The organism is Streptomyces pyxinae, assembly GCF_024756275.1.
GTDB lineage: Bacteria > Actinomycetota > Actinomycetes > Streptomycetales > Streptomycetaceae > Streptomyces > Streptomyces pyxinae.
Map to the genome: position 1 here is coordinate 461,374 of NZ_JANUGQ010000001.1, position 57,671 is coordinate 519,044.

At 73.0% G+C, this 57,671-nt stretch carries 44 protein-coding genes and 1 pseudogene (1 of these 45 running past the window's edge); 15 read left to right on the top strand and 30 right to left on the bottom strand.

Annotated elements, in window-relative coordinates; translation table 11 throughout:
- Positions 1 to 128: 128 nt before the first annotated feature.
- Positions 129 to 575: an ATP-binding protein gene (locus NX801_RS01940; RefSeq protein WP_258784953.1), complete on the top strand. Its 447-nt coding sequence runs from the start codon at positions 129 to 131 to the stop codon at positions 573 to 575.
- Positions 576 to 722: 147 nt separating this feature from the next.
- On the opposite strand, the gene dapC is transcribed toward NX801_RS01940, so the two are convergent.
- Positions 723 to 1,841 (bottom strand): succinyldiaminopimelate transaminase, encoded by a 1,119-nt coding sequence (dapC, locus tag NX801_RS01945; protein ID WP_258784954.1) that lies wholly within the window; start codon positions 1,839 to 1,841, stop codon positions 723 to 725.
- 222 nt (positions 1,842 to 2,063) lie between these two features.
- A complete protein-coding gene (gene fdxA / locus NX801_RS01950; RefSeq protein ID WP_258784955.1) occupies positions 2,064 to 2,384 on the bottom strand; it encodes a ferredoxin in 321 nt (106 codons plus the stop codon).
- 113 nt (positions 2,385 to 2,497) lie between these two features.
- Between fdxA and NX801_RS01955 the strand changes: the two genes are divergently transcribed.
- Together NX801_RS01955 and NX801_RS01960 are read left to right on the top strand one after the other, a co-directional pair.
- Positions 2,498 to 3,628, top strand: a complete 1,131-nt coding sequence (locus NX801_RS01955; protein ID WP_258784956.1) for a GNAT family N-acetyltransferase — start codon at positions 2,498 to 2,500, stop codon at positions 3,626 to 3,628.
- A 5-nt stretch (positions 3,629 to 3,633) separates the two neighbouring features.
- Positions 3,634 to 4,500: a transglutaminase-like domain-containing protein gene (locus tag NX801_RS01960; RefSeq protein WP_258784957.1), complete on the top strand. Its 867-nt coding sequence runs from the start codon at positions 3,634 to 3,636 to the stop codon at positions 4,498 to 4,500.
- 263 nt (positions 4,501 to 4,763) lie between these two features.
- Here the strand turns inward: NX801_RS01960 and NX801_RS01965 are convergent, their stop codons facing one another.
- The 5 genes from NX801_RS01965 to NX801_RS01985 all read right to left on the bottom strand — a co-directional run bounded on the left by NX801_RS01965 (position 4,764) and on the right by NX801_RS01985 (position 10,128).
- Positions 4,764 to 5,495, bottom strand: a complete 732-nt coding sequence (locus NX801_RS01965) for a PepSY domain-containing protein (protein WP_258784958.1) — start codon at positions 5,493 to 5,495, stop codon at positions 4,764 to 4,766.
- A gap of 270 nt (positions 5,496 to 5,765) precedes the next feature.
- Positions 5,766 to 8,141 carry a peptidoglycan binding domain-containing protein gene (locus NX801_RS01970; protein WP_428986035.1) on the bottom strand — a complete coding sequence of 792 codons (2,376 nt, stop codon included), beginning with the start codon at positions 8,139 to 8,141 and terminating at the stop codon, positions 5,766 to 5,768.
- Between the two features lie 303 nt (positions 8,142 to 8,444).
- A complete protein-coding gene (locus tag NX801_RS01975; RefSeq protein ID WP_258784960.1) occupies positions 8,445 to 8,822 on the bottom strand; it encodes a DUF6113 family protein in 378 nt (125 codons plus the stop codon).
- A complete protein-coding gene (gene mshB, locus NX801_RS01980) occupies positions 8,819 to 9,709 on the bottom strand; it encodes an N-acetyl-1-D-myo-inositol-2-amino-2-deoxy-alpha-D-glucopyranoside deacetylase (protein ID WP_258784961.1) in 891 nt (296 codons plus the stop codon). The genes NX801_RS01975 and mshB overlap by 4 nt, the downstream gene beginning before the upstream one ends.
- A 224-nt stretch (positions 9,710 to 9,933) precedes the next feature.
- The gene (locus NX801_RS01985) at positions 9,934 to 10,128 is read right to left on the bottom strand and encodes a hypothetical protein (RefSeq protein WP_258784962.1); all 195 of its coding nucleotides are present in this window, start codon (positions 10,126 to 10,128) and stop codon (positions 9,934 to 9,936) included.
- A 157-nt stretch (positions 10,129 to 10,285) separates the two neighbouring features.
- On the opposite strand from NX801_RS01985, the gene NX801_RS01990 reads away from it, so the two are divergent.
- A complete protein-coding gene (locus NX801_RS01990) occupies positions 10,286 to 12,457 on the top strand; it encodes a S9 family peptidase (RefSeq protein WP_258784963.1) in 2,172 nt (723 codons plus the stop codon).
- A 304-nt stretch (positions 12,458 to 12,761) separates the two neighbouring features.
- Here the strand turns inward: NX801_RS01990 and NX801_RS01995 are convergent, their stop codons facing one another.
- The 20 genes from NX801_RS01995 to NX801_RS02090 all read right to left on the bottom strand — a co-directional run bounded on the left by NX801_RS01995 (position 12,762) and on the right by NX801_RS02090 (position 41,615).
- Complete coding sequence (locus NX801_RS01995) at positions 12,762 to 13,832, bottom strand: ABC transporter ATP-binding protein (RefSeq protein ID WP_258784964.1); 1,071 nt, start codon at positions 13,830 to 13,832, stop codon at positions 12,762 to 12,764.
- Positions 13,804 to 14,889 (bottom strand): ABC transporter ATP-binding protein, encoded by a 1,086-nt coding sequence (locus NX801_RS02000; RefSeq protein ID WP_428986036.1) that lies wholly within the window; start codon positions 14,887 to 14,889, stop codon positions 13,804 to 13,806. The genes NX801_RS01995 and NX801_RS02000 overlap by 29 nt, the downstream gene beginning before the upstream one ends.
- Positions 14,890 to 14,931: 42 nt before the next feature.
- The gene (locus tag NX801_RS02005; protein WP_258784965.1) at positions 14,932 to 15,975 is read right to left on the bottom strand and encodes an ABC transporter permease; all 1,044 of its coding nucleotides are present in this window, start codon (positions 15,973 to 15,975) and stop codon (positions 14,932 to 14,934) included.
- Positions 15,968 to 16,891, bottom strand: coding sequence for an ABC transporter permease (locus tag NX801_RS02010; protein WP_258784966.1), 924 nt, complete (start codon positions 16,889 to 16,891; stop codon positions 15,968 to 15,970). Before NX801_RS02010 ends, NX801_RS02005 begins: the two co-directional genes overlap by 8 nt.
- Before the next feature lie 158 nt (positions 16,892 to 17,049).
- Positions 17,050 to 18,696 (bottom strand): peptide ABC transporter substrate-binding protein, encoded by a 1,647-nt coding sequence (locus NX801_RS02015; protein ID WP_258784967.1) that lies wholly within the window; start codon positions 18,694 to 18,696, stop codon positions 17,050 to 17,052.
- Positions 18,697 to 19,283: 587 nt separating this feature from the next.
- A complete protein-coding gene (locus NX801_RS02020) occupies positions 19,284 to 20,435 on the bottom strand; it encodes an ABC transporter ATP-binding protein (protein ID WP_258784968.1) in 1,152 nt (383 codons plus the stop codon).
- A complete protein-coding gene (locus tag NX801_RS02025; RefSeq protein ID WP_258784969.1) occupies positions 20,428 to 21,483 on the bottom strand; it encodes an ABC transporter ATP-binding protein in 1,056 nt (351 codons plus the stop codon). Before NX801_RS02025 ends, NX801_RS02020 begins: the two co-directional genes overlap by 8 nt.
- A gap of 11 nt (positions 21,484 to 21,494) precedes the next feature.
- Positions 21,495 to 22,445: an ABC transporter permease gene (locus NX801_RS02030; protein WP_258784970.1), complete on the bottom strand. Its 951-nt coding sequence runs from the start codon at positions 22,443 to 22,445 to the stop codon at positions 21,495 to 21,497.
- Positions 22,438 to 23,370 (bottom strand): ABC transporter permease, encoded by a 933-nt coding sequence (locus NX801_RS02035; RefSeq protein ID WP_258784971.1) that lies wholly within the window; start codon positions 23,368 to 23,370, stop codon positions 22,438 to 22,440. Before NX801_RS02035 ends, NX801_RS02030 begins: the two co-directional genes overlap by 8 nt.
- A 468-nt stretch (positions 23,371 to 23,838) precedes the next feature.
- A complete protein-coding gene (locus tag NX801_RS02040) occupies positions 23,839 to 25,476 on the bottom strand; it encodes a peptide ABC transporter substrate-binding protein (RefSeq protein WP_258784972.1) in 1,638 nt (545 codons plus the stop codon).
- A 661-nt stretch (positions 25,477 to 26,137) separates the two neighbouring features.
- A complete protein-coding gene (gene typA / locus NX801_RS02045; RefSeq protein WP_258784973.1) occupies positions 26,138 to 28,039 on the bottom strand; it encodes a translational GTPase TypA in 1,902 nt (633 codons plus the stop codon).
- A gap of 684 nt (positions 28,040 to 28,723) precedes the next feature.
- Complete coding sequence (locus tag NX801_RS02050; protein WP_258784974.1) at positions 28,724 to 31,315, bottom strand: ABC transporter family substrate-binding protein; 2,592 nt, start codon at positions 31,313 to 31,315, stop codon at positions 28,724 to 28,726.
- A 457-nt stretch (positions 31,316 to 31,772) separates the two neighbouring features.
- Complete coding sequence (locus NX801_RS02055; protein ID WP_258784975.1) at positions 31,773 to 34,361, bottom strand: SpoIIE family protein phosphatase; 2,589 nt, start codon at positions 34,359 to 34,361, stop codon at positions 31,773 to 31,775.
- 148 nt (positions 34,362 to 34,509) lie between these two features.
- Entirely contained in the window at positions 34,510 to 34,950 is a 441-nt protein-coding gene (locus tag NX801_RS02060) for an ATP-binding protein (RefSeq protein ID WP_258784976.1), read from the bottom strand.
- Positions 34,951 to 35,558: 608 nt separating this feature from the next.
- On the bottom strand, positions 35,559 to 36,011 hold the full coding sequence (locus NX801_RS02065) for a (deoxy)nucleoside triphosphate pyrophosphohydrolase (protein WP_258784977.1): 453 nt from the start codon (positions 36,009 to 36,011) through the stop codon (positions 35,559 to 35,561).
- A 166-nt stretch (positions 36,012 to 36,177) separates the two neighbouring features.
- A complete protein-coding gene (locus tag NX801_RS02070) occupies positions 36,178 to 36,357 on the bottom strand; it encodes an SPOR domain-containing protein (protein WP_258784978.1) in 180 nt (59 codons plus the stop codon).
- A gap of 391 nt (positions 36,358 to 36,748) precedes the next feature.
- Positions 36,749 to 37,501, bottom strand: coding sequence for a GntR family transcriptional regulator (locus NX801_RS02075; protein WP_258784979.1), 753 nt, complete (start codon positions 37,499 to 37,501; stop codon positions 36,749 to 36,751).
- A 153-nt stretch (positions 37,502 to 37,654) separates the two neighbouring features.
- Positions 37,655 to 38,809 (bottom strand): DUF4190 domain-containing protein, encoded by a 1,155-nt coding sequence (locus NX801_RS02080; protein WP_258784980.1) that lies wholly within the window; start codon positions 38,807 to 38,809, stop codon positions 37,655 to 37,657.
- Positions 38,810 to 39,073: 264 nt separating this feature from the next.
- Positions 39,074 to 40,651: a S8 family peptidase gene (locus NX801_RS02085; RefSeq protein WP_258784981.1), complete on the bottom strand. Its 1,578-nt coding sequence runs from the start codon at positions 40,649 to 40,651 to the stop codon at positions 39,074 to 39,076.
- A 247-nt stretch (positions 40,652 to 40,898) separates the two neighbouring features.
- Positions 40,899 to 41,615 (bottom strand): cysteine hydrolase family protein, encoded by a 717-nt coding sequence (locus tag NX801_RS02090; protein ID WP_258784982.1) that lies wholly within the window; start codon positions 41,613 to 41,615, stop codon positions 40,899 to 40,901.
- Between the two features lie 35 nt (positions 41,616 to 41,650).
- Between NX801_RS02090 and NX801_RS02095 the strand changes: the two genes are divergently transcribed.
- From NX801_RS02095 to NX801_RS02120, 6 genes and pseudogenes are all read left to right on the top strand, one after another.
- Positions 41,651 to 42,181: a PadR family transcriptional regulator gene (locus NX801_RS02095; protein WP_258784983.1), complete on the top strand. Its 531-nt coding sequence runs from the start codon at positions 41,651 to 41,653 to the stop codon at positions 42,179 to 42,181.
- Positions 42,182 to 42,698: 517 nt separating this feature from the next.
- A pseudogene (locus NX801_RS02100) lies at positions 42,699 to 43,942 on the top strand (helix-turn-helix domain-containing protein).
- Positions 43,943 to 44,266: 324 nt separating this feature from the next.
- Entirely contained in the window at positions 44,267 to 45,061 is a 795-nt protein-coding gene (locus tag NX801_RS02105; protein ID WP_258784984.1) for a toll/interleukin-1 receptor domain-containing protein, read from the top strand.
- Entirely contained in the window at positions 45,058 to 47,046 is a 1,989-nt protein-coding gene (locus tag NX801_RS02110) for a hypothetical protein (RefSeq protein ID WP_258784985.1), read from the top strand. The genes NX801_RS02105 and NX801_RS02110 overlap by 4 nt, the downstream gene beginning before the upstream one ends.
- The gene (locus NX801_RS02115) at positions 47,043 to 48,392 is read left to right on the top strand and encodes a hypothetical protein (RefSeq protein WP_258784986.1); all 1,350 of its coding nucleotides are present in this window, start codon (positions 47,043 to 47,045) and stop codon (positions 48,390 to 48,392) included. The genes NX801_RS02110 and NX801_RS02115 overlap by 4 nt, the downstream gene beginning before the upstream one ends.
- Positions 48,393 to 48,924: 532 nt before the next feature.
- Complete coding sequence (locus NX801_RS02120; protein WP_258785223.1) at positions 48,925 to 49,446, top strand: Uma2 family endonuclease; 522 nt, start codon at positions 48,925 to 48,927, stop codon at positions 49,444 to 49,446.
- A 108-nt stretch (positions 49,447 to 49,554) separates the two neighbouring features.
- Here NX801_RS02120 and ychF read toward each other — a convergent pair whose 3' ends face one another.
- A complete protein-coding gene (gene ychF, locus NX801_RS02125) occupies positions 49,555 to 50,643 on the bottom strand; it encodes a redox-regulated ATPase YchF (protein WP_258784987.1) in 1,089 nt (362 codons plus the stop codon).
- A 185-nt stretch (positions 50,644 to 50,828) separates the two neighbouring features.
- Between ychF and NX801_RS02130 the strand changes: the two genes are divergently transcribed.
- A complete protein-coding gene (locus NX801_RS02130; RefSeq protein ID WP_258784988.1) occupies positions 50,829 to 51,440 on the top strand; it encodes a DUF6542 domain-containing protein in 612 nt (203 codons plus the stop codon).
- Between the two features lie 55 nt (positions 51,441 to 51,495).
- Here NX801_RS02130 and ppgK read toward each other — a convergent pair whose 3' ends face one another.
- Positions 51,496 to 52,236, bottom strand: coding sequence for a polyphosphate--glucose phosphotransferase (gene ppgK / locus NX801_RS02135; RefSeq protein ID WP_309505764.1), 741 nt, complete (start codon positions 52,234 to 52,236; stop codon positions 51,496 to 51,498).
- A 141-nt stretch (positions 52,237 to 52,377) separates the two neighbouring features.
- Positions 52,378 to 53,376 (bottom strand): 4-hydroxy-3-methylbut-2-enyl diphosphate reductase, encoded by a 999-nt coding sequence (locus NX801_RS02140; RefSeq protein ID WP_258784990.1) that lies wholly within the window; start codon positions 53,374 to 53,376, stop codon positions 52,378 to 52,380.
- Between the two features lie 242 nt (positions 53,377 to 53,618).
- Here NX801_RS02140 and NX801_RS02145 point away from each other — a divergent pair, with 242 nt between their 5' ends.
- From NX801_RS02145 to NX801_RS02160, 4 genes are all read left to right on the top strand, one after another.
- Positions 53,619 to 54,959, top strand: a complete 1,341-nt coding sequence (locus tag NX801_RS02145) for an APC family permease (RefSeq protein ID WP_258785225.1) — start codon at positions 53,619 to 53,621, stop codon at positions 54,957 to 54,959.
- Between the two features lie 626 nt (positions 54,960 to 55,585).
- Positions 55,586 to 56,791, top strand: coding sequence for an exodeoxyribonuclease VII large subunit (gene xseA, locus NX801_RS02150; RefSeq protein WP_258784991.1), 1,206 nt, complete (start codon positions 55,586 to 55,588; stop codon positions 56,789 to 56,791).
- 116 nt (positions 56,792 to 56,907) lie between these two features.
- Positions 56,908 to 57,189 (top strand): exodeoxyribonuclease VII small subunit, encoded by a 282-nt coding sequence (locus NX801_RS02155; RefSeq protein WP_258784992.1) that lies wholly within the window; start codon positions 56,908 to 56,910, stop codon positions 57,187 to 57,189.
- Between the two features lie 152 nt (positions 57,190 to 57,341).
- Positions 57,342 to 57,671, top strand: the 5' portion of a protein-coding gene (locus tag NX801_RS02160) for a malonic semialdehyde reductase (protein WP_258784993.1). The gene runs 261 nt beyond the window's last position; the window shows 330 of its 591 coding nt (coding positions 1–330); it begins with the start codon at positions 57,342 to 57,344; the stop codon falls past the right edge of the window.

The window sequence follows — 57,671 nt, forward strand, 5'->3', positions numbered from 1 at the left end:
CCCCGCTCGGTTGTCAGAGCGTCCGATCGCGGACAGACAGCACCCACCCCGTGCCTCGCCACCGCACCGCGCGGTGGCCGGCGGGGCCCGCCGGGCTCCGCGCCGGGGTCTCTCGTCGAAGGAGCATCATGTCCCTCCCCCTGACCCGCCGGATCGCCCGCGCCGCGCTGCTGATCGCCGCCGGTGCCGCGCCCGTGGTCGGTGCGGCCGGTTCCGCCGGTGCCGTGGAGCTGCCCAGCGCCAAGGACCTCGGCGGCGTCAGCAGCCTCGACACCACCTCGGCGACCGGCACGGTCAGCGAGGCCTCCGTGTCCACCACCGAGATCGCCGGGGAGGCCGGCGCCGTGGCGGTGAAGCAGGCCGTCCCGGGGGCCGGCAAGATCGTCGGGAAGGCCAGTGAGGCGGCCGTCCCCGCCGCCAAGAAGACCGCCGGCGACCTCACCGGCGACGCGGGCGAGAAGCTCGGCTCGACCACCGACGCCGTGACCGGGAGCGAGCTGCCCACCGCCGGGGTCCTCGACGGCGGACTGCCCACCGACGAGCTGCCGGTGAAGACCCTGCCCGCCCTCGGCTGAACCGGGTCCGCGGCGGTACGGCGGAGGGGCCGGGGAGACGCGTACGCTCCCCGGCCCCTCCGCCGTCGTCCCCGGCCTCCGCCGTCGTCTCCCTCCACCCCGCCGTCGTCTCCGGCCTCTCCGGCCGTGCCACGACGGGACTCGGGCTCAGCCCAGCCGCTCGACCGCGGCCTCGATCCGCTCGTCGGTCGCGGTCAGCGCGACCCGTACGAAGCGGGCGCCCGCCTCGCCGTAGAAGTCGCCGGGCGCCACCAGCACCCCGAGCGCGGCCAGGTGGGCCACCGTGTCCCAGCAGGGCTCGTCCCGGGTGGCCCAGAGATAGAGGCTGGCCTCGCTGTGCTCGATCCGGAAGCCGTGCGCCTCCAGCGCGCCGCGCAGGGCGGTGCGGCGGGCCGCGTACCGGGCGCGCTGCGCGGTCACATGGGCGTCGTCGCCCAGCGCCGCCACCGTGGCCGCCTGGACGGGGGCGGGCGTCATCATGCCGCCGTGCTTGCGGATCCTCAGCAGCTCGCCCAGCACCTCCGCGTCACCGGCGACGAAGGCGGCCCGGTAGCCGGCCAGGTTGGAGCGCTTGGAGAGCGAGTGGACGGCGACGATCCCCTCGTACGACCCGCCGCAGACCTCCGGGTGGAGCACCGAGACGGGGTCGGCCTCCCAGCCCAGCTCCAGGTAGCACTCGTCGCTGAACAGCAGCACCCCGTGGCGCCGGGCCCAGGCGACGATCCGGGTCAGCTCCTCCTGGTCCAGCACCCGGCCGGTCGGGTTGGAAGGCGAGTTGAGCCAGAGCAGCTTCAGCCCGGCCGGGTCCAGCGCGGTCGGGTCGTCGTAGACCACCGGCTCGGCACCGCAGAGCCGGGCACCCACCTCGTACGTCGGGTAGGCCAGCCGCGGGTACGCGACCCGGTCGCCGGGGCCGAGCCCCAGCTGCGTCGGCAGCCAGGCCACCAGTTCCTTGGAGCCGACCACCGGCTGGACGTTCCGGTGCGCCAGGTCCCGGGCGCCGAGCCGCCGCCCGCACCAGCCGGTGAGCGCGTCGCGCAGCTCGGGGGTGCCCCAGACGGTGGGGTAGCCCGGCGTGTCGGCGGCCCCGACCAGCGCCGCCCGGATCAGCTCCGGGACCGGGTCCACCGGGGTGCCGACCGAGAGGTCCACGATCCCGTCCAGGTGGGCCGCCGCCGTCGCCTTGTACGGCTCCAGCCGGTCCCAGGGGAAGACCGGCAGACGCGCGGAGACGGGGGTGACGGCGGGGCTCTCGGCGGCACTCACGGCGGGGCTCGCTTTCTCGTACGTACGGAAGGAGGGCGCTCCGGTCACCGGCCCCGTCCCGCTCCCGGGGGGACCGGCCGGGCGTCCCGCTGCTGCCCGGGAGGACCGGCCGGGCGCCGGACCCGGCGGAACGGAGGACCGGCCGGCCGGCGGAACGGCGGAACGCGTCGGTCCCGCACGGCGGACTCTGCCGTACGGGACCGGGGAGACAGTCGCCGGCCGTCAGCCGTTCTGCGGCGGCAGCCCGGCGACGAAGGGGTGGTCACGCTCGATGAGGCCGAGCTTGGAAGCACCACCGGGCGAGCCGAGCTCGTCGAAGAACTCGACGTTCGCCTTGTAGTACTCCTTCCATTCGTCCGGGGTGTCGTCCTCGTAGAAAATGGCCTCGACCGGGCAGACCGGCTCGCAAGCACCGCAGTCGACGCACTCGTCCGGGTGGATGTACAAGGACCGGGAGCCCTCGTAGATGCAGTCGACGGGGCACTCCTCGATGCACGCCTTGTCCTTGACGTCGACACAAGGCTGCGCGATGACGTAGGTCACGCTGTCGTTCCTCCTCGATAGGGCTGGCTTGCGCGGGAGCGCGGCGTCGTCGATGCCCGCATCTAGTATCTCCGTTCTCGGGGACTATCCGAACAGGAGGGGCGGCGAGAGCGGTGGAATTCACGGGCGGTGGACGTCTTGAGGTCCGAATCACCCCCTCTGACGTGGGAAAACGCGTCTCCGTCCGCCGGTTGAGCGACGCTGGAGCCCCCGGCGACCGGTTCACCGACACGGTGGGTGTTCTCACATCATGGGACGCGGGTGTGCTGCTGGTCACACGCCGGTCCGGGGAGGCCGTCCGGATCGCGGAGTCGTCCCTGGTCGGGGCCAAGGTGGTGCCCGCCGCCCCGGCCCGCAGGCGGGGCCCGGCGGCCGGGTTCGGGGAGCTGGCGCGGGTGCAGGCCCGGGGCTGGCCGCCGGTGGAGAGCGAGCCGCTCGGCGAGTGGACCCTGCGGGCCGCCGGCGGCTTCACCCGGCGGGCCAACTCCGCGCTGCCGCTGGGAGATCCGGGGCTGCCGCTGGATGCCGCGCTCGACCGGGTGCGCGCCTGGTACGCGGCCCGGGGCCTGCCCGCGTACCTCCAGGCGGCGACCGGGGCCGAGGGCACCCAGGAGCGGCTGTGCGCCGCGCTGGAGGAGCGGGGCTGGCTGCGGGAGGTGACCGCCGAGGTGCGGATCGGCGGGCTGGCCCCGCTGGCCGACCTGGCGTCACCGGCCGACCTGGTCCCGTCGGCCGACCTGGCGGGCCTGGCGCCGGACGCCTCCGGGGCGGCGCGCGTCACGCTGTCCCGGGAGCCGGACGAGGACTGGTTCCGGCGCTACCGGCGGTGTGCCGAGCCGGGCCCGGAGGTGCGGGCGGTGGTCACCGGCGGCCCCTCGGTCTGGTTCGCCACCGTGCCCGGCACGGGCGGCCCGGACCGGGCCCCGGACCCGGTCGGCGGACCGGCCGACGGGCCGACGACCGGCGGACCGGCGGACGGCGGACCGGCAGCGATCGGGCGGTGCGTGATCGACGGGCGCTGGGCCGGCTTCATGGCGGTGGAGGTGGACCCGGCGCGGCGGCGCCAGGGGCTGGCCACGGCCGTGATGGCGGCGCTGGCCCGGCAGGCGCTGGCCGAGGGCGCCTCGGCGGCCTGGCTCCAGGTCGAGACGGACAACGCCCCGGCGCGGGCACTCCACGACCGCCTCGGCTTCACCATCCATCACCACTATCACCACTTCCGCGCTCCCGGATCGGGTACCTGACCCCCATGCACGAGCACCATGAGCCCCCCGGCCCGTCCGGTCCGTCCCCGGCCCACGGCGAGTGGCGGCGCCGGTTCGCCGCCGAGGCCCGCGAGGAACGGCCGGACCTGGCGACCCTCTGCCTGCTGGTCGGCGCCGAGGGCGACCCGGAGCTGGGCCAGGACGGCCTGGACGCCGCCGAGATCGAACTCGACCGGCTGGCCGGGCTGCTGCCGTACGGCGCCCGCTCGCCGCACGAATGGGCCCGGGCGCTGGCCGGGCTGCTGGGCGGCCGGCTGGACTTCCACGGCACGCCGGGCGACTACCGGCGGCTGGACTCCTCGCTGCTGCCCGCCGTGCTGCGCCGCCGCCGGGGCCTGCCCATCCTGCTGTCCGTCGTCTGGCTGGAGGTGGCCCGGCGGGCGGGTGCCCCGGTGTACGGCGTGGCGCTCCCGGGCCACTTCGTGGTCGGCTTCGGGGACCCGGCCGAACAGGTGCTCGCCGATCCGTTCGCCGGGGGCGTGCCGCTCTCCCCGGACGACGCGGGACTGCTGGTGACGGGGGCGACCGGGGGCCGGCTGGAGCCGTCGATGCTCACCCCGGCCGACCCGCTGCGGATCGTGCTGCGGATCCTCAACAACATCCGGGCCTGGGCCGCCGCCCGCCCCGAGTGCTCGGCGGTGGCGCTGTGGGCGGTGGAGCTGTCGCTGCTGCTGCCCGCCCATCCGGCCCGGCTGCGGTACGAGCGGGCCGAGCTGCTGGTCCAGCGCGGCGACTTCCCGGCCGGGGCGGCGGAGCTGGAGGCGTACGCGGAGGTGGTGGACGCGGTGGAGCCGGTCGCCGCGGAGCGGGTCCGGGACATGGCGAAGGCGGCCCGGGCGATGCTCAACTGAGCCGCCAGGGCCGCCGCTGATCCGCTGGTCCGGTGCCGGCCTGCTTCAAGCCGTGCCGGCCGGCGCCGGGCCGAGCCGGCCGGCGCCGGGCCGAGCCGGCCGGCGCCGGGCCGAGCCGGCCGGCGTCGGACTGCCTCAGCCGACCGCAGGCCGCCTCAGACCGTGTCAGCCGGTGTCAGGCTGTGTCGGTCGGTGCCGGGCTGTGTCGGTCGGTGCCCGGCTGTGTCGGTCGGTGCCGGGCTGCGTCAGTCGGCGTCAGGCTGTCAGTCGGTGTCGACGTGTTCGCGGACGATGGCGCCGTCGGACGCGTTCACGTCGTAGCTGGTCTTGTTCCAGTCGTTGGTGGTCACCACGTCCACCTTCCACACCACGGTGCGGTCGTCCTTGTCGTCCAGCTCGATCGCGGTGACCGTGCCCTGCTTGCGGTCGGTGGCCGCCTTGGCCGCCTGCTGGGGCGTCCACTTGGCCTTGCCCAGCCAGTCGGTGACCTGCTTCTTGTCGTCGGCGTCCTGGTCCGACTCGGCCCGCGACTCGATGACCTTGCCGTCGACGGCGTTCACCCGCACCCGGTGCAGGGTGCCGTCCGGGGCGGCCACCTTGGCGGCCCACTCCGGGGTGCCGGGGCTGGGCGCGGGACTGGCGGAGGCGCCGCCCTCGTACCGGGTCAGCTCGATGTCGGTGAGCTTGCCCTGCGGCACCTCGCCGACGGCGGTGGCGGCCGCCTTGTCCCAGGTGACCTTGGCGGCCGGGACCAGGGCCTTCCGGTCGGCCTGGTCCTCGGTCATGCCGCCGCCGGGGCTGGCGCTGCTGGTGCCGGGCGAGGCACTGGCGCCTTCGCTGGGGCTGTGGTGCGAGGACATGCTCGGGGTCGGGGCCGCCGCGCGGACCTGGTCGGAGTCGCCTCCGTCGGTTCCGCAGGCGCTGAGCAGCAGGGTCGAGCCGAGGGCCGCGCAGACGGCGGTGACGGCACGCAGGCGCAGAGAACGAGAGGTCATGTCGGCACGCCTAACCCCTGTACCGACCCGGCATGCAGCCCGGGCGCAGAGTCACCCGATCGGCCGTGTGTCGCCGCCGCGTCCCCGATACGGGCATCCGTACGGGCACGGGGCACGGAGCCGTACCGGCGGCGGGCCCCCGGAAGCGCGGATCCCGGACGCGGCCCGTGCGGCGCCCATGCGGAGCCCGTACCAAGCCCGGACACGGCACCGGCCCCGGTCCGTACGGGACGGGCCGGGGCCGGCGGCGGGTGACCGGGAGCGGGCGGATCAGCCCTCGCCGTCCAGCGCGATGGTCTCGGTGCGCTCGGCGGGGGTCTTGCCGAGCAGCGCCGTCTGGAGCGCGTGGGCCACGTCGTCGGCGCCGACCGGGTGCTTCTGGCCGTCGCCCTTGGTGATCATCACACCGTTGAAGGTCCCCTCCAGCAGATCGGTGATCGCCTTCTTGTCGAACACCGGGACCAGCTTCCCGTCCACCGGCTTCATGGAGAGGATCTGCGGCAGCGAACGGTTGGGGCCGAACTGGATCTGCTTGCCGCCGGCCTTGATGGTGACCAGGCCGGACATCGCGGGCTCGGCGAACTCCTTCATCGCCCGGTCCAGCTCGGCCTGGTCGACGGACGGCTGGCGGGTGGTCACCGGCAGCTTCACCGGTCCCGCCTTGCCCGTCTCCACCTGGGTCCGGTAGGCGTCCCGCACGGCGGCCACGGACTGCTTCACGTCCAGGCCGCTGCCGGCCTTGCCGGGTACGGCGACGGCCTTGCCGGGCTTGAAGACGATGGTGCCGTCGTTGGCGGAGCCGGAGACGCCGGCCAGGTCGTTGAGCGCGGCGCTCAGCTTCTCCTCGTCGACCGGGACCACCGGTTCGGCGACGCGTTCGCCGCCGAACAGCGAGCCGATCACCGAGACCGGGTTGTAGTCGCTGCCCGCGGCGGCCCGGACGGTCTCCTCGTTGTCCAGGCTGAGGCCCGCCTTCGCCGGGTCCAGCTCCGCCGTCCGGCCGCCGACATCGAGCTTGAGCGGCGACCCGGCCCGCTGGCCGAAGGCCGTCCGCATCTTGGCGACGGCCTCCTCCTTGGTGCCGCCGCCGATGTCGAGCCCGAGGACGGTGGTCCCCTTGGGCACGTCGGAGTGGTTGAGCAGCAGTCCGGCGCCGTAGGCGACACCAGCCAGGCCGACCACCCCGGCGGCGAGCAGGACCAGCTTGGAGCGGCCCTTCTTCTTCGGCGCCCGGCCCGGGGCCCCCGGGGACGACGAGGAGGCCGGGGCCTTGGGCGCGGGCGCCGGGGCGCCGGCGGACGGGCTGCGACCGGGGCCGCCCGGACGGCCGGGTGCCGGGTCGCGGAGGGCCGGCGGGGTGCGGTCGGCGGCGGGCACCACCGGGATGCCGCTGGTGAGCGTGTCACCGGACACCTGGCCGCCGCCACCCTTGGGCCGGCCACCCGCCGGGCCGCGACCGCCGCCCCGGGGGCCGGCCGGACCGGCCGGTCCGCTCCGGCCGGGGCCGGGCGCCGGCTGCTGGGGGGTCAGTACGGCGGTGTCGTCGGCGCGCCAGGGCCCGGTGCCGTCACCGCCGGCCGACGGGCCGGTCCCGCCGGGCATGTCGAATCCGGCCGTGTCGAACCCGGGGGAGCCGAACGCGGGCGTGCCGTGTGCCGGGGTGCCGGGCGGGGGCACCTGGGGCAGCGGATTGAAGGCGGAGGTGGCCTCGGGGTCGTCATAGCCCGGGGCGGGCTCCGGGAGGCCGTCGAGCGGGGCGCCGTCGTGCTGGGCGCCGGCCGGCGTGCCGCCGTCGAGCGGGGCGCCGGCGCCGAACAGATTGGTGCCGACCGTGCTGTTGCCGGTCATCGGGCCGGTGGTGCGGCCGGCGGGCCCCCGGGAGCCGGTCGGCCGGACGGGCAGCGGCTCCCGGTGCCCGTCGCCGGGCTCCTCCGGGGTGTGGCCGTCCTGGCCGGCGCCGCCGGGGGCGTCCGAGAAGTACGGCATCCCCACCGGGCCTGCCGGGCCGCCCTGGCCGGAGCCGTCGGGCAGGCCAAGCCCGTCGGGGCCGGCGCCCGGGCCGGCCGGCGCGGGTGCGCCGGGGCCGTCGGCGGGCAGGGTGAAGCCGGCCCCGTCGGTGCCACCGGGGGCGGCGGGCGGCGGGGTGGCCGCGACCGGCTTGCGCGGGGCGAACCAGTCGCTGGTCGGCTTCTCCTCGGCCGGCCTGGCCTCGGCCGCCCGCTCCGGCGCGGGGCGCTCGGGCGCCGCGTCGGTGCGCGCGGCACCGTCCGGGCGCCCGGCGTCCGGACGGCCGGGCCGGTCCGCCCGGTCGGTCCGGACGTTCCCCCCGGCGGCGGACGCGGACGGCTCCGCGTCCGGACCGGTCGGCGTCCCTGGTCCGGCGTCCACGTCGCTCATCGGCGTCCGCATGACGACGGGCGGAATCGGCCGCGAACCCGGGATGTTGATCCGGATACGGGTCGTCAGCGTGGTCTCGGTCCTCGGTTCGTCCGGCTGGGCCGTCATATCGCCGGACTCCTCCGGAGCGTCCTGCGTCGGGTGCGGCGACGGGTACTGGCGCGATCCGTACGGCGGTGTCCCCGAGGGGTACGCGGCTCCGCCGCGCCCCTGGGGGCCGGAGGACGAACTGTCAGTTTCACGACTCAAAGCAGGTTCTCCTGGTTGGCTCCGCCGCCCGCTCTTACACGTACGGGCGCCCGGCGGCGCGCACCACCATACTGGCCGCGCACCGGGGGCACCCCGCGACCGGGGGAACCGGAACGGTCAATACGCCCCAAGTCCGGGCACGTCGCGCACCGGACGACGGACTGACAGCGACGGGCCGACGGGCCGCCGGCACACTGTCACCCACGGGCGGCACCGTGCCGGCGGACCGGCGGCGTAAGGACCGCGGACCAGTGACGCACTGGCTGTGGACCGGCCGTGGACCGACTGCGGACCGACGGTGGACTACGGACGGGTCCGGGGCACGGTGGCGCAGATCACGGCGACCGCCATGCCGCCCAGCAGATAGACCGTCTCCGGCAGTCCGCCCCAGAAGACCTGGTCGCCCTCGGAGCGGCCGAAGGCGAGCAGGATCACGGCGACCAGCCAGCCCACGCCGGGCGCGGCGACGCCCAGTTGGCCGCCGGCCGCCCGCAGCCCGCCGTAGAAGAGCCCGGCGCAGCCCGCCAGCGCCAGCAGCAACCCGCCGGGGAACCAGAGGCTTTGGACCAGCGCGCCGGCACAGCCGACCAGCGCGCCGAGCAGGACGAGACCGGCGAGCCCGGCGAGCCGGCCGGGCCGGAACCGGAGCGGCCGGGCCATCGGGGAACCCTGGGCACTCATGCGGTCACCCCCGCGAAGAGGTCGTGCTCCCGCTCGCCCGCCGGGGCGCCGCCGGTGCCGCGCGCCAGCTCGTAGTACTCGGTGGTGAGGAGCGGCTGGCCCAGCCCGTTGGAGAGGGCGAAGTAGTCGCCGTGGACGGTGATCTGGGTCGCGTGCGCCCGCATGGCGGCCCGCTTGCGGTCCGCGTGGGCGGCGCCGTCGATCTCGGCGGTGATCCGTTCCCCGGGCACCACGCCCGGCACGTCCGCCACCGAGGCGACGGCGGGGAAGCCCGCGCCGCCCTCGGCGCGCAGCCGGGCGAAGCCGGCCTCGACGGCGCCGCGCGGCACCCGGTTCCAGTAGATCTTGGGGATCTCGTACGGTTCGCCCAGATCGCGCCGGTACGCCCGCTCGCCGGCCAGCTCGGCGGCGCGCATCGCCACCCGGTGGGCCTGGATGTGGTCGGGGTGGCCGTAGCCGCCGTCCGGGTCGTAGGTGACGAGCACCTGGGGCCGCCGGTCGCGGACGATCTCCACCAGGTGCGCCGCCGCCTCGTCCACCTCGGTGTTCCAGAAGGCGCCGGGGCGCCGGTTCTGCGGGGCGCCCATCATCCCGGAGTCCCGGAACCGGCCGCTCCCGCCCAGGAAGAGGTGGTCGGTGACGCCCAGCTCCTTCATGGCGTCGCCCAGTTCGGAGACCCGGTGGGCGCCGAGCCGGTCCTCCCGGTCGGGCGCCAGATGGGCCAGGCCGGGCGGGATGACCTCGCCCTCCTCGCCGAGGGTGCAGGTCACCAGCGTCACCAGGGCGCCCTCGGCCGCGTACCTGGCCATGGTGGCGCCGTTGTTGATCGACTCGTCGTCGGGGTGCGCGTGCACCAGGAGCAGACGACGGCCGGAGAGATCCGTCATGGAGACACTCTAGAAGGGCGGGCCCCACCCGGCGGGCATCCGGCCGCCCTCTTCCGCACCGGGCCCCGCCGCCCCCGGGCCGGTCGCGTGAGCCGGGCGCGACCGCCGGTGGAGGCGGCGGGACACGCCCGGGATCCGGCGACCGGAAGAATGTCTGGAAAACGCCGCCGGTGCTTACCGGCGGGGAACCGGGGAAGGCGCCGTAACAGTCGAAGGAAGCGACACTAGAACTTGAGGCCGCCGATCATGCCCGCCACATTCGTGGTCACCTCGTTGATGGTGGGCCCGATGGACGAGCTGGCCAGGTAGAAGCCGAGCAACATGCAGATCGCCGCGTGTCCGAACTTCAGCCCGGATTTCCGGACCAGCAGGAAGACGACGATCGCCAGCAGCACCACCACCGAGATCGAGAGTGCCACGGCGGTTCACCTCCACACAGAGACGGTCGGGAACGAGCAGCGTGCATGTGCCGGGTGAGGGATACCCACCTTGTGCTACGGATCATAACTATCCGTTCGCCCGCATCGATCGGTGCACGGCAGCATTGGGGGGCGCACGGACGCTAGTTTCGGTCATATGACATCGCGGCAACAGCACTCGTTTCCCCGCCAGTACGCCAGGACCCAGCGCTTCACGCTCGGCGCCCCCCGCTCGTTCACCGTCGCCCCGGACGGCTCCCGGGTGGTCTTCCTGCGCTCCCCGTCCGGGACCAGCCGCGCCAACCGCCTCTGGGTGCTGGACCTTTCGGGCCCGGGGGGTGCTGCGGGTCCGGAGGGTCCGGCGGTCGAGCGGGAGGTGGCCGACCCGGAGGCGCTACTGGGCGGCGCGGACGAGGAGTTGTCCGCGGAGGAGCGGGCCCGGCGGGAGCGCACCCGGGAGGGCTCCGGTGGCATCGTGGGCTACGCGGTGGACGCCGCCGTGGAGTTGGCCGCGTTCACCCTCTCCGGTCGGCTGTTCACGGCGGAGCTGCGCGCCGGGACGGTACGCGAACTCCCCGCCCCCGGGCCGGTGATCGACCCGCGCCCCGCGCCGGACGGCCGGCACCTCGCGTATGTGGTGGACGGCGCGCTGCGGGTCATCGGGGCCGAGGGCGACGGCGACCGGGAGCTGGCCGCGCCGGAGGACGGCCATGTCACCTACGGGCTGGCCGAGTTCATCGCCGCCGAGGAGATGGGCCGCACCCGGGGCTTCTGGTGGTCGCCGGAGTCGGACCGGCTGCTGGTGGCGCGGGCCGACGACCGCGCGGTACGGCGCTGGTGGATCTCCGACCCGGCCCACCCGGACCGGCGGCCCGCCGAGGTGGCGTACCCGGCCGCGGGCACCGACAACGCGGAGGTACGGCTGCTGCTGCTGGGCCTGGACGGCTCGCGCACCGAGGTGGAGTGGGACCGGGAGCGGTATCCCTATCTGGCCCGGGTGCACTGGTCGGCGGCCGGTCCGCCGCTGCTGCTGGTGCAGAGCCGGGACCAGCGGAGCCTGCGGTACCTGGCGGTGGACTCGGAGTCGGGCGCCACCCGGACCGTCCGGGAGGACACCGACCCGGTCTGGCTGGAGCTGCTGCCCGGGGTGCCGGCCTGGACGCCGGACGGCCGGCTGGTGCGGATCACCGATCAGGGTGACGAGGAGGGCGGGGCCCGGGTGCTGGCGGTCGGCGACCGGGTGCTCACCGGGGCGGCGACCCAGATCTGCGCGGTGCTGGACATCGGCGCGGACGACCTGCTGGTCTCGGCCACGGCGGGCGAGGCGGCGGACGCCCCGGAGACCGGCGAGGTCCATGTGTACCGGGTCGGTGAGCGGGGCGCCGAGCGGATCTCCGAGGGCCCGGGCGTCCATGGGGCGGTGCGCTCCGGCGGGGTCACCGTGCTGGTGTCGGCGGTGCCCGGGGAGCCGGGGAGCCGGGCCCGGGTGCTGCGGGACGGCGAGCGGGTCGCGGAGCTCGTCTCGTACGCCGAGCGGCCGGCGCTCTCGCCGCGGCTGACGCTCACCGAGGCCGGGCCGGACCGGATCCCCTGCGCGGTGCTGCTGCCGAGCGCCTGGCGGGAGGGCGACGGGCCGCTGCCGGTGCTGCTCGACCCGTACGGCGGTCCGCACGGCCGGCGGGTGCTGGCGGCCCACCATCCGCATCTGACCTCCCAGTGGTTCGCCGAACAGGGGTTCGCGGTGGTCGTCGCGGACGGGCGGGGCACCCCGGGCCGGTCGCCCGCCTGGGAGAAGGCGATCGCGGGCCGGCTCACCCGCACCCTGGACGACCAGGTGGCGGCGCTCCGGGCGCTGGCCGGGCGGTTCCCGCTGGACCTGGACCGGGTGGCGATCCGGGGCTGGTCGTTCGGCGGCTGGCTGGCCGGTCTGGCGGTGCTGCGGCGGCCCGATGTCTTCCACGCGGCGGTGGTGGGCGCCCCGGTGACCGACCAGCGGCTGTACGACACCCACTACACCGAGCGGTACCTCGGACTGCCCCAGGAGGCGCCGGAGGCGTACGCCGCCAACTCGCTGGTCACCGACGACGGGCTGGCCGCCCCGGAGAACCCGGCCCGCCCGATGATGATCGTCCACGGACTGGCCGACGACAACGTGGTGATGGCCCACACCCTGCGGCTCTCCTCGGCGCTGCTGGCCGCCGGCCGGCCGCACGAGGTGCTGCCGCTGACCGGGGTCACCCACATCACCCCGCAGGAACAGGTGGCGGAGAACCTGCTGCTGCTTCAGGTGGACTTCCTGAAGCGCTCGCTGGGCCTGCCCCGCGACTGAGCCCGGGACCGCCGGGGAGAGCCGGTGCGGGCCGGGACACGGCGCTCCGGACACAGTGCTCCGGACACGGCGACCGGCCGGGACACGCCATGTCGTCCCGGCCGGTCCGGACGGCACCCGCACGGCCGTACGGTGACGAGCCTGCCGCGTCCGTATATCGGTACGGGGTCGGCCGAGTTGCCCGCGCGTTAACGAGCGTGCGGGCCCCCGGGGGCCGCGTGGCGGCGGAGGCGCGGGCCCCGGGCCGCGCGTTGACGGGGGGCGGGGCCCCGGGCCGGCGACGGAGCCGTGCCGCCGGAGCGGCTCAGGCCGCCCCCTCCGCCGGCACCACCCGGCGCTCCTCCGCGAAGTGGCAGGCCGAGGGATGCCGGGCCGGGGTACGGCCGTCCCGGAACGCCTCCGGCACCGCCAGCGCCGGGACCTCCACCGCGCACCGCTCCCGCGCCTTCCAGCAGCGGGTGCGGAAGCGGCAGCCGGACGGCGGGTCGGCGGGCGAGGGCACGTCCCCGGAGAGCAGGATCCGGGCGCGCCGGTCGCGGGCGGCCGGGTCGGGGACCGGCACGGCGGAGAGCAGCGCCTGGGTGTACGGGTGGGTCGGGTGGTCGTAGATCTGGGTGTCGGTGCCGGTCTCCACCGTCCGGCCCAGGTACATCACGCCGATCCGGTCGGAGATGTGCCGCACCACCGACAGGTCGTGGGCGATGAAGACATAGGCCAGCCCGAACCGCCGCTGGAGCCCGGCCAGCAGATTGACCACCTGGGCCTGCACCGAGACGTCCAGCGCGGAGACCGGCTCGTCGGCCACGATGATCTCGGGGCGCAGCGCCAGTCCCCGGGCGATGCCGATGCGCTGGCGCTGGCCGCCGGAGAACTGGTGCGGATAGCGGTTCAGATGCCCGGGGTCGAGCCCGACCACCTCCAGCAGCTCCCGCACCCGGCGGCGCCGGTCGCCCCTGGGGGCCACCTCGGGGTGTATCTCGTACGGCTCCCCCACGATGTCCCCGACCGTCATGCGCGGGTTGAGCGAGGTGTACGGGTCCTGGAAGACCATCTGGATGTTCCGGCGCACCGCCTTCAGCGCCCGCCCGGAGAGCCGGGTGATGTCCTCGCCCCGGTAGCGGATCTGTCCGGCGGTCGGCCGCTCCAGACTGACCAGCAGCCGGGCGAGGGTGGACTTGCCGCAGCCGGACTCCCCCACGACGCCCAGGGTCTCGCCCGCGCCGAGCCGGAAGGAGACCCCGTCCACCGCCCGGACGGCGCCGGTCCGCCGCCGGATCAGGCCGCCGCCGGTGAGCGGGTAGTGCTTGACCAGGTCCCGCACCTCCAGGACCGGTTCGGCCGCCCGCTCAGACAGCGGCGCTGATGTCGGCGTCATCGAGTGTCTCCCTCCAGAAGTGACAGGCACTGCGCCGCCCCCCGGCGCCCCCGGCATCCCAGGCCCTCCGGGCCTCCCCGCCGTCCCCGGCGCCCCGACCGTCGCCGCCGGCCCCGGCGACCTGACCCTCCCCGGCGACCGGGAAGAGCGGCGGTTCGTCGGTGCGGCAGAGGTCCCGGGCGCGGGGACAGCGCGGATGGAAGGCGCAGCCAGCCGGGAGGGCGGTGAGGCCGGGCGGCAGTCCCTTGATCGCGTACAGCTCCCGGCCCTTCCGGTCGAGCCGGGGGATGGAGTCGAGCAGGCCCCGGGTGTAGGGGTGCGCGGGCGCCCGGTAGAGGTCGTGGACCGGGGCGGTCTCCACGATCCGGCCCGCGTACATCACCGCGATCCGGTCGGCCACGTCCGCGACCACGCCGAGGTCGTGGGTGATCAGCACCAGGGCGGTGCCGGTCTCCCGGCGCAGCTCGGCGAGCAGGTCCATCACCTGGGCCTGCACGGTGACGTCCAGCGCGGTGGTCGGCTCGTCGGCGATGATCAGGGCGGGCTCCAGGGCGATCGCCATGGCGATCATGATCCGCTGGCGCATCCCGCCGCTGAACTGGTGCGGGTACTGGCCCGCCCGCTGCCGGGCGGCCGGGATGCGCACCCGGTCCATCAGCTCCACCGCCCGGGCCCGGGCGTCCCTGCGGGACATCCCCCGGTGCACGGTGAACATCTCGGCCAGCTGGTCGCCCACGGTGAGGACCGGGTTGAGCGCCGAGAGGGCGTCCTGGAAGACCATCGCCATCTCCGCGCCCCGCACCGCCCGCCGGGCGTCCTCCGGCAGGGTGAGCAGGTCCCGGCCCCGGAAGAGGATCCGGCCGCCGGTGATCCGGCCGGGCGGGGTGTCCAGGATGCCCATGACCGCCTGGGCGGTGACCGACTTGCCGGAGCCGGACTCCCCCAGCACCGCCAGGGTCTCCCCCGCGTCCACCCCGTAGCTCACCCCGTTGACGGCACGGGCGATCCCGTCCCGGGTGCGGAACTCGACCCGCAGGTCCTGTACGTCGAGCAGCATCGTGGCGGCCTCCTTCGGTGCGTTCGGGCGGGGGGTGCGGGCTCAGGCCAGCTTCGGATCGAGGGCGTCGCGCACGGCGTCGCCCAGCATGATGAAGGCGAGCACGGTGACGCTGAGCGCCCCGGCCGGCCAGAGCAGCATGTGCGGGGCGTTGCGGATCTGCGGGGCGGCGTTGGAGATGTCGATGCCCCAGGAGACGGTGGGCGGCCGCAGCCCGACCCCCAGGAAGGAGAGGGTGGCCTCCAGCGCGATATAGGTGCCGAGCGCGATGGTGGCGACCACGATGACCGGGGCCACCGCGTTGGGCGCCACGTGCCGCAGCAGGGTCCGGCCGGGGCCCGCGCCGAGCGCCCGGGCGGCCTGCACGTAGTCGTGCTCCTTGGCGGTGAGCACCGAGCCCCGGGCGATCCGCGCCACCTGGGGCCAGCCGAGCAGCACGATGAAGCCGACCACCGGCCAGACGGTGTCGCTGGTCACCACGGAGAGGAAGACCAGCCCGCCGAGCACGACCGGGATGCCGAAGAAGACGTCCGCGATCCGCGAGAGCAGCGCGTCCCACCAGCCGCCGAAGAAGCCCGCCGCCCCGCCCAGCAGGCCGCCGAGCAGCGCGGCGCCCACGGTGGCGCAGATCCCGACGGTGAGGGAGGCGCGGGCCCCGTACACGGTCCGGGTGTAGACGTCGCAGCCCTGGGTGTCGTACCCGAACGGGTGACCTGGCGCCGAGCCCTCCTGGGAGCGTTCCAGGTCGCAGCGGAGCGGGTCGCCGCCCGCGATCAGCTGCGGCCAGAGGGAGATCAGCACCAGAAAGAGGATGAGCAGCGCGGAGAGCAGGAAGACCGGGTTCCGGCGGAGCTGGTGCCAGGCGTCGGTCCGCAGGCTGCGCGGCCGGCCGCCGGGCTCCCCGGGGGCCGGGCCCGCCGGTGCTCCCGTTCCCTCCGGGGCCGTGATGCCGGGTTCCCCGGGGACGGGGCTCGCCGGTCGCTCCGGGGCCGTCAGGCTCCGGGCCTCGCCGGCGGCCAGGTCCATGGCGCCGCCCGCGCCGGTGGGGGCGACGGCCTCGTTGGGGTTCTCGTACGGCTCAGGCATGGCGGATCCTCGGGTCCAGGACCGCGTAGCCCAGGTCGACCAGCAGATTGGCCAGCAGGAAGACGATCACCAGCACGGTCACGAAGCCGACCACGGTGGGCGCGTTGTTGCGCAGAATGCCCTGGTAGAGCTGGTAGCCGACGCCGTGGATGTTGAAGATCCGCTCGGTGACGATCGCCCCGCCCATCAGCGCGCCCACATCGGCGCCGATGAAGGTGACCACCGGGATGAGTGAGTTCCGCAGGATGTGGTGGGTCACCACCCGCCGCCGGGGCAGTCCCTTGGCGACGGCGGTACGGACGTAATCGGCGCGGGCGTTCTCCGCGACCGCCGTCCGGGTGAGCCGGGTGACGTACGCGAGCGAGACCAGTGCCAGCACCACCCCGGGCAGCAGCAGTTCGGCGAAGGTCGCGTCGAAGGAGACCGAGGGCCGCACCCAGCCCCATTTCACCCCGAGGAGGAACTGGAGGAGGTAGCCGGAGACGAAGGTCGGCACCGAGACGACGACCAGGGTGAGCACCAGCAGCCCGGTGTCCAGCGGGCGGCCCCGCCGCAGCCCGCTGATCACCCCGAAGGCGATCCCGGCGACCACCTCGACGGCCACCGCCACCAGGGTCAGCCGGAGGGTGACCGGGAAGGCGTCGGCCATCAGCTCCAGGACCGGGCGGCCGTTGAAGGCGGTGCCGAAGTCGCCCCGGAAGATCTGGGCCATGTAGTGCAGATACTGCCGCCAGAGCGGCTGGTCGAGGTGGAGGTCCTGCCGGATCCGGGCGGCGGTGGCGGGGTCGGGCGCCTTGTCCCCGAACAGGGCGGCCACCGGGTCCCCGAGGGCGTACACCAGCAGGAAGATCAGGAAGGTGCTGCCGATGAAGACCGGGATCATCTGGAGCAGCCGGCGGATCACATGACGTCCCATGGGCGGCCTCCCTCCGGGGGGTGCGGTGCGGCGGCGGGTTCGGGCGAGCGCGGTCAGGAGCGGACGGGCCCGGTCGGGACCCGGCGGGTGCGGTCAGAACCGGGCGGGTGCGGCCGGACCGGCTGGGTGCGGCCGGATGCGGCCGGGCCCGGGCGGGGTCAGGCGACCGCGATCCGGTCGTAGACGGGGACGCTGAACTGGTTGAGGGTCACCCCCGACACCCGCTCCGACCAGCCGGCGGAGCCGTTCTGGTACCAGAGCGGGATGGCGGGCATCCGCTCCGCGAGCAGCCGTTCGGCCGCCTGGTAGTGGCGGACGGCCACCGCCGGGTCGGCCTCCCGGTTGGCCCGGTCCAGCAGCGCGTCGAACGCCTTGTCGCTGAACTTGCCGTAGTTGGAGGAGCCGCCGGTCGAGTAGAGCGGCTCCAGGAAGTTCTGGATCAGCGGATAGTCGGCCTGCCAGCCGGAGCGGAAGGGGCCGGTGAGCTTGTAGGTGGTGGTGCGGTTGCGGAAGTCCGCGAAGGTGCCGACCGGGTCGACCGTGCAGACCGGGCCCCGGCCGAGCGCGTTGTTGACACTGTTGCAGACGGCGTCCATCCAGGCGCGGTGGGAGCCGGTGTCCACATTGGAGGTGAGCGTCACCCGGCCCCCGGGCAGCCCGCCGCCCTCCGCGATCAGCCGCTTGGCCCGGGCGGGGTCGTAGACACAGGCGTCGCCGCAGAGGTCCGTCCAACCGCCGGGGGCGCCGAGCGCCTGCGAGGTCCAGTCGGAGGCGGGGGTGCGGGTGCGCATGAAGATCTTCTCGGTGATCCGCTTCCGATCGATCGCCATCGACAGCCCCCGCCGGACCTTCTCCATCCCCGGCCGGGTCCAGGCCCGCTGATAGAAGGGGAAGACCAGGGTCTGGGTGATCAGGGCCGGCTGGTTGACATACCGGTCGCCGAGGTCCTTCTCCACGTGCTTGAGCTGCTGCGCCGGGACGTCGTCCACCAGGTCGAGGTTGCCGGCCAGCAGATCGGTGTAGGCGGTGTTGTTGTCGGTGTAGACGATCAGGTCGATCCCGCCGTTGCGGGCCTTGTCGGGCCCCCGGTAGCCGTCCCAGCGGCGCAGCTTCATCCCGCCGCCCTTGGTGTACGACCGCACGGCGTACGGCCCGTTGCCGACCGGCTTGTCCAGCCAGGCGTCATGGTCCTCGAAGAACGCCCGGGGCAGCGGCATGAACGCCTGGTAGCCCAGCGTCTGCGGCCAGATCGCGAAGGGTTCCTTCAGGGTGACGGCGAAGGTACGCGCGTCCCTGACCCGCAGTCCGCTCAGCGACCTGGCGCGGGCGGCGCCGGATTCGGGGTGGACCTCCTCGTAGCCGGCGATGTCGCTGAAGAAGGCGGAGTTGTTCTGCTTGTTGTCCACATGGGCGGCGTAGTTCCAGGCGTCGGTGAAGGAACGCGCGGTGACCGGCTCGCCGTTGCTGAACCGCCAGCCCGCCTTGAGGGTGATGGTGAAGGTGCGCGAGTCGGTGGTGTCGATCCGCTCGGCCACCATGTCCTGCGCGGCGCCGGTCCGGGGGTCGTACCGCTTGAGCCCCCGGAAGACCATGTCGAGGACCTTGCCGCCCTGGACCTCGTTGGTGTTGGCCGGCTCCAGCGGATTCTGCGGGTCGCCCCAGGAGGAGCTGACGATCGCGTCGGGCCCGCGCCCCCGGTCGTTCCCGCCCCCGCCGCAGGCCGCCGCGCCGGTGAGGAGCGCCAGCACCGGGAGGGCCGCCACCACCGCGCGCACGGCCCGGGGGCCCGGTCTCGCTCGGCGCATGGTGCCTCCCGCTGCTGGTGGCCTGGCCCCCCATATCACCCCGTACCGCCCCGAACCGCACCCCTGGTTCGGCCGTCGGTGTGGTGGGGGGTACGCCTCCGGGCCCGGCGGGCGGTACGGCATCTGCCTGGCGGTAGGGCTCCGGGGACCGGCCGGTGCGGAGCCGTCCCCCGGCTTGGCGCGGCTCCGGGCCGCGATCCGGCGTGGCACGGCTCCGGAGGCCGGGACGGTACGCCTCCGGGCCCGGCGGGCGGCCGGCCACCGGGGCGGTGCGGTGGCCGGCGACCCGTACCGGCACATGGGCGGCCCACCCGCGGAGTCGTACAGCGGCGACACCGTCCCGGTGCCGTACGGCCGGCGGACGGCCCTCGCCCCCACCGGGCACGGCCCGTCCGGCGGCCACCGGCTCGTCCACCGGGCACGGCCCGTCCGGCGGTCACCGGCTCGTTCCCCCGGGCACGCCGGTCCGGCGGCCACCGGGCACGGGCGGCTCACCGCCACCGGGCGCGGGCCGGACATGGCGGGGCGCCCCCGGCCGGGATGGCCGGGGGCGCCCCCGTACGCCTGGAACGAACCGCCGGAGGGTGTCAGGCGGCGTGCACCACGTCCTTCTCCTCGGCGAAGTGGCAGGCCGACTCGTGCTCGGCCGGGCTGCCCGAGCCCTTGAAGCGCGCCGGGACCGCCAGCAGCGGCACATCGGTGGCGCACTTCTCCTCCGCCTTCCAGCACCGGGTGCGGAAGCGGCAGCCGGACGGCGGGTTGGCCGGAGAGGGGACATCGCCCGTGAGGATGATCCGCTCGCGGCCCTCCCGGGCCGCCGGGTCGGGCACTGGGACCGCCGACAGCAGCGCCTGGGTGTAGGGGTGCGTCGGGTGGTCGTAGATCTGCGCGTCGGTGCCGATCTCGGCCATCTTGCCGAGGTACATCACACCGACCCGGTCCGAGATGTGCCGGACGATCGACAGGTCGTGGGCGATGAAGACATAGCTCAGGTTGAACTCGTCCTGGAGCTTCTCCATCAGGTTGATGACCTGCGCCTGCACCGACACGTCGAGCGCGGAGACCGGCTCGTCGCAGATGATGATCTCCGGGTTGAGCGCCAGACCACGCGCGATGCCGATGCGCTGGCGCTGGCCGCCGGAGAACTGGTGCGGATAGCGGTTGATGTACTCGGGGTTGAGCCCGACCACGTCCAGCAGCTCCTGCACCTTGCGGCGCCGGTCGCCCTTCGGGGCCACCTCGGGGTGGATGTCGAAGGGCTCCCCGATGATGTCGCCCACCGTCATACGGGGGTTGAGCGAGGTGTACGGGTCCTGGAACACCATCTGGATGTTCCGGCGCACCGCCTTCAGCGCCCGCCCGGAGAGCCGGGTGATGTCCTGGCCCTTGTAGAACACCTCGCCTGCGGTGGCCCGTTCGAGGTTCATCAGCAGCTTGGCCACGGTGGACTTGCCGCAGCCGGACTCGCCCACGATGCCCAGGGTCTCGCCCTGGTACAGGTCGAAGGAGACGCCGTCCACGGCCTTCACCGCGCCGACCTGCTTCTTGAACAGGATGCCCTGGGTCAGCGGGAAGTGCTTGACCAGGTCGCGCACCTGGAGGATCGGCTCACCGCGCTCGACGGGGGCCTCGATGGCGGCTACGGCCTCCGCCTCGGTGGCCGCGTCGACGGTCTCGACCTCGGTGACGTTGGGAGTCGCGTCCACGGCGTCCGCGCCGGTCTTCCTCAGCTCAGCCATGGATGGTCTCCTTCCAGAAGTGGCAGGCGCTGCGCCGTCCGGGCAGCTCGCCGCCGTCCCGCTCGGTGACCGGCACCAGGGCCGGGATCTCCGTGCGGCAGATGTCCTCCGCCTTCGGGCAGCGCGGGTTGAAGGCGCAACCGGTCGGCACGTTCAGCAGGTTGGGCGGCAGGCCCTTGATCGCGTAGAGCTCCTGGCCCTTCTGGTCCAGCCGGGGGATGGAGTCCAGCAGGCCCCGGGTGTAGGGGTGCGCGGGCCGCTTGTACAGCTCGTGCACCGGCGCCTGCTCCACGATCCGGCCGGCGTACATGACCGCGATCTTGTCCGCGACGTCGGCCACCACGCCGAGGTCGTGGGTGATGAGGATCAGGCCCATGTTGTACTCGCGCTGGAGCTCCGCGAGCAGGTCCATCACCTGCGCCTGCACGGTCACGTCGAGCGCGGTGGTCGGCTCGTCCGCGATGATCAGGTCGGGCTCCAGGGCGAGCGCCATGGCGATCATGATGCGCTGGCGCATACCGCCGGAGAACTGGTGGGGGTAGTCGTCGACCCGCGCCGAGGCGGCGGGGATCTTGACCTTGTCCATCAGCTCGACGGCCTTGGCCCGGGCCGCCTTCTTGGAGAGGCCCTGGTGCACCCGGAACATCTCGCCGAGCTGGTAGCCCACGGTCAGCACCGGGTTCAGCGAGGAGAGCGCGTCCTGGAAGATCATGGCGATCCGCCGGCCGCGGATCTTCCGCCGCTCCTCATTGGACATCTTCAGCATGTCCTGGCCGCGGAAGAAGATCTCGCCGCGCGGGATCCGGCCGGGCGGCATGTCCAGGATGCCCATGATCGCCTGGGCGGTGACGGACTTGCCGGAGCCGGACTCGCCCAGCACCGCCAGCGTCTCGCCGGCGCTCACGCTGTAGTTGACTCCGTTGACCGCCTTGGCCACCCCGTCGCGGGTGTGGAACTCCACGTGCAGGTCACGGACTTCGAGGAGCGGGCCCTCATGGTCGCCGCCCCGGGACACGGGGACGGTCGCGGTCTTGTCGATGGTGGTCACGTACGCCCTCCTCAGCGCAGCTTCGGGTCGAGGGCGTTGCGCACCGCTTCGCCGAGCATGATGAACGCCAGCACGGTGAGGCTGAGCATGATCGACGGGTACAGCAGGATGTGCTGGGCCGTACGGATCTGCGTCACGCCGCCGGAGATGTCGACACCCCACGAGATGGTCGGGGCGGAGAGGCCCAGACCGAGATACGACAGGGTGGCCTCGGCCGAGATGTAGCCGCCGAGCGCGATGGTCGCGACGACGATCACCGGGGCCATGGCGTTCGGCAGGATGTGCCGGAACAGGATGCGGGTGGTGCCCGCGCCCAGCGCCTTGGCGGCGTGGACGTAGTCGGCCTGCTTGATGGTGATCACCGCACCGCGCATGACGCGGGTCAGCTGGGTCCAGCCGAGGAAGGCCAGGGCGAAGACGACCACCCAGACGCTGCGGTCGGTGAACGCGTTGAGCACCACCATGCCGCCGAGCAGGAACGGCACACCGAAGAAGATGTCGGTGATCCGGGAGACGATCGCGTCGGTCAGGCCGCCGAAGTAGCCGGCGATCATGCCGAGCAGCCCGCCGATCACGGTCACGATCAGGGTCACGCAGACACCGACGATGATCGAGGCACGGGTGCCGTGGATCAGCCGGGAGTACACGCTGCGGCCCTGGCCGTCGTAGCCGAGCCAGCCCTCCGAACCGACGTTGCCCAGCTCCGGCTTGCCCAGGAAGTGGTGCTGGAGGTCGCCCACGGTCGGCGAGGCGCTGGTGAACAGGCCCGGGAAGAGCGAGATCAGCAGCAGGAAGAAGATCATCACCGACGAGACCAGGAAGTACGGGTTGCGCCGCAGGTCGCGCCAGGCGTCGCCCCAGAGGCTGCGGGCCTCGTCCTTGGCCGGCTTGACCGGCTCGGCGGCGGACGGCGGGGCGATGGCGTCCTCGATGGCCGCCGCGGTCTTGGTGGCGTCAGGCATAACGGATCCTCGGGTCCAGGACCGCGTACAGCAGGTCGATGAGCAGGCTGGTGAGGAGGTAGACGAGCACCAGGATGGTGACCAGGCCGACCAGGGTGGCGCCCTCGCGACGGACGATCGACTCGTAGATGGTGCCGCCGATGCCCTTGACGTTGAAGACCGACTCGGTGACGACCGCGCCGCCCATCAGGGCACCGATGTCGGTACCGAGGAAGGTGACGACGGGGATCAGGGAGTTGCGCATCAGGTGCACACCGATGATCCGGCGCTTCGGCAGCCCCTTGGCGACGGCGGTGCGCATGTAGTCGGCGCGCAGGTTCTCCGCCATGGTCGTCCGGCTGAGCCGGGCGACATAGGCGAGCGAGAGTCCGCCGAGCACGATGGCGGGCGCGATCAGTTCGCCCCACTCCTGGTCATTGCTGACGTTCGGTTCGATCCAGCCCAGCTGGAAGGCGAAGACCGACTTCACGATGAAGCCGAGGACGAAGACCGGCACCGAGATGATCAGCAGTGTGAAGATCAGGATGGCGTTGTCCGCCAGCCGGCCGGCCCGCAGACCGGCGACGATGCCGAGACCCAGGCCGAAGACCAGCTCGATGGCGAACGCCAGGACGGTGAGCTGCAGGGTGACCGGGAAGGCCGCGGCCAGCACGTCCGTGACGGGGCGTCCGTTACGGATCTGGTTGCCGAAGTCGAAGTGCAGCAGCATCCGGGTCATGTAGTCCCAGTACTGAACCAGGACCGGCTTGTCCAGGCCGTGGTCGTGTCTGATCTTCGCCAGCGTGGCCGGGTCCGGGGTCTTGTCACCGAACAGGCCGGCCACCGGGTCGCCGGGCAGGGTGTAGACCATGAGGAAGATCAGCAAAGTGGTCCCGAGGAAAACCGGGATCATCTGGAGCAGTCGTCGTGCGACATAGCGCCCCATCGTGCCTCCATAGAGATGTGGCAGCCGCAGCCGAACGGCCCTTCCCCGGCGCCACCCCTTCCCCTGTCTCCCGGAACCGGTTGCCTCCGCCGACCGGGCGGGAGCCACGAACTCGCCACCGGTGGCACGGTTTTCGCGAACCGGGCACCGCAGAGGGCGAGTCCACCGAGTCCGTCCACCGGATCGGCGGACCACCGGTCGGCTGACCGGCTGACCATCGGACCGGCTGACCATCGGACCGGCAGTCCGACGGATCACCGGATCGGCGGTCTGACGGATCGCCGGGGCGATGGATCGGCGGATCGATGGATCGGCGGGGCACCGGAGACAGCGCTCCGGTGGCTCCGTGGCTCGGGGAGAAGAAGGGACGGGTGTGCCGTGAAAGGGCCCCCCGGCCGCTGCGTATGACCGGGTGCGGGCGTGACTCCCGTCAGGCCCGTACCCGGTGTGCGGACTACGCTGCGGTGATTACTTCGAGACCTGGACGTCCTGCAGGATCGGGTCGCCGTCCTGCGCGTACTTCACGCCCGAGACCTTCTCCGAGTAGCCCGCGTTGACCTTGTAGTACCAGAGCGGGATGGACGGCATGTAGTTCACCAGGTCCTTCTCGATCGCCTGGTACTTCTTCACCGACTCGTCGAGGCTCTTGGCCGCGTCCGCTTCCGCGATCTTGGCGTCCAGGGTCTTGTCCGAGAAGTCGCCCTGGTTGCCCGAGGCACCGGTCTTGAAGAGGTCACGGAGGAAGTTGGAGTTCACCGGGTAGTCGAGCACCCAGCCCGACCGGTACAGGGACTTGACCTGCTTGCTCTTGCGGGCCTGGAGGTCGGCCTGGAAGTCCGGCTTGGCGTCACCGACGCACTTGACGCCGGTCGCCTGGGTGATGCTGCCGCAGACGGCCTCGACCCACTCCTTGTGGCCGCCGTCCGAGTTGAACTGGATGGAGATGGCGTTGCCCGGGACACCGCCACCCTTCTCGATGAGGTCCTTGGCCTTGGCCGGGTTGTACTTGGTGACGTCCCCGGCGGCGTTCTCCTGGTAGCCCAGCACGCCCTTGGCGACCCAGCCGGTGGCCGGCTCACGGGTGCCCTGGAGCACCGTCTTGGTGATGGTGTCGCGGTCGATCGCCATCGAGAGGCCCTGGATGACCTTCGGGTCGATCTTCTTGGGCTTCTTCCACTTGTCGGCGTAGAACGCGACCGCGATCGTCTGGATCGAGGAGTACGGCTGGTCGACCGCGCGGTCACCGAGGTCGTCCCGGTAGACCGAGAGGTCCTTCGGGGCGATCTGGCGGAGGACGTCGACGTTGCCGGACTTGAGGTCCTCGTAGGCCGTCTCCAGGGTGGTGTAGTTCTTGAAGGTCACACCACCGTTCTTGGCCTTGTCGTCGCCCTTGTACCCGTCGTACCGGACGATCTTGATTTCCTTCTTGTGGTCCCAGCTCTGGAACTTGTAGGGACCGTTGCCGACCGGCTTCTCGCCGGCGGCCTTCGGGTCCTTGTAGAAGGACTCGGGGAGCGGCGAGAAGACCTCGTAACCCAGCTTGTACGCGAAGTACGGCAGCGAGTTGTTGAGCTCGATGGTGAAGGTCGAGTCGTCGACGACCTTCAGACCGGTCATCTCCGTCGCGGTGGCCTTGGCGCCCTCCGCCTCCGGGTGCAGGGCCTCGTAGCCCTTGATGTCGGAGAACCAGGAGGCGTTGCCCTGGTTGTTGGCGATGTTGGCGGCCCAGTTCCAGGCCTTGACGTACGACTGGGCGGTGACCGGGGTGCCGTCGTGGAAGGTCCAGCCCTTCTTGAGCTTGACGGTCCACAGCTTGCTGTCCTTGGTGTCCACCGACTCGGCGTTCACCATGGTCAGCTTGCCGTCCGGCGTGTAGTCGACCAGCTGGGCGAAGAGGCCGCTGAGCACGATCGAGCCGTTGGACTCCATCGTGTCGGCCGGGTGCAGCGCCTTCTCGGGCTCACCCACCTCGATGGAGAAGATGCCGTTCGGGTCGGCCTCACCCTTGGCGCCGGAGCCGCCGTCCTTACCCCCGCCACAGGCGGTCGCTGCCAGGGCGACGACTATCGCGCCCGCTACCCACTTGGCGCTCTTGGCACCGCGCATGGGTTCCTCCTCATGAGTCCACTGATCACTACAAGAGGGGCACTAGACGACCCGCCGACACCCCTGACGGCGAGATACGAGTGCTCCGAGTGTGCTCGTGGATCGGCGCTCCCCACAGCGCGTGACCCATTGACCCGAGCTCAATGGAGCCAACTATTAAGTAAGGCCGGGCCGTAAACCACACTTAAAGGGTCTCGTTTTGACAACATCACCCCGAACCGAGAGCCAGAAAACCGGACAAAGCGATCACAGACAGACACCCGCGAAACGGACTGTTAACACATGTTCCGGAGAGCGACGGTCGATATGCGGACGCACCGGGAGGGAAATGGAGTTGACGAAGGGCCCGGCTCTCCGCAGCTCGTGCGGGGTGCCGGGCCCTCATCGGGAACGGTGACGGCCGGTCGTCCCCACGGACGGTGACCGGTCGGCCGATGGCCTGATCACGACGGTCCGGGCGCGGGCGTCATGCCCGCTGACGAGCCGTCGGACGCGCGCACCGCGTCGGCGCCGGGCGGCCGGGCGGACCGTCGGCGCCGGCCGGCCGGATGGACCCGGTTCGACCCGGCGGACCGTCGGCGCCGGCCCGCCAGGGGCCGGCCGGGTCACGGCCGGACGGGGGTCCGTTCCCGGCCGGGAACGGACCCCGACAGGGAGGTGATCAGCCGTGCTTGGCGCGCGAGGCGGCGCGGGCGCGCTCGCGGGCGTCCAGGTTCACCTTGCGGATGCGGATCGCCTCCGGGGTCACCTCGACGCACTCGTCGTCGCGGCAGAACTCCAGCGACTGCTCCAGCGAGAGCTTGCGCGGCGGGACGATCGACTCCGCGACATCGGCCGTGGAGGAGCGCATGTTGGTGAGCTTCTTCTCCTTGGTGATGTTGACGTCCATGTCGTCGGAGCGGGAGTTCTCACCGACGATCATGCCCTCGTAGACCTCGGTGCCCGGCTCCACGAAGAGCACACCGCGCTCCTGGAGGTTGGTCATGGCGAAGCCGGTGACCGCGCCGGACCGGTCGGCCACCAGGGAGCCGTTGTTACGGGTCGTCAGGGTGCCGAACCAGGGCTCGTGGCCCTCGTGGATCGAGTGGGCGATACCGGTGCCGCGGGTGTTGGTCAGGAACTCCGTGCGGAAGCCGATCAGACCCCGGGACGGCACCACGAACTCCATGCGCACCCAGCCGGAGCCGTGGTTCGACATGTTGTCCATCCGGCCCTTGCGGATGCCCATGAGCTGGGTGACCGCGCCCATGTGCTCCTCGGGCACGTCGACGGTCATGCGCTCGACCGGCTCGTGCACCTTGCCGTCGATCTCGCGGGTGACCACCTGGGGCTTGCCGATGGTCAGCTCGAAGCCCTCGCGGCGCATCTGCTCGACCAGGATGGCCAGCGCCAGCTCACCCCGGCCCTGCACCTCCCAGGCGTCCGGGCGCTCGGTCTCGAGCACGCGGAGCGAGACATTGCCGATGAGCTCGCGGTCCAGCCGGTCCTTGACCTGGCGGGCGGTGACCTTGCGGTCCTTGACGGCCGCCTTGGCCTCCGCGCCCTTGCCGGTGCCGCCCCGGCCGACGAGCGGCGAGGTGTTGGTGCCGATGGTCATGGAGATGGCCGGCTCGTCGACCGTGATCAGCGGCAGCGCGACCGGGTTCTCCGGGTCGGCCAGGGTCTCACCGATCATGATGTCCGGGATACCGGCCACGGCGCAGATGTCGCCGGGGCCCGCCACCTCGGCCGGCTTGCGGGTGAGCGCCTCGGTCATCATCAGCTCGCTGATGCGGACGTTGGCGACGGAGCCGTCACGCTTGATCCAGGCGACGGTCTGGCCCTTGCGCAGCTCGCCCTGCTCGACGCGGAGCAGCGCGATACGGCCCAGGAAGTTGTCGGCGTCCAGGTTGGTGACGTGCGCCTGGAGCGGGGCCTCGGCGTCGTACTCCGGCGCCGGGACGTGCGACAGCAGGGTGGAGAAGAACGGCTCCAGGTTCTCGCTGTCGGCCGGGACCGTGCCGTCCTCCGGCTTGGTCAGCGAGGCGACGCCGTCACGGGCGCAGGCGTAGACGATCGGGAACTCGATCTGGTCCTCGTCCGCGTCCAGGTCCAGGAAGAGGTCGTAGGTCTCGTTGACGACCTCGTCGATGCGGGAGTCCGGGCGGTCGGTCTTGTTGATGCAGAGGATGACCGGCATCCGGGCCTGCAGGGCCTTGCGGAGCACGAAGCGGGTCTGCGGAAGCGGCCCCTCGGAGGCGTCCACCAGCAGCACGACCGCGTCCACCATGGACAGACCGCGCTCGACCTCACCACCGAAGTCGGCGTGGCCGGGGGTGTCGATGATGTTGATCGTGATGGGCTCGCCGCCGTCCTTCGGGTGGTACTTGACGGCGGTGTTCTTGGCCAGGATCGTGATGCCCTTCTCACGCTCCAGGTCGTTCGAGTCCATCACCCGGTCGTCCACCTGCTGGTGCGCGGCGAAGGCACCGGCCTGCTTCAGCATGGCGTCGACCAGGGTGGTCTTGCCGTGGTCGACGTGGGCGACGATGGCGACGTTGCGGATGTCGTGGCGCGTGGGCATGAGTGGCTGGCGCTTCTCTCGGATCGTGGGTGCGGCGTCTGTTTTTTCCTCGTACGCCCGCCGGGCGGACGCGCCACGGCTCGTCCCATGGTACGGGCCCGCCGCGCGCGGGGCCTCCCGGGCCGTCGGTGAACGTTCGAACACCCGGCCGTGACCTGCGAGGAAACGGGCTCTCGGGGGCGGGCGGAGATCTTCGACACGTCGGACGCGCACGCTCCCGGGCCGCCCGGGAGCACGCTCGGCGTCCGGGGCTCGCGGGGCGCCCGGGACGCGCTGCCGCGCGGGTCGCCGGGCGCGCGGCGCCACGGCGGGGGGCGCTCCGGAGGGCGCCCGCGCCGGGACGGGGCGGGCGGGGCGTGCGGAGCCGTTCCGGCGCGCCGGAAGAGGACAGCGGCGGGAGCGGCGGGGCGGCGACGGGCCGGGCGCACGGGAGGGCACGGGGCGGGGCGCACGGGCGGCGGTACGGCGCCGTGCGTGAGGAGGAGCGGGCGGAGGAGGCTGTACGGGGCGGGGACCGGCGCGCGGGGGCGGGCGCCGGGAGGAGGGTGAGGCGGCGGGGGTGAGGTGCGTGGGCCCGGGTCAAGGTCCACCTGCGAGCTTGCCCGCCGGGCGCACCGGCGGGCAAGGGACTTGAGGGAGTTCTGAGCTTGCGGCCCGGTTCGCCGGGCGGCGGGGGCGGTGGGACTACCGAGCGCGGTCGCCCCGGGACTTGCTGTCCTTGCCCGCCCCCTGGAAACCGATGTCCTCGTAGTGCGGGGTGGCGAAGCCGAAGGCACCGGCGTTGACCACGTTCCGCTTCCCCGCCACCAGCTGCGGTCGCTGGTAGAGCGGGATCGAACCGGCGGCCGCCCAGATCCTGGCGTCGGCCTGCCTGATCAGATCGGCGGCCGCCTTCTCGTCCAGCTCGGCGGCGGCCCGGTCCAGGAGCTGGTCGATGTGGTCGGTGCCGACCCGGGTGTAATTCTGCTCCACCTGGAGCGAGCCGTCCGAGGCGGGTTCCGGCTTGGCGAAGATCGGCCGCCCGTCGGTGGCCGGGAAGGCGGTGCCGGGCCAGGAGTAGAGGGCCAGGTCGTACTCGCCGGCCGCGATGTGGTCCTTGAAGTAGCTCTCGTCCGAGACCTTGGTGATCTCGGTACGGATGCCCACCCGGGCGAGCATCCCGGCGATCCGGTCCCCGACCGCCCGCAGCGAGTCGGAGCCCGCGCCGGACGGGAGTACGAAGCGGAGGGTGAGCGGCTTGCCGTCCTTGCCGAGGGCCCCGTGCGCCGCGCCGGCCCCGTCCGCTCCGGGCGCGGCCGGGGCCGCCGTACCGCGCGGGGCGTAGGCGCCGGGGACGCCGCCGCCCTGAGCCCTGGCCCGGCCGGTGTCGTTCTTGCCGCCGTCGTCGGCCCCGCCCCCGTCCCGCCGGGCGTTCTCCGCCTCCGGGGCCCGCTCGGCCTCCCCGGCCGCCTCGGCCGCCCCCTCGGCCCGGGGGCCGGTGGCGGCCCGGCGCTGCGAGGCGGTCTGGCGGAGCAGGGCGGTCTGGAGAGGAGTGGAGGCGGGGGCGAGCACTTGGGTGCCCTCCGGGCCGCCGAAGTCGCCGGTGCGGGGCTTGTCGTCACCGACGATGTACAGCCCCTCGTCGGACGCCTCGTCCGGCTCAGCGGCCCGGGCCGCCCGCTGCGGCGCGGCGGCGACGGACGCCCGGGGCGCCATGGACCAGGCGGTGGGCGCCACGGTTCCGGGAGCCGGGGCACCCGGCTTGGCGGGCGCGGCGCCGGCGGCCGGCGCGGAGGTGCCGGCGGCGGAGGCGGCCGGCCGGGGGGCGGCCGGGGTGCCGGTGCCGCCCGCCCTGGTGCCGTCGCCGGGCACCGGCTTGCGCCCGGCGACCCCGTCGGTCGTCCAGCCCGCGTCGGCCAGCAGCGCCAGGGCCTCCGCGGTGTCCTGTCCGCCGATGGCGGCGCTGCCGTCCGCGTACGCCGGCTGCCCGGCCAGCGCCAGATGGCTGCCGACCGGCTGGGCGGGCAGGCCCAGCGGCTTCAGCACCGTCTCCGCGAGCTCCTGCCGGTTGATCGCCCGGGCCACCGCGCGGCGTACCCGCTCGTCGGACAGCGGACCCGACTCCCCGTTCAGCGCCAGCTGGGTGTAGGCGGGTTCCAGGGACTTCCGTACGACATAACCGCTCAGGGCGGGGTCGGGCCGGCTCCCCGGCCCGGCCGCCGCGGGAGCGTTCCCGGCCTGCCCCGCGCGGGCGGACGCGGTCCGCCCGTCGCCGGCGCCGTTCGCCCGCGCCCCGGAGCCCAGTGCCGCCGAGGGGGTGGTCGCCATCCCGGGGCTCTGGACGTCCCCCGCGCCTCCGGGGGCCGGGGAGGCGCTGCGCCCGCCCGGCCCGGCCGCCGGTGCGATCCGTTCGGCGGTGGCCGGGTCCACCTCGGCCAGGTCGACCTCGCCGGCCTTCAGCGCGGCGGTCCGCTGGGCGCGCGGCACCGCCTTGAGGACCAGGGTGTCGAGTTTGGCGGGGCGGCCCCACCAGCGCGGGTTGCGGGCCAGGGTGACGGTGCCCGCCGGGGCGTCGACCGCCCGGAGCTGGAACGGGCCGGCCGAGACCGGCAGTTTGCCGCGCGCCACGTCGTTGAAGGCGTCCGGCGAACTTGTCGCCGACTTGGGGTAGAGCGGCGAGAAGAGGGCCCGCCAGTCGGCGTACGGCTTGGCGAAGGTGACCCGGACCTGGAGGTCGTTGGCCCCCCGCTCGACCTTCTCGATGCGCTCGTAACCGGCGTTCCGCGCGGTCCAGTAGGCGGAGTTCCGCCCGCTGAGCGCCTGCCACTGGGCGAGGAAGTCGGGCGCCCCGATCTCCCGGCCGTCGCTCCAGACCGCCTGCTGGTGCAGCTTGTAGAGGACGACCTGCTTGGGCTCCCGCTCGACGACCTCGGCCGACTCCAGGTAGTCCGGGTTGAGCTGCGGGCGGCCCTGGGCGTCCACCGTGAACAGGGTGGGGAGCACGGCTCCGGTGACCCGGCCGGTGGTGGCGTCGGCGTCGGCCTGGAAGGCGTTGAGCGTGGCCGGCAGCGTGTCGACGGCCCACTTGAGGGTTCCGCCGTCGGCGACCCCGGCACGGGCGACGGGCGCGATGTCCTGCGGCACGGGGTGGGCGGTGGACCCCCGTTCGGCGCCGGAGCACCCGGCGAGCGCCGAGACGGTGAGCACGCCGCAGGTGAGCAGCGCGGCCGGCCGGAGAGCCCGGGCGCGGGGGCCCCCGGGGGCCGCCGTTCCGCGAGGGGCGCCGACGTGGGACATGACTTGTCCCCCTTCGTCCTGTTCTGGGGATTTTAGGGTGATCACACCTATCGCTCCCCTACTGAAGAGGACGGACATGGCTCCCCGGGCCATGACACGGCGGTACGGCGTACAAAGCCCACCCGTGCGGCCCAACGCCGCCCCCCGTACGGCCCTCACGGACCTCGCCCCGGACGGCGGGCGCACCCGGGGGTCGCGGTGCGGAACGGCCCCCGGGCCGTCCCCCGGCGCGGGAAGGTCCCGTGGCCGGACGGGGCGCGCGGACGAACAGGCACCGGCCCCCGGAGACCGTGACGTACCTGCTGGACGGCACCTTCGTCCAGGCGCGCGGGCGAACAGGTACCGGCCCCCGGCCGGCACACCGACCGGGGGCCCTCCCGTATCGCCCCACGCGTCCGGGACCCCAGGACCCGCCAGGCCCCAAGGCCCCAGGACATCAAGGCCCCGAACGGGTTCTTCAGAACATGCTGAGCAGCTGCTCCACGCTCGGCTCGGCCGCCGCGTCGCCGTCCGGCAGCCCCAGCTCGAACCAGACGGTCTTGCCGCGCGGGGTGCGGCGCGAGCCCCAGCCCGCGCTGAGCAGGCCCACCAGCTGGAGGCCCCGCCCGCCCTCGTCGGTGTCCCGGGCCCGGCGCCGCCGCGGCTGCACCAGTCCCGCGTCCCAGACCTCGCAGACCAGGGTGCGGTCGCGCAGCAGCCGGAGCCGTATCTCGCCCTCGCCGTACCGCAGGGCGTTGGTCACCAGCTCGCTGACGAGCAGCTCGACCGTGTCCACGAGCGGTTCCAGGTCCCAGGTGGTGAGCTGGGCACGGGCCAGCTCCCGGGCCCGGCCGACCGAACGCGGCTCGCGCGGCAGCCGCCAGTCCCCCACCGCCTCGGCGGGCAGCCCCTGGACCCGGGCCAGCAGCAGGGCGATGTCGTCCTCGCCGTGCCGGGTGTCCAGCGTGCTCAGCACATGGTCACAGACGTCCTCCAGCGCGCGCGGCTGGTCGGTGAGCGCGCTCCGGAACGCCTGGAGACCCTCGTCCAGCGGGTGGTCGCGGGACTCCACGAGCCCGTCGGTGTAGAGCGCCAGCAGCGCCCCCTCCGGCAGATCGACCTCGACCTCCTCGAAGGGCTCCCCGCCGACACCGAGCGGTACGCCGATCGGCCCCTCAAGCAGCAGCGCCTTCTCGCCCGGCTCCACCAGCGCCGGCGGCAGATGGCCCGCGTTGGCGAACGTACAGCGCCGGGTGACGGCGTCGTACACCGCGTAGACGCAGGTGGCGAGGTACACCTCGGAGAGCTCCGGGTCGCCGCCCCGCCGGCCGGGCCCCGGCTGCTGGGGGATGCCCCGGGCGCCGGGCCGGGCGTTCCCCGGGGTGCCGAGGCCCCGGGCGATCTCGTCCAGGTGCGAGAGCACCTCGGCCGGTTCCAGGTCCAGCTGGGCCAGGGTCCGTACGGCGGTGCGCAGTTCGCCCATGGCCACGGCCGCGCGCAGGCCGCGCCCCATCACGTCGCCGATCACCAGCGCGGTGCGGTGGCCCGGGAGTTCGATGACGTCGAACCAGTCGCCGCCCACCTCGGTCGCCGTGTTGCCGGGCAGATAGCGGCAGGCGATGTCCAGCCCGGCGGCCTCGGGGTCGCCGGGGGGCAGCAGGCTGCGCTGGAGGATCAGCGCCCGCTCGTGCTCCCGGCGGTAGAGGCGGGCGTTGTCGATGCAGACGGCGGCGCGGGCGGCCAGCTCGGCGGCGAGGCCCCGGTCCCGCTCCCCGAACGGCTCGCTGCCCTTGGCGCGCGAGAACTGCACCAGGCCGACCACGGTGTCGTGCGCCACCATCGGCACGACCAGCGTGGACTGCGCCAGCCCGCCCTCCTCCCCGGGCACCGTCCGCGCCCGGCCGGAGCGCAGCGCCCCGCCGCAGGGCGAGTCGAGCGGATAACGGTGTACGGCTCCGAGCTCGATCCCGCCCGGGGCACCGGCACCGTCCCGCCCGGCGCCCGGGTTGAGCACCGGGGCGTCCGAGACCGCGCTGGCGAAGGCGACCCGGCGCAGCGCTGCGCCTCCGCGCCCGTCCGGCCCGGCGCCCGGGGCGTCCCAGCGGCCGGGCGGCGCCTCCTCGCCGGTCAGCAGCGACTGGAGCAGATCGACCGAGGCCAGGTCGCAGAAGCCGGGCACCGCAACGTCCAGCAGCTCACGGGCGGTGGTCTCCAGGTCCAGCGAGTTCCCGATCCGGGCGCTCGCCTCATTGAGCAGGGCGAGGTTCCGCCGGGCGCTGGCCGCCTCGCGCGCGGCGTTCTGGCGGCGGGTCACATCGATGCCGAGGCTGGCCACGCCGATCGGCCTCCCGGCGCCGCCGTGCACCCGGTAGAGGTTGATGGACCAGTGGCGCCGCTCGGCGCCGTCCGGCACGGTGCCGACCAGTTGGAGGTCGGTGACGGGCTCCCCGGTCTCCAGGACATGGCGCAGGGCGGCGGTCATCCGCTCCGCCTCGTGCCGCGGCAGGTAGTCCTCCACCCGGCGGCCCCGGTGGTCGTCGGCCGAGCCTCCGAAGACCGTGGCGAACCGCTGGTTGGCACGCTGCACCGTGAGATCGGCACCGAACAGCAGAAAGCCGAAGGGGGATTGACCAAAAATCGCCTGTGAGGCCGCCAGCTCCGTCTCTATTCGCCGCAGCGCGCGGACGTCCACCACGATGCAGACCGCGGCCCGTTCACCGCGCTCCGTCTCGGTCGGCATCACATAGATCTCGGCCACCCCGCCGGTGCCCCGCTCCCCCGGCGTCCGGAACGGCACCAGGCCCGTCCACTCCCTGCCGTCCAGGATCTCGGCGATCCTCCGGTGGCCGCGCGACCGCAGCTCGGCGGGCATGAACGCCTCCACCGGGTCCTTTCCCCGGACCTGCTCCGCCGGGACGCCGAACAGCTCGGCCGCCCGGGCACTCCACTGATCGACCAGCCCCTCGGGGCCGATCGAGAAGGAGGCGACGCTGATGTAGTCATAGATCGAGCCAGGCGGATTGCGCTGCCACACGACGTCGTTCGCCGTCTCAGATGTCTCGCTCACGCGACCGTCCCCTCCAGCTCACCGCACCGGACCGGCCATTCCCGCAGTATTCAGCACTACGGCCCCCGGAGGCACGACGTTCACGATCACAGGGTGGTCTCGTTCGTTTTGAGCCCGGCCCCCGATTGATCGTTGTCCCTCCAGACTTCTAACCAGGCAGAGGCAGCTCGAACCACACCGCCTTGCCCGACGCTCCCTTTCGCGTCCCCCAGCGCCGGGCCGAACAGGCGACCAGCTGCAGTCCCCGGCCGCCCTCGTCGTCGGGGCCGGCCGGCCGGGTATGCGGCGGCTCCGGCAGCGGGTCGGAGACCTCCACCAGCAGGGCCGGCCCGCCCGCGCTCCGCTCCTCCTCCTGCTCCGTCTCCTGCCCCAGCCGGGTCAGCCGGACACCGACGGGACCGGAGGCGTACCGCAGGGAATTGGTGACCAGCTCGCTGACCAGCAGCACCGCCAGATCACAGACCGACGGGTCGACCCGCCAGGTACGCAGGGCGTCGCGGACGGCATGGCGGGCGGAGCGAACGGCGCCGAGCTCACCGGGGAAGGTCCACTCCGCGCACGCGCCCTCGGTGTCGATCACGCCGACCACATCCCCAGAATCGCGGGGGCCCTGTCCGGTATCAGGGGTTAATCGGCAATTACCCGATAATCGAGGCGGTCTACCCCCGCATGGGGCACATGATGAGACGGATGAGGACGCAGCCGGCGTACGGCTCCGGCGGCGCCCGCCGGAGCCGACGCACCGTACCGCCAGGGCAGGCCCTTGCCGGACCCGGTCCCGCAACCGCGCGCACCCGCGACCGCCGTCCGGGTGACCCGCCCCCGAGTCCCGGTCGGAGGCCCCCGCCGGCCCTCCGAGGGAGTGACCCCCGGCCGGCAGCGGGGTCAGCCCGGGAGCGGGCGCCGATCGGCAGCAGGTTCAGGCCGGGAGCGGGCGCCGGGCCGACCGCGAGCAGCCCCCGACCGGGAGCGGCCCTCCAACCGGGAGCGGGCGCCGGGCCGAGAGCGAGCGCCGGGCCGGACCCGGTGGCGCCTCCGGAAGCCGACCCGGAATCGGGCGCATCGCCGGAGACCCACCCGGAATCGGGCGCAGCACCGGATGCAGCACCGGGTGCCGGGCCGGGCTCCGCGGCGTCGCCGCCGGAAGCAGACTCGAAGCCGGGGCGCCTCCAGGGGCCGGCCCCCGCCCGGGGCGCCTCAGGAAACCCGCCCGGGCTCGGGCGCGTCCCCGGAAGCCGACTCCCCGCCGGGCCCGCCGCTCAGCCGGCGGGCCGCCTCGGCGACGGCGGGGCGGTCCTGATCCAGCCAGTCGACCGTGTCCGCTTCCAGCTCCCGCGCGGTCAGCCAGCGCACCTCGTCGTGATCCTCCAGAGGGAGCGGCTCCCCCGACAGCAGCCGGGCGGTCCAGACCTGGAGGACGTAGCCGGGCTTCAGCGGCCACTCCCCGGGAATCCGCTCCACCGGCTCGGTCTCGATGCCCAGTTCCTCGCGCAATTCGCGGACCAGCGCCTGCTCGGGGGTCTCGCCCCGCTCCAGCTTGCCGCCGGGCAGTTCCCAGCGCCCGGCCAGCTCCGGCGGAGCGCTGCGGCGCGCGGCCAGCAGCCGCCCCCTGTCGAGTACGGCTCCGGCCACCACCACACGATCCGTCATGCGCCGGAGCGTAACGCGCCCGTACGCCCCGGCCCGAACCGACCGGATCCGGGCCGATCACCGCGACCCGGCACTCCCGCCGGGCCGGTGCGCGGCTCCGGGCCGGGCCGCTCGGCGCCCAGGTCCGGCGGCCGGCGCTCGGGCTCTGCGCCCGGCTCCCGGACGGTCAGTGCGCGGGCTGGCCCATGTGCTCCACCCAGTACCGCTGGCGCTGGCCCCGGTCGTCGAAGCTGTCGGCGATCTTCTGCGCCTCGTCCCGGGTCGCGTACCGCCCGACCCGGTACTGGTTGCCGCTGTCGTCCTGCCGTATCACCAGCCAGGGAAGGACCGCGCTGCTCTCACCCATCACGCTTCTCCCCCCGCGCCGGAGCGCTCGGCAAGCTCGACAAGGATGTACGGGAAACCGCGTTCCGCATATGCCCGAGCTTACGCCTGACCTTCACCCTGCGGATATGGCCTTTTACCAAGAGGCACACATCCGGCCAGCACCCGATCGGTGCATGGGGGCGCATTAGACCGAGTGCGCCCCTTGCCACCGCCGTGATCGGGCGTCAGCTCACGCTTCCGGCACGAACGGAACCACCGTAGCGGTGGTACGCCCACGGCACGCGCCGGTTGCTCCGATCGCCCCGACTCTCCTCGCCGCCCCGATCACCCCGGCGCGGTCATGTGCCCGCATCCGGGCAGGACACCCCTCCCGGCGCCGGCGACAACCGGTCACCACCCCCGCCACCCGCTCATCTGACCGGGAGGTGGTAGGCGATCCGGTAACGGTCGGCGGGCACCACCACATCGGCGGTCTCGACCGCCAGCCCGGAGGCGTAGTACGTGCGCTCCACCACCAGGACCACATGGCCCGGCACCCCGCCGAGCGCCAGGAGCTCCTCCGCCAGCCCCGGACGCGCGCCGACCTCCTCCACCACGTTGTCCACCACGATGTCGATCGCGGCCATCCGCTCCACCACCCCGCTGCCGGCCAGCGGCCCCTCCTCGGGCAGCATCACCGGCGTACGCCCGGTGACGGCGAGCGGCTCCCAGGAGGTGGAGAGCATCATCGGCTCGCTCGCCACCCGGAAGACGTACCGGGTGCGCATCACCGGGTCCCCCGGCGCGACGCCGAGCCGTTCCGCGATCGCGGGCCCGGCCGTCTCCTGCTCGCTGGTGGCCTCCCAGGTGCCGCGCGCCTCCTCGGCCGCCTGCTCCTGGCGGAACGGATTGGCGCCGCCCGACGGCCGGTAGCCGGAGCGGGCGATCCGGCGGGGCACGGGCCGCTCCCGGACATAGGTACCGGAGCCGGAGCGGCCCTCCACCAGCCCCTCCGCCATCAGTACCTTCCGCGCCTCCAGGGCGACCGTGTCCGAGACCCCGTACTCCTCCCGGATCCGCGCCTGGGACGGGAGCCGGGTGTGCGGCGGCAGCGAGCCGTTCACAATCCTCTCGCGGAGATCGCCCGCGACGCGCAAGTAGGCCGGCTGCTCACCAAAAGTCACGGGCCACTCCGATCAGGTTGACGGACAGCAACAGAGTCGCAACCGTCAGTTGAGCGCCGCAAGTATGGGCCAGGGTTTCACCCGAAGTGATGATTGCCGCTGAGAAGTGTCACGGCCGGGGTTGAGCGGCCACTCAATAAGGGCAGTGGAGTGCTACGCCGACTCCCGGTCCGCCGACCGCGCCGGCGTGCCGTCCAGCCCGAGCGACACGCGCGCTCGCTTGCCAAGATCCGGCGGAAGTGCCTCGTAGCCGGAGTCGTATGCCTCGTAGAAGACCCCCGCGTCCCCGGCCGCGGCCGCCTCGCGCCAGTGACCACCCGCCGCGTCGATCTCCTTGACCAGGGACGCGACGGCACCGGCCGAGGCGGCCGGCCAGGAGCGGGCTCGCAGCTGTGCCGCCGTCGCGCCGAGGGTCGCGGACAGTTCCCCGGCCCACTTCCGGTTGGCCGCCAGATCGTCCTCGGCGTCCGCCTCCGGCTCCTCGCCGACGGCGCTCTCGATCGGATTGACCGCTGTCAGAAAGGCGGACTGATGACTGTTCAGGGTGGTCGCGTCGGCGCGCACCGAGCCCGTGAGCTTGCCGCTCTCCGCGGCGTACGCGCAGGTCACCGCGCGGTCCCCGAGCCGCCAGCTCTCCTTGCTCGGCTGGTAGTAGAACAACCAGGCGTTGTCCGGGACGGCCCAGGTGTCCATCGCGTACCGGGCGGCGACGGTCTGGCAGCGCTTCTCCGCGAGCGGCTCCAGCACCTCGTCCCCCGGCCAGGCCGAGAAGCCGCTCACCTGGAACAGGCCGGTCACCTCGCCGTCGTGCGGCCGGTCGCAGTCCACCACCCGGACCTCCGTGGTGACGGCCTCCTCGCTCGGGTCGTCGTAGCACTGACCGGTGCGCAGGTCGAGCGTGGAGCGGGAGCGGGACGCCTTGTCCGCGGCCTCGCGGAAGCCGTCGTACGCCGTCCTGAAGCCGCCCGTCGCCAGCCCGGCCACCAGGATCAGGGTGCCGACGAGCGAGAGGACGATCCCGGAGACCGCCAGCCCCTTGCCCCGTTCGCCCCGCCGTTTGATCTGCCGCAGGGCGACGGCGCCCAGGATCACCCCGACCAGTGGCACACAGCAGACGATCCCGGTGATCAGCGAGGTGATGGCGAGTCCGTTCACCTGCGCGGCGGGCGGCGGCGGGACGGGCATGCCGTACGGAGGCGGCGGCAGATGCCCGTACGGCGACTGCCCGGCCTGCGACGGTCCGTACGGCGACTGCCCGGGCTGCGACTGCTCGGGCGGTGGCCAGCCCTGCGGGGACGACTGCTGCACGGCTGGGGCCTCCTGAGGGGGCTGGGGGCGATCGGACGGGCCTGCCGCCCGGGAGACGTGCCGCCGGAGGACCGCGGGGACCGCCCCCGGCCCGGGGCGCGACCCGGGTCGTACACGCGAGCGACTGGCGCATCGTACGCGGTCGCGCCCCCGGCGGGGGCGGCGGGCCCGAGCGCCGAGGGACGACCGCCCGGAGCGGGCGGCCGCCCCTCCCTCACCCGGTCACCGGGCGAGGCGCGCGTGCCGTGCGGGCGGAGCCGCGGATCAGAACTGCAGCGCCCAGGAGTCGATCTTTCCGGTGTCTTGGGCGGCGTTGTCGCTCACCCGCAGCTTCCAGGTGCCGTTGGCCACCTCGGCGGAGGCGTTGACGGTGTAGGTGGTGTCGATGTTGTCGGAGCTGCCGCCCGCGCCGTACGCCTTGAGGGTGTACGCCGAGCCGTCCGGGGCGATCAGCTGGATCTGGAGGTCACCCACATAGGTGTGGACGATGTTCACCGGCACCTGGAGGGCGGCGGGGGCGTTGCCCGTGACCCCGGTGACGGTGACCGGCGATTCGACGGTGGCGTTGTCGCTGATCGCGTAGTCGGTGGTGTTCTCGAAACGCGTGCCGGGCGGGTTCGGGTCGGTCCCGCCGCCGCCCACGTGGAGCAGGCGGTTCGGGGAGCCGCTGCCCGGGTTGCCGACCACATTGGGCGTGGCCGCGCCGGTGAGGGCGGTGGCCACCTGGGCGGGTGTGGCCGTGGGGTTGCCCGCGAGATACAGCGCGGCGGCGCCGGTCACGTGCGGGGTGGCCATCGAGGTGCCGGAGATGGTGTTGGTGGCGCTGTCGCTAGTGTTCCAGGCGGAGGTGATGGAGGAGCCGGGGGCGAAGAGGTCCAGCACACTGCCGTAGTTGGAGAAGCTGGAGCGCGCGTCGGTGTTGGTCGTGGAGCCGACGGTGATGGCCTCGGCCACCCGCGCCGGCGAGCTGCCGGAGGCGTTGGCGCTCTCGTTGCCGGCCGCGACGGCATAGGTGATGCCGGAGGCGATGGAGTTGCGTACCGCGGTGTCGAGCGCGGTGTCCGCCCCGCCGCCGAGGCTCATGTTGGCCACGGCCGGCTTGACCGCGTTCCGGGTCACCCAGTCGATGCCGGCGACGACCTGGTCGGTGGTGCCGGAGCCGGAGTTGTTGAGCACCCGGACACCGACGAGCTTGGCCTTCTTGGCCACCCCGTAGGAGTTGCCGCCGACGGTGCCGGCGACATGGGTGCCGTGCCCGTGGCCGTCCTGGGCGGTGTTGTCGTTGTCGATGGCGTCGTAGCCGTAGGAGGCCCGGCCTCCGAAGTCGCTGTGCGTGATGCGTACGCCGGTGTCGATGATGTACGCCGTGACGCCCTGGCCCGCGGGCTCGGGGTAGGTGTAGCTCTGGTTCAGCGGCAGGGCACGCTGGTCGATCCGGTCCAGACCCCAGGACGGCGGGGAGGGCTGGGTGCCGGTGATGGTGAAGACCCGGTTCTGCACGACGGAGTCGACCGCGGGGTCGGCGGCCAGCTTCCTCGCCTGCGCCTCGGACAGCTCGACGGCGTACCCGTTGAGCGCCTCGGTGTAGGTACGGGAGATCCTCGCGCCGTAGCGGCCGACGACGGCCCTGCCCCGCGCGGACTCGGCCGCCGCCGACTCGTCGAGGGTGACGAGGTAGCTGCCGGGCACGGCGTTGGCGGCACCGGCGTACTGGACGACGCCCTCCGGCGCCGCCTCGGCCGCACCGGCGGGCAGGGCGGACACCGAGGCGAGCGCCAGCGCGGCGACGACGGTGGCTCCGGCGGCGGCGAGTCTTCGCGGCGAGGTACGCATCACTGACATGTGAGGGATCCTCCTCATTGGTGGTGCGTTGCTGTGGGGGTGAGCGACGGCCGGAACCACCGCGCGCGGATCACACACGCGGCATATTTTTCAGGTACATGACAATCCAACACCCCTCAGGGGAGCGGGATTTGTTCACCCGGCCGTCAGCGAAAGGCTGACTGATCCACCCGATTCCCACAAGGGCCCCGTCCCCACCGCAACCCGCCCGACACACCCCGGCCACGACACCCCGGCCCGTCCTCCCTCATCGACCGCGGCCCCTGCGAGAGGTCGCCCACCACCGCCCCCTGCGGCGACCGCCGGCACCGGAGGCTCCACCACCCGCCAGGGCGGCCGCGATCTCCTCGGCGGTCAGCACCAGCGCGAAACCCTTGCGCAGCACCGCGAGCTCCGGTTCCTGCCGTGACTCGTCGTCGGTGGCCGTGACATCCGAGCCGAACACCACCTGGTAGCCGCGCTCGTACGCCTGCCGGGCGGTGGTGCCGCAGCAGTAGTTGGTGAGCGTGCCCGTGACGACGACCGTGTCGCGGCCCAGATTGCGGAGCACGGTGTCGAGCGGGGTGTCGTAGAACGCCCCGTAGGAGGGCTTGCGGATCACGACCTCGTCCGGACGGCACCCCATCGGACCCCACACCTCGGCCGGCCCCGGCCGGCACCAGCCGGTGTCGGCATGCGGAAGACGGCGCAGGGCGCGCGGCCGGTCGAGCCCGAGATGCGTGTCGTCGAAAATGGTCCAGATCACCGGGACGGAAGCGGCCCGACAGGCCTCCACCAGGCGCCGCAACCGCACCGCCATTCGGGTCGCCGCAGGCACCCAGTAGGGGCTCCAGCCGGTCCGGACGAACTCGTCCTGCATGTCGATGACCAGCAGGGCCGTACGCTCCGGCCGCACCTCGAACGACGCCCGGCCGCGTTCATAGGCGTCCCGGGCTCGCGCGGCCACCCATTCCTCGGTGTACATGAATCATCTCCCTCGATTCGAGGTACCTCGTTTCGATGTGCGACAGTAGCACCATGCTGGAACTCGCGATCCTGGGATTCCTGGCCGACGGCCCCCTGCACGGCTACCAACTGCGCCGCCTCGTCGCCCATCTGTCGGGCCATGTCCGGCCGGTCAGCGACGGCAGCCTCTACCCGGCGATCAACCGTCTGGTCAAGGCCGGGCTGCTGGACCGGCGAACCGAACCGGGCACCTCGGCCGCCCGGCGCCACACCCTCAGCCTGACCACCGAGGGCCTGGCCGAACTGCTGCGCCGCCTCCGGGAACCCAGCGACCTGGACATCAGCGACAGCACCCGGTACTTCACGATCCTGGCCTTCCTCTCCCGGCTCCCTGACCCCGCCGACCGGCGAGCGGTGCTGCGCCGGCGGCTGGATTTCCTGGAGCGGCCCGCGAGCTTCTTCCACGACGGCGACCGCCCCCTCCGGGCCGAGGACGTCGAGGACCCGTACCGGCGCGGCATGCTCACCATCGCCCGCGCCACCAGCCGCGCCGAGCAGTCCTGGCTGCGGGACATGCTGGCGTGAGCCTCGGCACCAGGCACGACCGCCTCCCACGTGCGGGGAAAGCGCACCCGTGCGCGAAGGGGAAGCGCCCCTGGAGGCACACAGCCATCCGGAGCATGGTTCCGCAGCATCCTGGCCGAACTGACCGAGCCCGAGAGTGACCGTGCGGTTTCAGCACCGCCGCACCCGTTCACCACCGGAACACCGGCGGCTGTGGGTCGGCCTGCACCGAGCCGCCCGCCGGGGATTCGCGACGTGGCACGAAGAGACTCCCTCGTTCCACCATCCGCCGCCCTCCTACTCGCAGCGGCCAGACCGTGCCGACCGAAGGGCGAAGAACCACAGAAGAGGCAACGGGCAACCCCGCTGAACGCTGATTTCCGGGACGCGCCTCGTGTCAAACTCGCTCTCGGATGTGAAGCGAAACGATCAGTCACGACGGACTCAGCCGTCGATCTTCGCGTGGGCCGGCAAACACCGAACGAAGAGCTCCGAGAGGGCACATGACCCTCAGTCACTGCTCAACGGAAGGCTACCGATGAATACAACCTCACGTTTCGGCCCGGAACTTCGCCGTTTACGGCTGGAAGCGGGACTTACCCTGACCGAGTTCTCCGCAGCGCTCAACTACGACAAGGGCCACCTCAGCAAGGTCGAGCGCGGGGAGCGTGCCGCGTCTCCCGAACTGGCCCGGCGGTGTGACGCCTTCCTCGGCGCGAACGGCGAGCTGCAACGCCTGGCCGCCCGCCCCGAGACCGGCTCGGACACCAGCGAGACCCCCGCCACCCCGAGCCGCTGGCCCGTCGGGCGCCGGACGGTCCTCTCGGCGGGTACGGGGGCGCTGATCGACCTCGGCCTGGAACTCGGCGGTCAGGCAGCTTCTGCCGTAGACCCTCTCCTCCCCTCCTTCCGCGCGCAGTTCGACCAGTTGCGAAAGCTCGGCCAGTCCACCGCGCCGAAGGTCTTGCTTCCCCTCCTGGAAACGCAGACACGGACGATCGCCGGGCTGGCCGCCGACGCCCGTCCGCCATGCGGGCCCCCGCGCTCCTGCTCGCGTCGCGGTTCGCGGAGTTCACCGGCTGGATGGCCCAGGAGGCCGGGGACAGCGGCGCGGCACTCGGCTGGACCGGTGAGGCCGCCGAACTGGCGCGCGCCGGGGGTGATCCGTACCTCGGCTCCTACGCCCACGTACGGCGCGCCCTGGTCACGCTCTACGACGGGGACGCCGCGGGCACCGTCGCCCTGGCCCGCCGGGCCCAGAGCGACGAACTCCCGCCGCGCATCCGGGGGCTCGCGGCCCAGCGCGAGGCGCAGGGACACGCGCTGGTCGGGGACGAACGCGCCTGCCTGAGCAGCCTCGACAGGGCGCGAGAGCTGCTCGGAAGCGACGACGCTCGCAGCGGCGCCGAGCCCGTGATCGGCACCACCCACGTGAGCGATCCGGCGGCGATGACGACCGGCTGGTGCCTGCACGACCTCGGTCGTCCCAAGGCAGCCGCCGAGGTCCTCGACCGGGAGTGCCACCGCCTCCCGCCGCACGCGCTGCGAACCCGCGCCCGGTACGGCTTCCGCAGGTCCTTGGCCCACGCCGCCTGCGGCGAGGTCGAGCACGCGTGCACGATCGCCAGGGAGCTCCTGGGGATGATGCCGACGGTGCCTTCGGCGACGGTGAACAGCGACGTCCGGCGCCTCGCGCGGGAACTGTCCCGGTTCCGGAGCAGCCGGGCCGTGCGCGATCTGCAACCGGCGCTGGCACGGGTACTCGCCCCCGCGCAGGACTGACGCCGGCTGCACGGCCGGCACGGCTCGAGCCACCCGGCTCGCCGGACCAGTTCACCGCCGCCGGCCCTCCGAATCCCATGGCCCCCGGCGGGACTCTCCACCCCGGCGCTCACACCGCACCCCGATCTCATCAGGCTGCCCGTGCGCAGTGACGCGCCGGGCGGCGTACCTCCATCCGCACGCCCTCCGGCGGACGCACCGCGCCACCACAAGGCAGGGGCCTCATGACCCAGGCGGACCGGGCCTCGAAGTGCCGGTCCACAGCCCCGCACCCGTACCCCATTCACCCTCGTCTTCCATCTTCCTCTCACGAAGGGAACCTTCATGCGCGACGTCTTCGTCAACTACCGCACAGGCGACGAGGAGACCGCGGCGACCATGATCGCGCGCGAGCTCTCCCGCCGGTTCGGACCCGAACGGATCTTCTTCGCCAGCGAGTCGATCGAGGCCGGACGCCGCTTCCCGATGGAACTGGTCAAGGCTGTGGAGGAGTGCGAGGCGCTCCTCGCCGTGATCGGCCCGCGCTGGGCCGAGGCGCGGGGGGCCGACGGCCGCCCCGCCCTCGAAGCCGAACGGGACTGGACCCGTCGTGAGCTCCGGACCGCGCTCGACCGCGGGATCCTGGTGATTCCCGTACTCGTCGGCAAGACCACGCGGATCGACCGCACCGTCCTCCCGGATGATCTGCGGGAACTCGCGGACTGCCAGTACCGGCGGTTCGACCACCGCAATTCCGGGTCGGACCTGACGGCCCTCGGCGACACCCTCGCAAGGCTGCTGCCCGGGCTGGGCGCGGTGGACCGCGACGCCCGTGCGGCGCGGGAGCGGGCGGAGCCGAAGTCCCGCGGGGAGTCCGCCCAGGGGGTCGGGCACACCAGGATGCGGACGCGCGACGTCGAGCAGCGCGTGCGCGGCGGCATCGGGAACCTCAACGGAGACCTGTCCGGAACCTTTGTCAACGAGTCGCAGGGGCCCGTGAACACCGGCCGGGGACATCAGTACAACGCGCCTCACTTCCAGGGTGACAACACCGGGGTCCAGTACACGGCGGGCGACAACAGCGGCACGGTCCATCAGCGCTTCCAGCGCGAGCGCCGGCGCTCGGACGACGGACGATGACCGAGCAGGACCCCGTCACCGTCAACGATCCACGCGGCCCGGTGAACAATGGTGGGGGACACCAGTACGTCTTCTACGGCGCCGGCGCGGACTGGATGACCCGTAAAGCGGGCGTGCCCCTCCGGATCGCCCGCGAGGACCGGATGCGCCTGGCCGACCGGTTCGTGCCACCGGCGGGTTACCGCGTCGCCGCCGACCGCCTGGAGAAGCCCGGATCGGTGGTGCTGCTGGACGCTCCGCCCGGCAGCGGCCGCCGCGCTGCGGCGATCATGCTGCTGCACGGCCTCGATGAGGACGGAGGCGCCGTCGAGGGGGTCCGGTTCGAGGAGCTTCCCGCCACGGACAACGGCCAGGACGAGGCCACTCCCGCCCCCGGTGAGGGGGACCGCTTCCTCCTCGACCTCTCCGGGATCGCCGACGAGGAGGCGTACGCCAAGGCCCAGCGCCGCCTGGCCGTGCGCCGTTCGCAGGTCCAGGAGGCGGGGGCCCATATGGTCGTCGTCCTGCCGACGGGCATGGGGCACGCCCACGCACCGGATTTCGAACCGCACACGGTGACGCTGGGGCGCCCCCGGGGCATCGCCGTCATCACCCGGTACCTCCGCATGGACCGGATGCCCTTCCGCCCCGCGGACCTGGAGAGCACGGGTCTTCAGCCCCTGTGTGACCGCTCCCCCATGCGCGAACTGGCGCGGCTCGCGGGGCTGGTGAGGGCCGCTCGCGACAGCGGCCGGTTCGGTGCCGACTTCGCGGGTTGGCTCGACCAGGCGATGCACGCGGTGACCGACCGTGCCGGCGAGGTGGGCCAACAGGTGGCCAAAGCGCGCACCACGCCCGAACGGGCCCTGCTGCTCACGACCGCGATGTTCGAGGATGTCCGGGCCGACACCGTCTACGAGGCATGGCACGACCTGATGAGGACAGTGAGGCACGAGGAAGAGGTGACCACCGAGCTGGCACGGACGGATTTCGGGGAGCGGTTGACAGCTCTCGGGATCGAACGCGACCCGGACGGTCGGCTTCGCTTCGGGCGGCTGGCCTACGCCGACGCGGTACGGACGTACTTCTGGGCGAACTTCCCCGGGGTGCGCGACGACCTCAAGGACTGGATCGACCATGCCGCCGGGCTGCGCGGTCTGACCACTGACGACCGGGTGAACATCGTCGTCCGCTTCGGTGAGCGATCTCTGGCCGTCGGGCGGCCCGACCACCTCTTCGAGCTCGTGGTGCGCTGGGCGGCCCGCGCGACCGGGGCCTCCTGTGACCCGCGAGCCGTAGCAGCCCTGGAACTCGGTCTTAGCCACGAACGGTTCGGGGGATGGTTCCGCAGGCGGATGTACGAGTGCGCGAGATCCGGCCCCTTGTCGGACGGTCTCGCCCGCGTCCTGATCACCGCCTGCCTCCAGAGCCTCGGCGCGACGCACCCGGATCAGGCGATGGTGCGGCTTCACTACCTCGCCGTGCGGAGGGGCGAGGTGGCGGGCGAGGCCCGGGAGGCACTGCTCGACCTCGTCGGCCGCGACCGCCGGCTCTACCGGTTGCTGATCGACCGCCTGCGGGACCGGACGCGTCGGGACCCGCGCTGGGCGGAGCCTCATCTTCGCCTGCTCACCGAGCTGTTGAGGAGCGACCGGGCACCGGACCCACCGCCGTGGCCGGACCTGTTCCTGGGCTGGGAGACGGTTCTCTCCCAGCCACCGACGGAGCTCTGGAACCCACTGGTGAGTAGCTGGCTGAACGCTGCGGCGGACGACAGTACGCGGGAGATGGCGCTGGACGTGATGGTCGGGGCGACACACGGCCGCCCGGCCGCTCTCCACCGCCTCTACACCATCGCCTGCGACTGGGCAGGTCTCGCGCGTCACCCGTCCCGGGCGGCCGTCGCCGCCCTCTTCTGGCAGCACATCGACCACACGCGGTACGCCCGCGCGGAGAGTACCGGGCGCACGGGCACCGGATCACGGACCACGGAAGAGGCACGATGAAACACCGCTTTCCCAGCCTGCTGTTCGCCACTCTCTGCGGCCTCGCGCCGGTGGTGCTCGGTAACGTCCTGGACTGGTCACCGTGGCTGTGGGGTTTCATGTCCATGGTCACGATTTCGGGCTCTCTGCTGCTCGTGATGACGGTCCTCAGCGGTGGTCGCGCGTCGGCCGACCCGTACGAACTCGCGGAGCCCGAGCCGCCCGTGGCCCCCACGGAGCAGCCGTACCAGGAGACGCGGGTGGTCGACGCGGCACTGCCGAGCGCGACGGACGGTTACGAATTCCTCTTCTCCGCCACCGTGTGGTGGAGGTCGGCCTCCGACCTCGCCGGCCGGCCCGACGGAGCCTTCCCTGCCCTCGCCGTGTCCTCGGTCGTCAGCCGGGCCCTGGAGGTCGTCCGCGGCGAGGAGCCCGGCCGAGCGAGTTTCGCGCGGTACCTCCTGGAGGGTGAGCTGGGTGTCCCGCTCCCGGATCGGAGCGGACGGGTGACGGCCCTGGCAGCCGATGTGACGCTGACCCTCGCTCCCGCCGACCGCGAGCGCCTGCGCAAGTTGAACGACCTTCGCAAGGACGAGGAGATCTGGGAGTACGAGCGTCAGCACGAGCGCAACAAGCGGCGCTACCTCGGTGACGACGTTCTCAAGAGCGCGGGCAGCACGGTGGTGTGGTGGCTGGCCCGGCACGAGGACGAAATCGAGAAGGCGGTCGACATGATCGGCCCGCTCGCCCAGATCGCGGCCGCTGCCAACGACGAGGAGGTGCCCGAACTCTTCCGCCGCCTGCTCGTCCCGCCCGTGGAGGCGCGGAGCGAAGCGACCGTCGGGGGCCCGCCGTGGGACACGCACAGCCGGCAAGAAGGGACGTTCCGCGAGGAGGAGATGGGGGTCTCGGATCGGCTGCGCCTGTTGCTGACGGCGGTGGGCCTGAAGCCGGACATGGACGGCTACACCGTGTTCGTGCACCGCGTGGTGCGGACCCTGGAAGCGGAGGGGCTGGACGAGGCCGCCGAAGAGATCAGGCGGACCCTTCTCCCGGCACCCGACGAGGGCAGGGGCGAAGAGCCGGAAGGCGGTCATCCGGGCGAGGGAGGCACCACAGGGCCCTGGTCGCCACGCTTCCCGGCCCCCGATGGCTCGCCGTTCACCAACGCGGCCGCGGGCCCGGATGCCGACGCGGGCACCTTCCCACCGGGGGCGACGGAGAGCGGCGCGGGCGAACGGAACCGGGGCTGGCAGGAGCCGAGTGAGGACGACATGGCGCCTCCGTATTTCTGGGAAGCCTCGTACAGCCCACACCGGCCCGCCGCACCTCGCGTGCGGGACGAGGACGACGAAGACAGGAGCTGACCCGGCAGGCGGTCGGCTCTCGGAGGCTCCCCTTCACCGCACAGCACGAACTCTGCCCCGGGCGAAGGCGGGGGCAGGGAAAGCGGCACGGAAGAGTGTGAGCGCAGACCCCTCGGCCCCCCTGCCCTCCTATGGAGCCGCGGTCCCCGAACCAGCACGGCAACCTCACCGGCGCCCCAGCACCGTCCCAGCCCGGGAAATGACCGAGGGGGCCCGACCTCGAAAGGTCGGGTCCCCTTCCGACTTGTGTGTTTGCCAGGTCCGCCACAGTCACGTGGTGATATGTCACCCGTTACACAATGAAGCGGAACGTCCGCGACAACGCTCCCACCTGCGGAAACGTCATTTGGGACGGGTCAAGTCAGCACAGAATCGGCACGGGCGGCAGAGGCGCCGGCGGGCGGGGACAGGAGGGGGCTCCACCGTCCGTGATCTCGTGGCCCGGACCTCCCCGAGTCGCTACGGTTGAGCCATGACCGCACTGCCCGACTGGGTGCGCCCGCCTCGCGCGGAAGGCTGGTAAGCGGAGGACCTGGACCGCCTCCCGGAAGCACCGCGCCACACCGAGCTGATCGACGGAGCCCTCGTATTCATGATGTCCCCGCAACGGTGGTGGCACGGCCATCTCGTCACGATGCTCACCGTGGCCCTCATGGAGCAGGCGCCGCCCGACGTAAGAGTGGGGCGGGAGATGACCATCAAGCTCGATCAACGCAATCGGCCCGAGCCGGCTCTGTTGGTGACGACGGCCGACTTCGACGGCGACCGCACCTGGTTCGCACCGGATGAAGTACGACTCGCCGTCGAGGTGGTCTCTCCGGAATCCGCCCACCGGGACCGCACGGTAAAGCTCCACAAATACGCAGAGGCCGGCATCCCGCACTACTGGCGCATTGAGGACGAGGACGGAGCACCCATCGTCCACGTCTACGAACTGGACGGGCCGACCGCCACCTATGTGCCCGTCGGCATCTTCAGGGGCTCGCTCCTCCGCCCGGTCCCCTTCGAGATCAACCTCAACCTGCAGAAACTCGCTCCGCCTCCCCGCGGATGAGTCAGCACCACGTCAGCACAGGAATGCGGAAGGGGTCGGGCTCACCAGAGCCCAACCCTACCTGACCTGCATATTTGACGAATTCACTATCTCACAGTAACGAACCGGCTACACGTTGAAGCGGAACTCGACCACGTCGCCGTCCTGCATGATGTAGTCCTTGCCCTCCATGCGGGCCTTGCCGGCGGCGCGGGCTTCGGGGACGGAGCCGGTGGCGACGAGGTCGGAGAAGGAGATGACCTCGGCCTTGATGAAGCCCTTCTGGAAGTCGGTGTGGATGACACCGGCGGCCTCGGGGGCAGTGGCGCCCTTCTTGATGGTCCAGGCGCGGGATTCCTTGGGGCCGGCCGTCAGGTAGGTCTGGAGGCCCAGGGTGGTGAAGCCGACGCGGGCGAGGGTGGCGAGGCCGGGCTCCTCGGCGCCGACGGACTGGAGGAGTTCCATGGCGTCCTCCTCGTCCAGTTCCGCGAGGTCGGCCTCCAGCTTGGCGTTGAGGAAGATGGCCTCGGCCGGGGCGACCAGGGCGCGCTGCTCGGCCTTGAAGGCGTCGTCGGTGAGCTCGTCCTCGTCCACGTTGAAGACGTAGAGGAACGGCTTGGTGGTCAGCAGGTGCAGGTCGTGGAGGGGCTCGGCCCGCTCGCTGCCCTGGACGACGCCGGCCGAGAAGAGGGTGTCGCCCTTCTCCAGGATGGCCTGGGCGGCCTCGACGGCGGCGACCTTGGGGGCGAGGTCCTTCTTGATCCGGGACTCCTTCTGGAGCCGGGGCAGGACCTTCTCGATGGTCTGGAGGTCGGCGAGGATCAGCTCGGTGTTGATCGTCTCGATGTCGTCCCTGGGCGAGACCTTGCCGTCGACATGGACGACGTTCTCGTCCTTGAAGGCGCGGATGACCTGGCAGATCGCGTCGGACTCGCGGATGTTCGCCAGGAACTTGTTGCCCAGGCCCTCGCCCTCGGAGGCGCCGCGGACGATACCGGCGATGTCCAAGAAGTCGACGGTCGCCGGAAGCACCCGCTGGGAGGAGAAGATCTCGGCCAGCTTGGTGAGACGGGCGTCGGGGACGCCGACGACACCGACATTGGGCTCGATGGTGGCGAACGGGTAGTTGGCCGCCAGCACGTCGTTCTTGGTCAGGGCGTTGAACAGGGTCGACTTGCCGACATTCGGCAGGCCGACGATTCCGATCGTGAGCGACACGTTGGCGACTTCCCTAGACGTATGGATGGTGGGCCGATCCCCCAGTTTACGGGCGTACCGCCGGCCGCCGCGACGACGGCCGGGCGGGGAAGGTCCGGTGGCGGCGGCGTGGCGGGTGGCCGAACACCGTACGGAGCCCGTGTTGCTCCCCCGACTCCCGGCACCGGGCGGCCTACGTTGTCGGGGTGGAGCAGCAGCAGAGGAACAGCCCCCCGCGCCGGCGGCCCGGGCCCCGGCCGGTCGCCGGCACCCCGGGCGGCGCGCCCGTGCGGGGCGGCGGCCCGCGTCCGGTCCCCGTCCGGCGGCCCCGGGGCGGCGGTACGGCCGCGGCCCCGGCCGGCCCCGGGCGACGGCCGGGGCCGGGCGGAGGGGCACCGCCTGCGGCCCGGCTCCGGCGGCTGTCCGGGCCCCGGCTGACCGGTCTGGGCACCGGGCTGTTCACCGCCGCCGTCATGCTGGTGCTGGGCTGTCTGGACCGGCTGCTGCTGGACGGCTCGCCCACCGCCTACGGGCTGCTCTTCCTGTCGGTCAGCGCCCTGGCCGCGCTCTGGGTGCGGACGGCCGACCTGGTCGCCGCGCCCATCGCCGTACCGATCGCCTTCGCGGTCGGGGTGGTGCCCGTCGCCGGGGGCTCCGGGGGCGCCGGCGGCCGGCTCATGGCGGTGGTGACCGCGCTGGCCGTGCACGCCGGCTGGCTGTACGGCGGCACCCTGGTCGCCGGGGTCATCGCCACCGTACGGAAGGTCCGGGACATGGAGCGGCGGCAGCGCACCGCCCCGCGCCGTACCGCCCCCTGACACCCCCGGCACGAGGACGGACGAGGACGGACGAGGACGGACGAGGGCGGGGGCGTCAGCGCTTGGCGGCGGCCATGGCGGCGCCGACGATCCCGGCGTTGTTCTGGAGCTGGGCCGGGACGATCTCGGCGCTGATGCCCTCGATCAGCGGCAGGAACTTGTCGGCCTTCCGGCTCACCCCGCCGCCGATGATGAACAGCTCCGGCGAGAACAGCATCTCGACATGGGCCAGGTACTTCTTCACCCGGTGCGCCCAGTCGTGCCAGCTCAGGTCCTTGTCCTCCTTGACCTTGGTGGAGGCGTGCTTCTCGGCCTCGTGGCCGTTCAGCTCCAGGTGGCCCAGCTCGGTGTTGGGGACGAGCCGCCCGTCGGAGAAGAGCGCGCTGCCGATGCCCGTACCGAAGGTCAGCAGGAAGACGGTGCCCTTGCGGCCCTTCCCGGCGCCGAAGGTCATCTCGGCCACCCCGGCGGCATCGGCGTCGTTGAGGACGGTGATCTCCGAACCGGGCAGCCGCTCGCCCAGCAGCGCCGCCGCGTCGGTGCCGACCCATGACTTGTCCACATTGGCGGCCGTGCGGATGGTGGAGCCGGTGACGACACCGGGGAAGGTGACGCCGATCGGCCCCGACCAGCCGAAGTGCTCCACGACCTCGACCACGCCGTCCACCACCGCGCCCGGGGTCGCGGGGTGCGGGGTCAGTACCTTGTGCCGCTCCTGGGCCAGATCGCCGCGGTCCAGGTCCACGGGTGCGCCCTTGATCCCCGACCCGCCGATGTCCACTCCGAAGACGTTCATGGACACCACGGTACGGGCCGGGGCGGGAAGTGACAGCCGGTCAGGGAGGGGAAGGGGTCGCGCGCGACCCGGGCAAGCCCCGGCCTGCGGCCGCCGGGACCGGTGGTCGACCCCGGCCGGCGGCCGGCCGGGGACGGGTCGTCAGCCCCGGTCGGCCAGGGCGGCGGCCTCGGCGCGGAGGTCTCGGCGGAGCTCCTTGGGCAGCGAGAAGGTGATGGACTCCTCGGCGGCCTTCACCAGCTCGACGTCCTGGAAACCGCGCTGCGAGAGCCATTCGAGAACGCCCTCGACCAGTACGTCGGGGACGGAGGCGCCCGAGGTCACGCCGACCGTGGCGACGCCCTCCAGCCAGCTCTCGTCGATCTCCTCGGCGAAGTCGACCAGATGGGCGTCCCGGGCGCCGGCGCCGAGGGCGACCTCGACCAGCCGGACGGAGTTGGAGGAGTTCTTGGAGCCGACCACGATCACCAGGTCCGCGTCCGCGCCCATCTGCTTGACCGCGATCTGGCGGTTCTGGGTGGCGTAGCAGATGTCGTCGCTGGGCGGCGAGACGAGCTGCGGGAACTTCTCCTTCAGCCGGTCGACCGTCTCCATGGTCTCGTCCACCGAGAGGGTGGTCTGGGAGAGCCAGACGACCTTGGAGTCGTCCCGGACGCTGACGTTCTCCACGTCGTCCGGGCCGTCGACCAGGGTGATGTGCTCGGGGGCCTCGCCGGAGGTGCCGATGACCTCCTCGTGGCCCTCGTGGCCGATCAGCAGGATGTCGTAGTCCTCCTTGGCGAACCGGACCGCCTCCTTGTGCACCTTGGTGACCAGCGGGCAGGTGGCGTCGATGGTGGCGAGCTTGCGCTCGGCCGCCTCCGCGTGGACGGTCGGCGCCACGCCGTGCGCGGAGAACATCACGATCGAGCCCTCGGGCACCTCCGCCGTCTCCTCGACGAAGATGGCGCCCTTCCGCTCCAGGGTCTGCACCACGTACTTGTTGTGGACGATCTCGTGCCGGACGTAGATCGGCGCACCGTACTGCTCCAGCGCCTTCTCCACGGCGATCACGGCACGGTCCACACCGGCGCAGTAGCCACGCGGAGCGGCGAGGAGGACGCGCTTGGCGGGCGACGGGCTGGCAGGCGTTGCAGTCATGCCCTCCATCGTAAGGGCGTCCGGGCACCGTAAGGACGCCCAGAAGAGGCCACCGCCCGGACGGCGGGCCGACACTGGGGACCATGGCCGGGACGAGCACACACGGGACGGGACAGCCGGAACAGCCGGAGCGACCGGGGTCGCCGGGACGGGCGGGGCAGGTGGAGCAACCACAGCAGGAGGGGCAGGCAAGGCAGCCGCGGCAAGCAGGACGGGAGGGGCGGCCGGGGCAGCACGAGGGGCTGCGGCGGACGCTGGGATTCCGGGACCTGGTGGTCTACGGGCTCCTCTTCATCGCGCCCATGGCGCCGGTGGGCGTCTTCGGCACCCTGGACGCCAGGTCGCACGGCGCGGTCGCGCTGGTCTATCTGGTGGCGACGGTGGCGATGGCGTTCACGGCGTTCAGTTACGCGCAGATGGTGCGGGTGGCGCCGCGCGCGGGCTCGGTCTTCGCGTACGCCCGCAAGGGTCTCGGCGAGGGGCCGGGCTTCGTCGCGGGGTGGATGGCGATGCTCGACTATCTGCTGATCCCGGCGGTGGCGTACCTCTTCGCGGGGATCGCCATGGAGGCACTGGTGCCCGGGGTGAACCGCTGGATGTGGACGGCGCTGGCGGTGGTGGTGACCACGCTGCTCAACCTCTGGGGGGTACGGGCGGCGGCCCGGGTGGGTTTCGCGGTGCTGGCCCTGGAGATCGTCGTACTGCTGGTCTTCGTGGTCGCGGCGGTGGTGGTGCTGGTCCGGGACGGGGCGCGGCGCGACTGGCTGACCCCGCTCACCGGGGACGCGGGCTTCTCGCTCGCGGCGGTGCTGGGCGCGGTGTCGGTGGCGGTGCTCTCCTATCTGGGCTTCGACGCCATCGCCTCGTTCGCCGAGGAGGTGACCGGCGGCTCGGCCCGGGTGGCGCGGGCGGTGCTGTGCTGTCTGGCGCTGGCGGGGGTGCTCTTCGTGGCGCAGACCTATCTGGTGGCGCTGCTCGAACCGGTCTCCTCGGCCCGGCTGGCGGCGGACCCGGCCGCGCAGGGCTCCGCCTTCTACGACGCCGTGGACTCCTCGGTCGGGGGCTGGCTGCACGACCTGGTGGCGGCGAGCAAGGCGATCGGGGCGGCGTTCGCGGCGCTGGCCGGGCAGGCGGCCGCCGGACGGCTTCTCTTCGCGATGGCCCGGGACCGGCGGCTGCCGCACGCGCTGGCCCGCACCGACTCCGGGGTGCCCCGGGTGGCGCTGCTGCTGGCGGCGGCGGTGACGATGGTGGCGGCGGTCTGGGCGGCCCGGCGGGACGACGGGATGGACCATCTGGTGTCGGTGGTGAACATCGGGGCGCTGACGGCGTTCGTGCTGCTGCACGCCAGTGTGGTCGGCTGGTTCGCGGTACGGCGCGGGGGCACCGGGACGCCGCCGCACTGGCTGCGGCACCTGGTCCTGCCGGTGGTGGGCGCGGCGATTCTGGTGGCGGTGATCGTGGAAGCGGCGGGCTCGGCGCAGCTGGTGGGCGCCGTCTGGCTGGCGGTCGGGCTGGTGGTGCTGACGGCCCAGCGGGGGCGGGGCCGAGGACGGAAGGCGGCGGGCGAGGGGGCCCGGTAGGGCTCCTGCGGGCCTGGGCTCGGGTCGGGACCTCCCGGCCCCGGCCCCGGTCCCGGGCTGGGCGGCCGGCCCGGTGAACAGGGCGTGCCCGGCGGAGGAAGTCGGCTCCCCGGCCCGGGAGCATGAGCCCGGGGGCAGGAACTGCCCCGAGGGGCCCGGGCCCGGGGGTGCGGGTACTGCCCGGGGGCCGGACGGAGGGCGTACGACGCCGGGACGGGCCGAGGCGGGGTCGGTGGCCGGCCGGGGCACCTGGGCGGAGCCGACGTGGTGCCGGGGCAGACCGTACGGCTCCCGGCGCGCGGCGCCCGAGTCCGGGCCCGGAGCGCGGACCGTTCGCTGCCGGGGCGGCCGGCGGGCCCCGAGTCACCCGGGCCGGGGCGGTACGGCGCCGGGCCCGGCGGCCGGTGGCTGTCCCGGCGGCCCGGGCGGAGCCGGTGCGGAGCCGGACCCGGGGGCCGGGGGGGCGCACACGGGCCGGGGCGGGAGCCACGGGGTGCCGCAGGGCGGGGTGGTACGGCTCTCAGCACGCGGGCGCCCGGACCCGGCGGCCTGGGCCGGGCCCGGACGGCGACGGGGGCGTACCGGGCGCCGGGGTGGTGTCGGTGGGGGCGCGTACGCTCGCGGGCATGGCTCTTCACACGTCGCCCGAAGCCGCCCTGCCCGTCGGTGAGGTGTCCCGGCTGATCGGGGGCTGGATCGACCGGCTGGGCGCGGTCTGGGTGGAGGGGCAGATCACCCAGCTGTCCCGGCGGCCGGGGGCCGGGGTCGTCTTTCTGACGCTGCGGGACCCCTCGTACGACATCTCGGTCGGCGTCACCTGCTACCGCCAGGTCTTCGACGCGGTCGCGGATGTCGTCAGCGAGGGCGCCCGGGTGGTGGTGCACGCCAAGCCGGAGTGGTACGCGCCGCGCGGCCAGCTGTCGCTGCGGGCGGCGGAGATCCGGCCGGTCGGCATCGGGGAGCTGCTGGCCCGGCTGGAGCAGCTGAAGCGGACGCTCGGCCGGGAGGGGCTGTTCGCGGCCGAGCGGAAGCGGCCGCTGCCGTTTCTGCCGCAGCTGATCGGCCTGGTCTGCGGGCGGGCCTCGGCGGCCGAGCGGGATGTGCTGGAGAACGCCCGCCGCCGGTGGCCGGCCGTCCGGTTCGAGGTGCGGAACGTCCCGGTGCAGGGCGTCCACGCGGTGCCGCAGGTGGTGCGGGCAGTCCAGGAGCTGGACGGCCACGCCGGGGTGGACGTGATCATCGTGGCGCGCGGCGGCGGCAGCGTGGAGGACCTGCTGCCGTTCTCGGACGAGCAGCTGATCCGGGCGGTGGCGGACTGCCGTACCCCGGTCGTGTCGGCCATCGGCCATGAACCGGACGCCCCCCTGCTCGACCTGGTGGCCGATCTGCGCGCCTCCACCCCGACCGACGCGGCGAAGAAGGTCGTCCCCGATGTGGGCGAGGAGCTGGAGCGGGTGCGGCTGCTGCGGGACCGGGCGCTGCGCACCGTCCGGGGGGTGCTGGACCGGGAGGAGCGGGGGCTGGCGCACGCGCTGGCCCGGCCGGTGATGGAGCGGCCGGAGCGGATGGTGGCCGAGCGCGAGGCGGAGGTGGACGCACTGGTGGCGCGGAGCCGCCGGGTGCTGGGCCATCTGCTGGACCGGGCCGACTCCGAGCTGGCGCACACCCGCGCCCGGGTGGTGGCCCTCTCCCCCGCCGCGACCCTGGAGCGCGGCTACGCGGTGCTCCAGCGCCCGGACGGCGGGGTGGTGCGCTCCCCCGGCGAGGTCGTCCCGGAGCAGACGCTGCGGGCCCGGGTGGCGGAGGGCGAGTTCACGGTACGGGTGGACTGACCCGGATCGGACCCGGACCCGGACCCGTACACGGACCCATACACGGACCCGGACCCGGACAGGGACCCGGGTACGCCCCCGGGGAGGTGTCGTACGCCGCCCTTACTGTGGAGCCCATGGCAGCCAACACCACGGACGCGACGGATACGACAGCGGACACACACACGGACGCGGGTGCGGAGACGGCGCTCGGGTACGAGCAGGCGCGCGACGAGCTGATCGATGTCGTCCGCCGGCTGGAGGCGGGCGGCACCACGCTGGAGGAGTCGCTGGCCCTGTGGGAGCGGGGCGAGGAGCTGGCCAGGGTGTGCCGGCACTGGCTGGAGGGTGCCCGGGCCCGGCTGGACGCGGCGCTGGCGGCACCGGAGGAGGACGAAGGCGGCGCCGGGGAGGAATGAGACGGGGACACCCGGCGTTACGGAGGACAGCTTTACGGAGGACCCCTCCGTCTATGAGCTCAGTCACCCGGACCCCGGTTTAGTTGAAAGTTAACCAATCATGGGGGTACGGTGGAATCACTGCCCACCTGGCACCGTGAAAGGTATGAAGCATGTCCCTCGTTCTTGACCCCGCCGCCCAGGACCTCCTCTTCCGCGAGGCCCGGACCGCCAACGCGTTCACCGACGAGCCGGTGACCGACGAGCAGATGCAGGCGATCTACGACCTGGTCAAGTACGGGCCGACCGCCTTCAACCAGACGCCGCTGCGGGTCGTGCTGGTCCGTTCCGCCGAGGCCCGCGAGCGCCTGCTGCCGCACATGGCCGAGGGCAACCGCCCGAAGACCGCGAGCGCCCCGCTGGTGGCGATCCTGGCCGCGGACAACGAGTTCCACGAGGAGCTCCCGGCACTGTTCCCGCACTTCCCGCAGGCCAAGGACGTG

What these genes read in the sequence shown, in the direction of transcription:
- NX801_RS02115 (WP_258784986.1), top strand. Translation starts at nt 47,043, where the DNA reads ATGAAACACCGCTTTCCCAGCCTGCTGTTCGCCACTCTCTGCGGCCTC.
- NX801_RS02105 (WP_258784984.1), top strand. Translation starts at nt 44,267, where the DNA reads ATGCGCGACGTCTTCGTCAACTACCGCACAGGCGACGAGGAGACCGCG.
- NX801_RS02050 (WP_258784974.1), bottom strand. Translation starts at nt 31,315, where the DNA reads ATGTCCCACGTCGGCGCCCCTCGCGGAACGGCGGCCCCCGGGGGCCCC.
- NX801_RS02030 (WP_258784970.1), bottom strand. Translation starts at nt 22,445, where the DNA reads ATGCCTGACGCCACCAAGACCGCGGCGGCCATCGAGGACGCCATCGCC.
- NX801_RS02065 (WP_258784977.1), bottom strand. Translation starts at nt 36,011, where the DNA reads ATGACGGATCGTGTGGTGGTGGCCGGAGCCGTACTCGACAGGGGGCGG.
- mshB (WP_258784961.1), bottom strand. Translation starts at nt 9,709, where the DNA reads ATGACGGATCTCTCCGGCCGTCGTCTGCTCCTGGTGCACGCGCACCCC.
- NX801_RS02070 (WP_258784978.1), bottom strand. Translation starts at nt 36,357, where the DNA reads ATGGGTGAGAGCAGCGCGGTCCTTCCCTGGCTGGTGATACGGCAGGAC.
- NX801_RS02155 (WP_258784992.1), top strand. Translation starts at nt 56,908, where the DNA reads ATGGCAGCCAACACCACGGACGCGACGGATACGACAGCGGACACACAC.
- NX801_RS02085 (WP_258784981.1), bottom strand. Translation starts at nt 40,651, where the DNA reads ATGTCAGTGATGCGTACCTCGCCGCGAAGACTCGCCGCCGCCGGAGCC.
- NX801_RS02020 (WP_258784968.1), bottom strand. Translation starts at nt 20,435, where the DNA reads ATGGCTGAGCTGAGGAAGACCGGCGCGGACGCCGTGGACGCGACTCCC.
- NX801_RS02040 (WP_258784972.1), bottom strand. Translation starts at nt 25,476, where the DNA reads ATGCGCGGTGCCAAGAGCGCCAAGTGGGTAGCGGGCGCGATAGTCGTC.
- NX801_RS02090 (WP_258784982.1), bottom strand. Translation starts at nt 41,615, where the DNA reads ATGTACACCGAGGAATGGGTGGCCGCGCGAGCCCGGGACGCCTATGAA.
- NX801_RS01960 (WP_258784957.1), top strand. Translation starts at nt 3,634, where the DNA reads ATGCACGAGCACCATGAGCCCCCCGGCCCGTCCGGTCCGTCCCCGGCC.
- ppgK (WP_309505764.1), bottom strand. Translation starts at nt 52,236, where the DNA reads ATGAACGTCTTCGGAGTGGACATCGGCGGGTCGGGGATCAAGGGCGCA.
- NX801_RS02015 (WP_258784967.1), bottom strand. Translation starts at nt 18,696, where the DNA reads ATGCGCCGAGCGAGACCGGGCCCCCGGGCCGTGCGCGCGGTGGTGGCG.
- NX801_RS02010 (WP_258784966.1), bottom strand. Translation starts at nt 16,891, where the DNA reads ATGGGACGTCATGTGATCCGCCGGCTGCTCCAGATGATCCCGGTCTTC.
- NX801_RS01990 (WP_258784963.1), top strand. Translation starts at nt 10,286, where the DNA reads ATGACATCGCGGCAACAGCACTCGTTTCCCCGCCAGTACGCCAGGACC.
- NX801_RS02005 (WP_258784965.1), bottom strand. Translation starts at nt 15,975, where the DNA reads ATGCCTGAGCCGTACGAGAACCCCAACGAGGCCGTCGCCCCCACCGGC.
- typA (WP_258784973.1), bottom strand. Translation starts at nt 28,039, where the DNA reads ATGCCCACGCGCCACGACATCCGCAACGTCGCCATCGTCGCCCACGTC.
- NX801_RS02095 (WP_258784983.1), top strand. Translation starts at nt 41,651, where the DNA reads ATGTGCGACAGTAGCACCATGCTGGAACTCGCGATCCTGGGATTCCTG.
- NX801_RS02035 (WP_258784971.1), bottom strand. Translation starts at nt 23,370, where the DNA reads ATGGGGCGCTATGTCGCACGACGACTGCTCCAGATGATCCCGGTTTTC.
- NX801_RS01975 (WP_258784960.1), bottom strand. Translation starts at nt 8,822, where the DNA reads ATGAGTGCCCAGGGTTCCCCGATGGCCCGGCCGCTCCGGTTCCGGCCC.
- NX801_RS01995 (WP_258784964.1), bottom strand. Translation starts at nt 13,832, where the DNA reads ATGACGCCGACATCAGCGCCGCTGTCTGAGCGGGCGGCCGAACCGGTC.
- NX801_RS02000 (WP_428986036.1), bottom strand. Translation starts at nt 14,889, where the DNA reads ATGCTGCTCGACGTACAGGACCTGCGGGTCGAGTTCCGCACCCGGGAC.
- NX801_RS01965 (WP_258784958.1), bottom strand. Translation starts at nt 5,495, where the DNA reads ATGACCTCTCGTTCTCTGCGCCTGCGTGCCGTCACCGCCGTCTGCGCG.
- NX801_RS02140 (WP_258784990.1), bottom strand. Translation starts at nt 53,376, where the DNA reads ATGACTGCAACGCCTGCCAGCCCGTCGCCCGCCAAGCGCGTCCTCCTC.
- NX801_RS02110 (WP_258784985.1), top strand. Translation starts at nt 45,058, where the DNA reads ATGACCGAGCAGGACCCCGTCACCGTCAACGATCCACGCGGCCCGGTG.
- xseA (WP_258784991.1), top strand. Translation starts at nt 55,586, where the DNA reads ATGGCTCTTCACACGTCGCCCGAAGCCGCCCTGCCCGTCGGTGAGGTG.
- NX801_RS01940 (WP_258784953.1), top strand. Translation starts at nt 129, where the DNA reads ATGTCCCTCCCCCTGACCCGCCGGATCGCCCGCGCCGCGCTGCTGATC.